48 protein-coding genes, 1 tRNA gene and 1 pseudogene (2 of these 50 running past the window's edge) are annotated in these 57,054 nt (G+C 66.0%); 18 read left to right on the forward strand and 32 right to left on the reverse strand.

Going from position 1 to position 57,054, the window contains the following annotated elements:
- The 3 genes in view from HWY37_RS31080 to HWY37_RS31090 are tightly spaced (at most 30 nt apart) and all read right to left on the reverse strand, a layout consistent with a single transcriptional unit that may run on beyond the window.
- Positions 1-621: the 5' portion of a Bug family tripartite tricarboxylate transporter substrate binding protein gene (locus HWY37_RS31080; protein ID WP_176090584.1), read on the reverse strand. 357 nt of this gene lie to the left of the window's left edge; only the first 621 of its 978 coding nucleotides appear in the window; the start codon lies at positions 619-621; its stop codon lies off the left edge, out of view.
- A 30-nt stretch (positions 622-651) separates the two neighbouring features.
- Entirely contained in the window at positions 652-855 is a 204-nt protein-coding gene (locus HWY37_RS31085; protein ID WP_176090585.1) for a hypothetical protein, read from the reverse strand.
- Positions 848-2,497, reverse strand: a complete 1,650-nt coding sequence (locus HWY37_RS31090) for an FAD-dependent monooxygenase (RefSeq protein WP_176090586.1) — start codon at positions 2,495-2,497, stop codon at positions 848-850. Before HWY37_RS31090 ends, HWY37_RS31085 begins: the two co-directional genes overlap by 8 nt.
- A 106-nt stretch (positions 2,498-2,603) precedes the next feature.
- Here HWY37_RS31090 and HWY37_RS31095 point away from each other — a divergent pair, with 106 nt between their 5' ends.
- Entirely contained in the window at positions 2,604-3,407 is an 804-nt protein-coding gene (locus HWY37_RS31095) for a helix-turn-helix transcriptional regulator (protein ID WP_175209702.1), read from the forward strand.
- A gap of 74 nt (positions 3,408-3,481) precedes the next feature.
- Here the strand turns inward: HWY37_RS31095 and HWY37_RS31100 are convergent, their stop codons facing one another.
- Positions 3,482-4,435, reverse strand: a complete 954-nt coding sequence (locus HWY37_RS31100; protein WP_175209704.1) for a LysR substrate-binding domain-containing protein — start codon at positions 4,433-4,435, stop codon at positions 3,482-3,484.
- Positions 4,436-4,597: 162 nt separating this feature from the next.
- Between HWY37_RS31100 and HWY37_RS31105 the strand changes: the two genes are divergently transcribed.
- From HWY37_RS31105 to HWY37_RS34940, 9 genes and pseudogenes are all read left to right on the forward strand, one after another.
- Positions 4,598-5,944, forward strand: coding sequence for an MFS transporter (locus HWY37_RS31105; protein WP_175209706.1), 1,347 nt, complete (start codon positions 4,598-4,600; stop codon positions 5,942-5,944).
- 41 nt (positions 5,945-5,985) lie between these two features.
- Entirely contained in the window at positions 5,986-6,702 is a 717-nt protein-coding gene (locus HWY37_RS31110; RefSeq protein ID WP_175209708.1) for an antibiotic biosynthesis monooxygenase family protein, read from the forward strand.
- A 30-nt stretch (positions 6,703-6,732) separates the two neighbouring features.
- A complete protein-coding gene (locus tag HWY37_RS31115) occupies positions 6,733-7,701 on the forward strand; it encodes a PDR/VanB family oxidoreductase (protein WP_425485059.1) in 969 nt (322 codons plus the stop codon).
- A gap of 93 nt (positions 7,702-7,794) precedes the next feature.
- Entirely contained in the window at positions 7,795-8,886 is a 1,092-nt protein-coding gene (locus tag HWY37_RS31120) for a M14 family metallopeptidase (protein WP_175209710.1), read from the forward strand.
- Positions 8,886-9,977: a M14 family metallopeptidase gene (locus HWY37_RS31125; RefSeq protein ID WP_176090587.1), complete on the forward strand. Its 1,092-nt coding sequence runs from the start codon at positions 8,886-8,888 to the stop codon at positions 9,975-9,977. Before HWY37_RS31120 ends, HWY37_RS31125 begins: the two co-directional genes overlap by 1 nt.
- Positions 9,978-10,066: 89 nt before the next feature.
- Complete coding sequence (locus tag HWY37_RS31130; RefSeq protein WP_176090588.1) at positions 10,067-10,333, forward strand: transposase; 267 nt, start codon at positions 10,067-10,069, stop codon at positions 10,331-10,333.
- A 72-nt stretch (positions 10,334-10,405) separates the two neighbouring features.
- Positions 10,406-12,148 (forward strand): GGDEF domain-containing protein, encoded by a 1,743-nt coding sequence (locus HWY37_RS31135; protein WP_176090589.1) that lies wholly within the window; start codon positions 10,406-10,408, stop codon positions 12,146-12,148.
- A gap of 199 nt (positions 12,149-12,347) precedes the next feature.
- Positions 12,348-12,878, forward strand: a pseudogene (locus tag HWY37_RS34935) (MCP four helix bundle domain-containing protein); the annotation flags it as partial.
- A gap of 234 nt (positions 12,879-13,112) precedes the next feature.
- Positions 13,113-13,961, forward strand: a complete 849-nt coding sequence (locus HWY37_RS34940; protein WP_425485060.1) for a methyl-accepting chemotaxis protein — start codon at positions 13,113-13,115, stop codon at positions 13,959-13,961.
- A gap of 165 nt (positions 13,962-14,126) precedes the next feature.
- On the opposite strand, the gene HWY37_RS31145 is transcribed toward HWY37_RS34940, so the two are convergent.
- From HWY37_RS31145 to mnmC, 6 genes are all read right to left on the reverse strand, one after another.
- Positions 14,127-14,202: transfer RNA gene (locus HWY37_RS31145), tRNA-Lys, on the reverse strand.
- A 134-nt stretch (positions 14,203-14,336) separates the two neighbouring features.
- On the reverse strand, positions 14,337-15,134 hold the full coding sequence (locus HWY37_RS31150) for a MetQ/NlpA family ABC transporter substrate-binding protein (protein WP_175209721.1): 798 nt from the start codon (positions 15,132-15,134) through the stop codon (positions 14,337-14,339).
- A gap of 56 nt (positions 15,135-15,190) precedes the next feature.
- Entirely contained in the window at positions 15,191-15,844 is a 654-nt protein-coding gene (locus tag HWY37_RS31155) for a methionine ABC transporter permease (RefSeq protein ID WP_042796433.1), read from the reverse strand.
- Entirely contained in the window at positions 15,801-16,889 is a 1,089-nt protein-coding gene (locus tag HWY37_RS31160; protein ID WP_175209722.1) for a methionine ABC transporter ATP-binding protein, read from the reverse strand. Before HWY37_RS31160 ends, HWY37_RS31155 begins: the two co-directional genes overlap by 44 nt.
- A gap of 200 nt (positions 16,890-17,089) precedes the next feature.
- Positions 17,090-19,315, reverse strand: a complete 2,226-nt coding sequence (locus tag HWY37_RS31165; protein ID WP_176090590.1) for a glycoside hydrolase family 31 protein — start codon at positions 19,313-19,315, stop codon at positions 17,090-17,092.
- Between the two features lie 272 nt (positions 19,316-19,587).
- Positions 19,588-21,459, reverse strand: coding sequence for a bifunctional tRNA (5-methylaminomethyl-2-thiouridine)(34)-methyltransferase MnmC2/FAD-dependent 5-carboxymethylaminomethyl-2-thiouridine(34) oxidoreductase MnmC1 (gene mnmC, locus HWY37_RS31170; RefSeq protein WP_176090591.1), 1,872 nt, complete (start codon positions 21,457-21,459; stop codon positions 19,588-19,590).
- 141 nt (positions 21,460-21,600) lie between these two features.
- Between mnmC and HWY37_RS31175 the strand changes: the two genes are divergently transcribed.
- Complete coding sequence (locus HWY37_RS31175) at positions 21,601-22,476, forward strand: inositol monophosphatase family protein (RefSeq protein ID WP_176090592.1); 876 nt, start codon at positions 21,601-21,603, stop codon at positions 22,474-22,476.
- Between the two features lie 6 nt (positions 22,477-22,482).
- Here the strand turns inward: HWY37_RS31175 and HWY37_RS31180 are convergent, their stop codons facing one another.
- A complete protein-coding gene (locus HWY37_RS31180; RefSeq protein ID WP_175209585.1) occupies positions 22,483-24,183 on the reverse strand; it encodes an AMP-binding protein in 1,701 nt (566 codons plus the stop codon).
- A 75-nt stretch (positions 24,184-24,258) separates the two neighbouring features.
- Here HWY37_RS31180 and HWY37_RS31185 point away from each other — a divergent pair, with 75 nt between their 5' ends.
- Positions 24,259-25,455, forward strand: coding sequence for a M20 aminoacylase family protein (locus HWY37_RS31185; protein WP_175209586.1), 1,197 nt, complete (start codon positions 24,259-24,261; stop codon positions 25,453-25,455).
- Between the two features lie 3 nt (positions 25,456-25,458).
- On the opposite strand, the gene HWY37_RS31190 is transcribed toward HWY37_RS31185, so the two are convergent.
- Positions 25,459-26,352, reverse strand: a complete 894-nt coding sequence (locus HWY37_RS31190) for a LysR family transcriptional regulator (protein ID WP_175209587.1) — start codon at positions 26,350-26,352, stop codon at positions 25,459-25,461.
- Between the two features lie 120 nt (positions 26,353-26,472).
- Here HWY37_RS31190 and HWY37_RS31195 point away from each other — a divergent pair, with 120 nt between their 5' ends.
- From HWY37_RS31195 to pagP, 4 genes are all read left to right on the forward strand, one after another.
- Positions 26,473-27,552, forward strand: a complete 1,080-nt coding sequence (locus HWY37_RS31195) for a YeiH family protein (RefSeq protein ID WP_246302458.1) — start codon at positions 26,473-26,475, stop codon at positions 27,550-27,552.
- Between the two features lie 107 nt (positions 27,553-27,659).
- On the forward strand, positions 27,660-28,070 hold the full coding sequence (locus HWY37_RS31200) for an acyl-CoA thioesterase (protein ID WP_042796428.1): 411 nt from the start codon (positions 27,660-27,662) through the stop codon (positions 28,068-28,070).
- A gap of 10 nt (positions 28,071-28,080) precedes the next feature.
- Positions 28,081-29,553 carry a magnesium transporter gene (gene mgtE, locus HWY37_RS31205; protein ID WP_176090593.1) on the forward strand — a complete coding sequence of 491 codons (1,473 nt, stop codon included), beginning with the start codon at positions 28,081-28,083 and terminating at the stop codon, positions 29,551-29,553.
- Positions 29,554-29,692: 139 nt separating this feature from the next.
- The gene (gene pagP / locus HWY37_RS31210) at positions 29,693-30,247 is read left to right on the forward strand and encodes a lipid IV(A) palmitoyltransferase PagP (RefSeq protein WP_176090594.1); all 555 of its coding nucleotides are present in this window, start codon (positions 29,693-29,695) and stop codon (positions 30,245-30,247) included.
- Positions 30,248-30,261: 14 nt separating this feature from the next.
- On the opposite strand, the gene HWY37_RS31215 is transcribed toward pagP, so the two are convergent.
- The 3 genes from HWY37_RS31215 to HWY37_RS31225 all read right to left on the reverse strand — a co-directional run bounded on the left by HWY37_RS31215 (position 30,262) and on the right by HWY37_RS31225 (position 32,382).
- Positions 30,262-30,873, reverse strand: a complete 612-nt coding sequence (locus HWY37_RS31215; protein WP_176090595.1) for a gamma-glutamylcyclotransferase — start codon at positions 30,871-30,873, stop codon at positions 30,262-30,264.
- Positions 30,874-31,033: 160 nt separating this feature from the next.
- The gene (locus tag HWY37_RS31220) at positions 31,034-31,492 is read right to left on the reverse strand and encodes an Lrp/AsnC family transcriptional regulator (protein WP_176090596.1); all 459 of its coding nucleotides are present in this window, start codon (positions 31,490-31,492) and stop codon (positions 31,034-31,036) included.
- Positions 31,493-31,599: 107 nt separating this feature from the next.
- Positions 31,600-32,382 (reverse strand): SDR family NAD(P)-dependent oxidoreductase, encoded by a 783-nt coding sequence (locus HWY37_RS31225; RefSeq protein WP_176090597.1) that lies wholly within the window; start codon positions 32,380-32,382, stop codon positions 31,600-31,602.
- Between the two features lie 183 nt (positions 32,383-32,565).
- Between HWY37_RS31225 and HWY37_RS31230 the strand changes: the two genes are divergently transcribed.
- A complete protein-coding gene (locus HWY37_RS31230; RefSeq protein ID WP_176090598.1) occupies positions 32,566-33,108 on the forward strand; it encodes a cysteine dioxygenase family protein in 543 nt (180 codons plus the stop codon).
- Here HWY37_RS31230 and HWY37_RS31235 read toward each other — a convergent pair.
- The 6 genes from HWY37_RS31235 to HWY37_RS31260 all read right to left on the reverse strand — a co-directional run bounded on the left by HWY37_RS31235 (position 33,089) and on the right by HWY37_RS31260 (position 41,578).
- Positions 33,089-34,783, reverse strand: a complete 1,695-nt coding sequence (locus HWY37_RS31235; RefSeq protein ID WP_176090599.1) for a thiamine pyrophosphate-binding protein — start codon at positions 34,781-34,783, stop codon at positions 33,089-33,091. The genes HWY37_RS31230 and HWY37_RS31235 overlap by 20 nt on opposite strands.
- 58 nt (positions 34,784-34,841) lie before the next feature.
- Positions 34,842-35,792, reverse strand: a complete 951-nt coding sequence (locus HWY37_RS31240) for a tripartite tricarboxylate transporter substrate binding protein (protein ID WP_425485058.1) — start codon at positions 35,790-35,792, stop codon at positions 34,842-34,844.
- 35 nt (positions 35,793-35,827) lie between these two features.
- The gene (locus tag HWY37_RS31245; RefSeq protein WP_175209595.1) at positions 35,828-36,583 is read right to left on the reverse strand and encodes a GntR family transcriptional regulator; all 756 of its coding nucleotides are present in this window, start codon (positions 36,581-36,583) and stop codon (positions 35,828-35,830) included.
- Positions 36,584-36,938: 355 nt separating this feature from the next.
- Positions 36,939-37,658: a VOC family protein gene (locus HWY37_RS31250; RefSeq protein WP_176090600.1), complete on the reverse strand. Its 720-nt coding sequence runs from the start codon at positions 37,656-37,658 to the stop codon at positions 36,939-36,941.
- 16 nt (positions 37,659-37,674) lie between these two features.
- Entirely contained in the window at positions 37,675-40,410 is a 2,736-nt protein-coding gene (gene secA, locus HWY37_RS31255) for a preprotein translocase subunit SecA (protein WP_176090601.1), read from the reverse strand.
- 193 nt (positions 40,411-40,603) lie between these two features.
- Complete coding sequence (locus HWY37_RS31260) at positions 40,604-41,578, reverse strand: M23 family metallopeptidase (protein ID WP_175209614.1); 975 nt, start codon at positions 41,576-41,578, stop codon at positions 40,604-40,606.
- A gap of 128 nt (positions 41,579-41,706) precedes the next feature.
- Here HWY37_RS31260 and HWY37_RS31265 point away from each other — a divergent pair, with 128 nt between their 5' ends.
- Complete coding sequence (locus tag HWY37_RS31265) at positions 41,707-42,114, forward strand: DciA family protein (protein WP_175209598.1); 408 nt, start codon at positions 41,707-41,709, stop codon at positions 42,112-42,114.
- Between the two features lie 296 nt (positions 42,115-42,410).
- Here the strand turns inward: HWY37_RS31265 and lpxC are convergent, their stop codons facing one another.
- The 11 genes from lpxC to murF form a co-directional block, all read right to left on the reverse strand.
- The gene (gene lpxC, locus HWY37_RS31270) at positions 42,411-43,334 is read right to left on the reverse strand and encodes a UDP-3-O-acyl-N-acetylglucosamine deacetylase (protein WP_008160097.1); all 924 of its coding nucleotides are present in this window, start codon (positions 43,332-43,334) and stop codon (positions 42,411-42,413) included.
- 240 nt (positions 43,335-43,574) lie between these two features.
- Positions 43,575-44,759 carry a cell division protein FtsZ gene (gene ftsZ / locus HWY37_RS31275; RefSeq protein ID WP_013391532.1) on the reverse strand — a complete coding sequence of 395 codons (1,185 nt, stop codon included), beginning with the start codon at positions 44,757-44,759 and terminating at the stop codon, positions 43,575-43,577.
- Positions 44,760-44,947: 188 nt separating this feature from the next.
- Positions 44,948-46,174: a cell division protein FtsA gene (ftsA, locus tag HWY37_RS31280; RefSeq protein ID WP_006217473.1), complete on the reverse strand. Its 1,227-nt coding sequence runs from the start codon at positions 46,172-46,174 to the stop codon at positions 44,948-44,950.
- Positions 46,175-46,178: 4 nt separating this feature from the next.
- Complete coding sequence (locus HWY37_RS31285) at positions 46,179-47,003, reverse strand: cell division protein FtsQ/DivIB (protein ID WP_175209599.1); 825 nt, start codon at positions 47,001-47,003, stop codon at positions 46,179-46,181.
- Between the two features lie 12 nt (positions 47,004-47,015).
- Positions 47,016-47,966, reverse strand: coding sequence for a D-alanine--D-alanine ligase (locus HWY37_RS31290; protein WP_175209600.1), 951 nt, complete (start codon positions 47,964-47,966; stop codon positions 47,016-47,018).
- A complete protein-coding gene (gene murC, locus HWY37_RS31295) occupies positions 47,963-49,369 on the reverse strand; it encodes a UDP-N-acetylmuramate--L-alanine ligase (protein ID WP_175209601.1) in 1,407 nt (468 codons plus the stop codon). The genes HWY37_RS31290 and murC overlap by 4 nt, the downstream gene beginning before the upstream one ends.
- Positions 49,366-50,442, reverse strand: coding sequence for an undecaprenyldiphospho-muramoylpentapeptide beta-N-acetylglucosaminyltransferase (gene murG, locus HWY37_RS31300; RefSeq protein WP_175209602.1), 1,077 nt, complete (start codon positions 50,440-50,442; stop codon positions 49,366-49,368). Before murG ends, murC begins: the two co-directional genes overlap by 4 nt.
- Positions 50,439-51,632: a putative lipid II flippase FtsW gene (gene ftsW / locus HWY37_RS31305; RefSeq protein ID WP_175209603.1), complete on the reverse strand. Its 1,194-nt coding sequence runs from the start codon at positions 51,630-51,632 to the stop codon at positions 50,439-50,441. Before ftsW ends, murG begins: the two co-directional genes overlap by 4 nt.
- Positions 51,629-53,161, reverse strand: a complete 1,533-nt coding sequence (murD, locus tag HWY37_RS31310; RefSeq protein WP_175209604.1) for a UDP-N-acetylmuramoyl-L-alanine--D-glutamate ligase — start codon at positions 53,159-53,161, stop codon at positions 51,629-51,631. The genes ftsW and murD overlap by 4 nt, the downstream gene beginning before the upstream one ends.
- Positions 53,158-54,327, reverse strand: coding sequence for a phospho-N-acetylmuramoyl-pentapeptide-transferase (gene mraY, locus HWY37_RS31315; protein WP_013391525.1), 1,170 nt, complete (start codon positions 54,325-54,327; stop codon positions 53,158-53,160). The genes murD and mraY overlap by 4 nt, the downstream gene beginning before the upstream one ends.
- Positions 54,317-57,054, reverse strand: partial view of a bifunctional UDP-N-acetylmuramoyl-L-alanyl-D-glutamate--2,6-diaminopimelate ligase MurE/UDP-N-acetylmuramoyl-tripeptide--D-alanyl-D-alanine ligase MurF gene (murF, locus tag HWY37_RS31320; RefSeq protein ID WP_176090602.1) — the 3' portion only. The gene runs 118 nt beyond the window's last position; only the last 2,738 of its 2,856 coding nucleotides appear in the window; its start codon lies beyond the right edge, outside the window; its stop codon occupies positions 54,317-54,319. The genes mraY and murF overlap by 11 nt, the downstream gene beginning before the upstream one ends.

Genomic DNA, 57,054 nt, shown 5'->3' on the forward strand with positions numbered 1-57,054 from the left:
GTCCAGGAACATCACCGGTACCTGCCCTCCCATCACGTCCTGCATCGCCGGCGCGGCGCCACGGTATGGCACGTGCGTCAGGCGCACGCCCGTACGGCCCTGGAACAGTTCCATGGCCAGATGATGCGGCGAGCCGTTGCCGACCGAGGCGTAGTCCACCTTGCCAGGCTCAGCCCGCACGCGCTCCATGAACGCCTTGAAATCGGCGGCAGGAAACGCCGGATTCACCACCAGCGCCAGCGGAAACTTGCCGATGGCGCCGATGTAGCTGAAGTCCTTTTCCGGACTGAAGGCCAGCTTGCGGAACAGGTGTTCGTTGAAGGCCAAGACACCGTTGTCGGCCGACATGACGGTATAGCCGTCGGGCTTGGCGTTCGCCACGTACTCCGCGCCGATGTTGGTCGCGGCTCCCGGCCGGTTGTCGATGATGATCTGCTGACCCAGCGTGGCGCGCATGGATTCGGCCAGCGTGCGCGCCAGGTTGTCGGTGCCGCCGCCTGCGGGATAGGGCACGACCCACTTGATGAGTTGTGCGGGATAGCTGCCTTGCGCGCTGGCCGGCGGGATGGCCGTGGCCAGCGCGCTGGCCGTCAGGGCTGCGAGAAAGTGTCGTCTGTTCAAGGTTGTCTCCTTTGAAATCGTCGTCGCCGATCAATCGGCTGAAAGCGAGGGGTCGGGCAGATCGCGCAGGGCATGCTCGATCGCGTCCAGGCAACGCTGCTCGTCCTCGACCTGCTCGAACAGGAGCAGAGCCAGGCGCGCCAAGAACAGGGATTCGCGTCCGCGTCCGGCGGTGGCGATGGCATTGCTGCAGCAGGCATAGATGCGGTCCTGGACCGCGGCGTCGTCAATCATCGTTGGCTCCTTGAACGCCACAGGCGCGTTGAATGGCGGCCAGCACGGTGTCCAGCGATGGCGAGCGCCACCGGCCGCAGACATGGCCGTCGGGCCGCAAGAGATAGGCCATGCCGGCCTGAGCGGAACCTGCGACCTCCGGTTCCGTTTGCGCGCAGCGGCAAGGCAGGAAGCGCCATGCGGGCGAAGACGTCGCGGCGTCCAGCGCGCCCTGCTCCGGCCAATCCCCGAACGACAGCAAGGTGAACCCGCCGGGCGTCAACAGGTCCGTCAGATGCCTGCCGTCCGCGGTCGCGCGATCCGCCAGCGCCGCTCCCGGCGCCCAGCCGCTCTGCGCATCGTCGTCCGTCGACAAGGGCGAATGCGCATAGGCGATCGCTTGCGTCTGGCGCGGATTGACCAGGCGCCCGATGCCCGGGTGCCGGCCCGCCAGGGACAGGCTGGCCTCGCGCATCAGGTCGAAGCCCCGATGCGGCGGCGACATGAACTCGGTGCTGCGCATGGCGTTCTCGGCATTGATGTGAAAAGCCTGCCGGCGTTCGCTGCAATAGCTGTCCAGCAAGGCTTCCGCGCCCTTGCCCTGAAGCACGGCGGCGAGCTTCCAGACCAGGTTGTCGGCGTCGTCGAAGCCCGAATTCAATCCGCGCACGCCGAAGATTGGCATGGCGTGCGCGGCATTGCCGGCGAACAGGATGCGGCCATGGCGATAGGCATCCAGCGTCATCGCGCCCGCGCGGTAGACCGACGTCCATACCGGCGTCCAAGGCAGATGCCCTTCTCCAATGGCATCCAGATGCGTCTGCACGAACGCGCTCACCTGTTCGGGCTGCAAGGCTTGGGCTGCGTCCGCGCCTGCGGCAAGCTGGTAGTCCACGCGCCAGATGTTGTCCGGCTGGCGGTGCATCAGGATGGTGGTGCCGCGCGCCCAGGGCGGATCGAACCAGGCGCGGCGCTCGGCCGGATGCTCGCTGGCCAGTTCGATGTCGACGATCGCATAGCGGCCCTGGTAGCCCGTGCCCTTCAGCTCCAGGCCAAGGCTGGAACGGATGTAGCTCTGGCCGCCATCGCAGGCCAGCAGCCAGTCCGCGCGCGTCTCGTAGCTGCCCAGGGGATTCTCGATGCGCACGGTCACGCCGGCCGCGTCGGGCTTGCATGCGATCACCTTGCTGGCCCAGCGGATATCCACCCGTCCCGGATGGCGGCCGTTGAGCTCATCGATGGCATCCAGCAGGAATTGTTCGATGTAGTACTGCTGCAGATTGATCATCGGCGGGTACTTGTCGCCCCGCGCCGACGGCATGTCGAACACCAGCACCTCGTCGGTGCCGTAGTAGCTGCGGCCCCGGGTCCAGGCCAGGCCCTTGGCCATGAAGGCCGGCGCCACGCCCAAGCGGTCCAGGATTTCCAAGCTGCGACGCGAAATACAGGCCGCGCGGCTGCCTTCGCAGACCGAATCGTCGGCCTCGATCACCACACTGTCCACGCCCAGCCTGGCCAGGCCCAGCGCCGCCGCCAGCCCTACCGGACCACCGCCGGCGATCAGCACGCGATGACCGCGGGCCTCCTCGCCTTGCGGATTCAGCGGGGGCAGCGACGGCGCAAAGCGCCGGTATTCGAAGGGGCCGATTCTCTCTAAGGGCATGCGCAAGTCCTGAACGTGTCATGAAACCGCCGTATTGGCTTGCGTCACATTCTCCCGGCCCGGACTCGTTAATATGTCCTAATTAATCAGGACAGGCTAACCCGCTATGAAACTGCTGCCGTTGCCGTCGCGCGCCCCTCCCCCCGGCATGGCGCTGAGCGCCGCACTGATCAACGCCATCGGCGCCGACGACTTCGCGGCCCATGTGCTGGACGCGCTCGGCGCGCTGCTGCCGGCCAGCCACTGCACGGTATTTGCGCTGCGCAGCAGCGGCCGCGTCGAAGCCGTTTCCAGCGCCAGCGCCATCGGCGAGGTGGCGACGCTCACCGCAAACGAATACATGCGCCTCGGCTTCGACAAGCAGGACACCAACATGCTCTGGCTATCCCGGCGCAAGCCCGCCAAATCGCTGCAGCTCTGGATCGGACACCAGTTCGCCGAAGAAGTCCCCGATGCGCATTACCGCCGCGTCTGCTACGACGATCCCGGCATCCGCGAACGCATGTCGCTGCTGGCGGTGTTCCCCGACGGCTACCGGGTGGCGGTGAGCCTGCACCGCAACTTTTCCTACCCGGACTACGGTCCCAAGGATTTCGAACGCATGGCGCAACACGCGTCCCTGATCGCGACGGCGGTCATGCGCCATGTCCAGGTGACCCGGCGCGCGCCGGCGGACCAGCCGCTGCAGGTTCAACTCATGACGAAGCTGTCGGGGCGGGAACGGCAATTGGTCACGCACGTACTGGACGGCATGACCACCAGGGAAGCGGCGCTGGAAATGGGCGTGTCCGAGACCACCGCGCTGACGTATCGCTACCGGGCCTTCCAGCATCTGGGCGTGCGCAACCATCGCGAACTCATGGTGCTGCTGGGGGCCAGCGTTCCAAGGAAAAGCCGACAAGCGCGTTGAGGCGCGCCGGCCCATGTGTACATCCTGGACTGCGGCCCGGCCGCTGCTTCACCCAAATAGCCCCGCCAGAGCGCCTAGGTCCGCTTATGCGGCCTGACACGGACATTTCCTTGCTCGGATCGGCTTGAGACACGGGCCAGCATGGCGTCGCGCGCCTCAATCATGCACTCGATGAAGCACTGCGCGGCAGGCGTGGGGGGAGAATCCGCCCGGGTCACAATCGAAACCCGCGCATCGGGCAACTCGTGATCCAGCGGCACCATGCGCATGTGCGGCGGCAGGAGCCTGTGCTCGAACAGCGGGCGCACGAAAATCCCCAGCGCGTCGCTGTCCGCCATAATGGACAGGGCAACGGCGATCGATTGGCACGCGATGACGTCCAGCGGCGGCGGCAGGCCCTGGGCGGCGAAAGCCCGCCGCACAAGGTTCGCGGGCGCGCCTGAATTTCCCGGAACCAGCCAGAGCGACTCGCGCAATTCGGCCAGGCTGCGAGCGCCCCGCAACGGGTGGCCAAGACGCGCGCCGATCGCCAGCGGCAGCGTGAACAGCGGGCGGCGCTCGAAACTGTCGTTGATCTCTCCGTCGTATTCGGTCTGCACGAGCAGGTCGTAGCGCCCGGACTCCAGCTGCTCATGGCTATGGGGCGGAGCCACCTCATTGAACGAGACCGCCACTCGCGGCATGCGCGCCCTGAAGGCCACCAACGCCGTCGGCACGACGACCAGCGCAGCCGAACTCACCGCCAAGTTCAGCGTGCCGCCTTCGCCATCGCGCATCTGTCCGATTTCTTCTCGGGCCCGGCGAGTCTCCTGCAAGATGACGATGGCCCGCTTGTATAGCGCCTCGCCATAGGTGGTCAGCTCCACGCCCTTTACGCTTCGCCGCACCAAATCGACCCCGACGCTCTGTTCCAGCTCACGCAGGCTGCGGGTTGCCGCAGGCTGTGTCACGGACAGCGCGCGTGCCGCGGCGCGGATGCTGCCGTGCTCGGCAATCAGCGCAAACGCGCGCAATTGGCGTAGGTTCATCGAGTCGGCTCCGGCGATTCAGCTATATAAGGAAATGTTTTCACCGCAACACAAATTCTGTCTTTTTCTTATTCTATGGCATCCGTATAGTGCCCGCGAAGGGGGAGCCCAAGGCCCGGAACCACGGACCGCCCCCCCTTTCAACAGACACAAGGGGAAACCATGTCTATCGCAATCGCAGCGGCAGCGCCCGACGCGCTGCACACACCCTCCATGCGCCGGCGGGTCATCGCCGGCACCACCATCGGCAACGCGCTCGAATTCTTCGACTTCACCGTTTTCACTTTCTTGATGCTGGTGCTCGGGCCCCTGTTTTTCCCCGCCGCCTCCGGCTACGGCCAATTGCTGCTGACCACCGCCACCTTCGGCGTGGGGTTCCTGATGCGCCCCGTGGGCGGCATGCTGATCGGCTCCTATGCCGACCGCCACGGCCGGCGCGCGGCCATGACGCTGACGTTGTGGATGATGGGCCTGGGCTGCGGCCTGATCGCCATCGCCCCCACCTACGCCCAGATGGGCATGGTCGGCCCGGTGATGATGGTGCTGGCTCGCCTGATCCAGGGCTTCGCCGCAGGCGGGGAAGTGGGCGCCTCGACCACGCTGCTGGTCGAGCACGCGCCCCGCGGCAAGCGCGGCTTCTATGCCAGCTGGCAATACGGCAGCCAGGCTCTCGGCGTCATGCTGGGCGCGCTGGTCGTGACGTTGCTGACCGTTGGACTCAGCACTGAACAAATGCAGGCCTGGGGCTGGCGAGTGCCGTTCGTCATCGGCATCCTGACCGTGCCCATTGGCGCATACATTCGCCGGAATCTCGAAGAAACACTGACGGTCACCCCTCCCGCCTCCAGGCAGTCGCACTCCGCCGGACTGCCCCGCTCCGCCGCGCACCAGCCCTTGCGCAGAGTGTTCGCCGAACACAAGGCCACTGTCCTCAAAGGCATCCTGCTGGTGATAGGCGGCATGGTAAGCACACAGATACTCAATTTCTACATCCCTACATACGCCAATCGGGAACTCGGCCTGCCGGCCTCCTCCACACTATCGGCCAGCGTCATATTCGGCGCCATCGGCTTTGTGGGCGCTCCGTTCATCGGAATGCTGGCTGATCGCTATGGGCGCAAACGCGTGATCTTCTGGTCTCGCATCGCAACGCTTGCCATCCTGCTGCCCGGTTTCCAATGGCTGATGGCGGCTCCCAGCTCCGAACGGCTGATGTTGCTCACCATTGCATTCGCGCTGCTGGTCGCCCTCCAGTCGGCGCCGGCGTTCACGATGCTGCCTGAACTCTTTCCCAAGCATGTGCGCACGACGGGAATGTCAGTGGTGTACGGACTGGGCATATCCGTATTCGGGGGCTTCGCGCAATTCTTCGTGACCTGGCTGCTGCATGTCACTGCCAACCCTATGTCCCCCGCGTGGTTCCTGATGGTTGCAACAGCACTATCCACGCTGGTGTTGTTCTGGATAGATGACCGCACCCACGACGACATCGACGCACAGACCGTGTGATTGCAGCACGGATTGAAGCGCTGTCCAACGCAGAGGATCAAATGAAAATTCCGGCAATGCAGTCAACGCGAACCGTGCTTGAAAGCGGCTTCAAGATCACCCCCGGTAAAGAGAACGGCTTCGCCCTTTTCAATGATGCGCTACACCCCGTCGCGATAAGCCAGGATGGCTTTGAATCGGTATACGGCGGCGAAATCCTGGATTCGGCCTGGCGATACGTGGGAGCTCGTTTTGCCAGCGCCGAGCAAATGGACGCCTGGCATAACCACCCGCGCCACAAGGCTGCCCAGAAGGCCGCCTACGACCGTTGGTGGACAGCGGTTTACATGCGCAAATGGCGCGAACCTGCTCCCGGTGAGGTCATGGAGGGCAAGGTCATGACCGAAACCCGCTTGGCCGTTCCCGCCCCATTGTCCGACGCGAATCTTCGAAACCTGAAGGAAATCCTGGCAGGCCTGGCGGATAGCGGCGCATCCCCCTTCGAAACGCTGACCGGCGAGTATGAAGCGCAGCCCTATCAGCTTGTCGGCCCCGGCGAAACCTCGCCGGAAACGGGTGGCGTCTCCTATTTGTTGATTACCCATTGGCCAACCCCCCAGGTCGCCAGCGCCTGGCAAGAAACACAGGCATACAGGGCACTCCAGGACATGGGCACCGTCACCTCCGAGACATTCATGTCCATGCCTGAAACCCGCCCTCGGGATCACCTGCGCGAAGACAAATTGCAACGTCAGTGGACGCTTGAAAGCCAGAGATAAGCCGTGGCATCCACAGATGCGCACCAAACCATGCAGCACGAGGCAAATGCAATGCAGGTCCAGGTCCAATCCATCCGTCACACGGCACGCGACATCGTCGCAGTCGAACTCGTGTCCCCTGAGGGCGCTGATATGCCGGCTTTCGACGCCGGCGCGCACATCGACGTGCAGTTGCCAGGAGGACTCGCGCGGCAATACTCGATCTGCAATTCGCCGCAGGATCGTTCGCGCTACGTAATAGGAGTGCTCAAAGCCCCGGAATCCCGAGGCGGGTCTCTGGCAATCCACGCACTAAGGCAGGGCGACATCATCCAGATTGGCACGCCACGCAATCAGTTCGCACTTGTGCCCCATGCCCGGGATTCCATATTGATTGCAGGAGGGATCGGTATCACGCCGATTCTCTCAATGGCAGAAGCGCTATCCGCCGAGAACGCTTCGTTTACGCTGCACTACTGCGTGCGCGATCGTAGCCAGATTGCTTTCCCGGAGCGTCTCGCATCCTCCTGGCTGGAAACCAAGGTTTTCATCCATGTGGACAATGAGCCCGCCAAGTCCAAGCTTGACCTGAAAAAGCTCTTGAGCCACGCAGCAAACGACGTCCACCTCTACGTATGCGGGCCTGGCGGCTTCATCGAATGGGTGCTCGATAGTGCAAGAAGCCTGGGTTGGCGGGAAGAATGCCTGCACCGCGAGTTCTTCTCCCCCGCCGAACCTCAGCAGGAAAACTCGCCGCCATTCCAACTTGTGCTAGCGCGTTCCGGCCTGCACGTTTCGGTCGGATCCGGCCAGACCACCTTGGCCGCGCTGCGATCCGCAGGGATAGACATTCCTACCGCCTGCGAGCAAGGCATTTGCGGCACCTGCCTGACGCGAGTGGTCGAAGGCGTACCGGATCACCGTGACATTTATCTCAGCGACGAAGAGAAGGCCAGCAATGATCAATTTCTTCCGTGCTGCTCTCGGGCGAAGACGGAACTTCTGGTCATTGATCTTTGACGACCCTGATGCTGTAGCAATCGCACTTTCAACGGTGGTGCTGTTCTGGATAGAAGACCGCACCCATGATGACATCGACGGCCAGGAGGCCAAATGCAGTCCAGCTCCAGCTATTTTTCCCGCAGCTACGAAGAAGCGCGCCATCGTTTCGTGCTGGCAGCCAAGCCGCTTGCCACGCGCTTTCAGTCCTACGTGATCGAACCCACTGGCCGTTCGGGCGAAGCGCTGGCCACCGATGTCGCGCTGATTGGGGCTCCCGATGCGGAACGGCTTCTGATCATGACCTCCGCCACGCATGGCGTGGAAGGCTTCTGTGGATCGGGCTGCCAACTGGCGCTGCTGGACGACGCCGCCATGCTGGAGCGCGCGCGCAAAGCCGGCGTGGCCCTGCTGCTGGTACACGCGGTCAATCCATACGGATTCTCCTGGCTTGCGCGCACCAACGAGGACAACGTCGACCTGAACCGCAATGACCAATCCTTCGACGGGCGGACCTTGCCCCTGAATCCAGGATACGCGGAAATACACGAGCTGCTCCTCCCCGCGGAATGGCCCCCATCCGCCTCGAATGCCGCGCGCATCGAAGCCTACATTGCGGAGCACGGACCTGCGGCCTTCGCGCAAGTCGTGACTCGCGGACAGTACACCCACGCCGACGGCCTGTTCTATGGCGGGAACCATTTGACGGCATCGCTGACGCATCTGCGCCACGCCCTGCAGCAACATGGCAACCGCAGCAAGCATATAGGCTGGATCGACGTGCACACAGGCCTGGGACCGCGCGGACACGGAGAAAAAATCTATGCCGGACGCCGCGATGCGGCCGCAGTCGCCCGCGCGCGACAATGGTGGGGCAGCGACATTGCCATTCCCTATGAAGGCAGTTCGGCATCTGCGGACATTACGGGTCAATTGGCGGGCCTGATCTACCAGACCTGCCCCGATGCCCTGCATACGCCGATGGCGCTGGAGTTTGGCACCCTGCCCTTTGCCTCCATGATTGAAGCGCTGCGCGGCCGCAACTGGCTGCATGCGCATCCCGAGGCGGAAGACGCTGTCCGCGACGCAATACTGGACGCGACATTGAAGGCGTTCTACTGCGACGCGGCCGATTGGCACGGCATGATCCTGGGACAAAGCCGGGTTGCCGTGCTGCAAGCCCTCACCGGCCTGCAGGAGGCCTGATGCGAAACAGCACAAGCTATTTTTCTCGCAGCTACGCCCAGGCGCGCGAGCGTTTCGCCCTGGCGGCCAGGCCCCAGGCGAACGTGTTCCGCTCCTATGGCATCGAACAGATTGGCAGCGAAGGTGAAGCGCTGGCCACCGATGTCGCCTACATCGGCGACCCCGACGCCGACCGTCTTCTGATCATTACCTCTGCCGTGCTGGGAGTGGAAGGGTTTTGCGGCTCGGGTTGCCAACTGGCGCTGCTGGATGACGCCGCCATGCTGGCCCGCGCCCGCGAAGCCGGCGTGGCCCTGCTGCTGGTGCACGCGGTCAATCCTTACGGCTATTCGTGGATTGCGCGCACCGACGAATGCAACATAGACCTGAACCGCAACGGCCTGCCCTTCGACGGACGACCGCTGCCGAAAAATACGGAATACGCGCGGATACATGACTTTCTGCTGCCCCAGGAATGGCCGCCCACGCCAACCAATCTGCAGCTGATCGCCCAATACATCGCCGAACACGGCCAGCCCACCTTCGCGCAGGCCGTCTCGCGCGGACAGTACACGCACGCCGACGGGCTGTTCTATGGCGGCGATCGCCCGGCGGCTTCGCTCCTGAATCTGCGCCGCATCCTGCACGAGCACGCACGCACGCGCACCCATATCGGCTGGATCGACGTCCACACGGGTTGGGGACCCCGCGGGCATGGCGAGAAGCTCTACGCGGGCCGCCACGATGACGCCGAAATTGCCCGCGCTCGCCAGTGGTGGGGCAGCGACGTCACCGTCCCCTATCAGGGAAATTCAGTATCGGTCGACATTTCCGGACAGCTCGCCGACCTGATTTACCAGGCCTGCCCTTTGTCCATACCGACAACGATGGCCATCGTTTTCGGCGCCGTCCCCTTCGATTCCATGGTGCATGCGCTATGCGGCAGAAACTGGCTGAATGCACACCCCGAGGCGTCCGATGAATTACGGCGAAGCATTCTGCAGGCCACGCTGGACGCGTTCTATTGCGACGAGGCAAGCTGGCAGGGCATGGTGCTGGGACAGACTCGGGTAGCGGTGCTGCAGGCGTTGCGAGGATTGCAAGCCGCTTGAACCCGCGAGCAACTTGGCTCGCGTCAGTCTCCCCCGCCCGCGGACAGGAAGGGACAAGAATTGCAACGAGATTCAGAGGGGTATACAACATGGATCGATCAGGCTTCACGGAAGAGCAGATCAGGCAGGCACTGAAGCAGGCGGCCCAAGGCACGCCGATTTCGGAGATCTGCGGAAAAATGGGGATAGGCGCGGCAGTTTTCCACTCCTGGAAAGTGCATTACGAGGGCTTAGCCCATTACGAGTTGAAGTTGTTGAACAGGCTCGAAGACGAATGCAACCGGCTTGAACGCCTGATCGCGATCCTGGCGCTCAACAAGGTAATCCTGCAAGACTCGCTCGGCGCAAAGGAATAAAGATTCCTCTGCGCGAGGCACGCCCCGCAACGCCACACGTGCGTTGAAATCTCCCTGGTTCAAACGTCCCGCTTGAAATCCCTCAACCGCTACACGCTGGCGTATGTCGTCGGCGTACTGATTCCCGTCAGTGCGCTGATCGTCATCCAACTCAATCACAGCTGGCACGCCCACGCCGCCGCCCGCGATGCCACGACGAGCCTGCGTGTCGTCCATGGCACGCTGGACGCAATGGCGGCCGTCCTGATAGAGCGCGGATCCATGAACGCCGCGCTGATAGAAGGACAGCCCGTGCCTTCCGACAGGCAACATGAACTGTTGCTCGCACGCAATGCCAGCGACGGCAAGATCGCTGATCTGCTGGAACTGCACCGCACGCGCAACTGCAACAGCTGCCGGGACGCGCGTCCCGCCATCCGGCATATCGCGCAAAATCTGACCCAGCATCGAGCCCGAGCCGATCAACTCATCGCCACGCCCCGCGCCCTGATCACTGCCAGGGATCTCAACGATGTGGTGGTAATCATGGCGGGACTGATTCCTGCCCTGGAAGAGACCGCTCTCGACAATTCTGCCGTTGTGATCAGCAACGAAGTGGAAAGTCCCGGCCTGATGACCATTGCCATGCTAGCGGCGGGCCTGCGCGAGCAAGCCGGCTTGCTGGGGTCCGGCTTCATGCCGGCCCAGGCCCAGCGCAGGTCTCTCAGCGAAGCGGAAGCGCAGCGCATCGAACAGCAACTTGGCCGCATCGCTCAACTGCGCGCTTTGCTCGAAGTGCAGCTCACCACCCATCCGGACCTTGAAACCCGCGCCTATCCACGGGTTCAGAATGAGTACTTTGGCTCGGGCCTGGAGTACATCGCCCGGTTGCGCCACATGCTGCTTTCAAGCGCCGGCGCGTCGGAGTCCTCGGAGGGACTGCAAGAGCAGTATGTCCCGCTGATGCAGTCCATTGTCGACTTCCGCGACGAAGTATTGCATCAGCTCGATAGGCAGTTGCGGCGCCAGAGCAACTGGGCCCTGACCGAGCTGCTCACGACCACAGCAGTCGCCATCGTGCTGCTGTTTGCCGCCACCTGGGGATTCACCAAATTCCGCTGGCGCCTGATACGTCCTTTTGTCGTGGCCACCGACATCATCAACTCCATCACCGCGGACGGCGTCTTCGCGCCGATCTCCGCAACCGGCTATCGCAAGGAAGTCCGCGGTCTGTTTGACGCCATCCAGAAGCTGAAGGAAAACGCCGTCGCAAAGTCGCGCACTGAGCATGAGCGCGAACGGCTCATCGCGGACCTCGCGGCCATGGCTGAAACAGACTTCCTCACCGGCTTGCTGAACCGGCGCGCATTTCATGCGCGCGCCGAGTCCTTGTGCGCAAGCCTGGACGAAACGGAACAGTTGCTGACCCTGATCGTCTTCGACATAGACCACTTCAAGCGCATCAACGACTCCTACGGCCACGCCGGTGGCGACACCGTGCTGGTAGCCGTGGCGCAGGCGTGCCACCAGAACTGGCGCCGGTCCGATATCGTCGCGCGCATCGGCGGCGAGGAATTCGCCGTGCTGTGCACCGTGCGCAGCGCGGCGCAGGCCAGCGCGATGGCGCATGGCATGCGCCGCCGCATCGAGCATCTGGCCGTGCCGCTGGATGGCAACATCATCGCATCCATTACCGGCAGCTTTGGCGTGGTCTGCGCGCCAGCCTCGGACGCCGGCAATATCGAAACGCTATTGAAGAAAGCAGACGAACTGCTCTATCGCGCCAAGGCCGCGGGCCGCAACTGCGTCGTGGCGCAAGCTGACGACGTGGCGTAGTCCTGCGCTGACGTCGAGCGCGCGGACGCTATCTCAGAGCGCGCACTGCGGTCGCTATCAACATCAAGAAAAGTACTCACTAGAAAAAAATTCCTGTCTTTTTACACGGGCATGGTCTCCGTATAGTCCAAGACAGCCGAGCCGAACTCGGCAGTTCCATCTTGAAAGCGAAAATGAAATGAAACCTTCAAACCTGAAGATGCGTACTCGCCTCGCCATGGGCTTTGCACTGATCATGGCGGCCTTGTTGCTGGCCGGCGCTCTGGGCATGTACGGAATCCAGACGCTTGAACAGGAGGTCTACGAGATCACCGCCATCAACAACGAGGAGAGCCGTCTGGCAACCGAGATGCGCTTCGAAGTTCAAGAACAGGCCATCGCCATTCGGAACATTCTGCTTCTTACGGATCCGAACGTGCTGAAGGCCGAGGTAAGTCGGGCGGCCGAGGCAGAAAGGCTATACAACGAATCGCGTGACCAGCTGGGAAGCATGTTCGCAAGCAGTCCGACCACCACCGGCGATGAAAAACGTCTCTTCAGCGCAGCCAGCGCCGCCCAGCAAGCCGTGCGCTCGATGTTCGAAAAAGTGCTGGCGGAAGGCATGTACGGAAATCGCCAGGATGCGCAACACATGCTGGAAGAAGAATTGCGGCCCAAGCAGCGGATCTTGCAGGAAACCCTGTCGAAGCTCGCTTCGCTCGCGGCCCAACTCAACGAGGAGCGGGCAACCTCCACCCGAGCCCTTGCTGACCGGCTGCAATGGGCAATGGCATCGACCATCGCGGTCGCGCTGCTGCTTGGCGTGTTCGCCGCCTATCTCACGGCGCGCAGCGTCTTGCGCCAATTGGGCGGCGACCCGGGCGAGGCGCAGCTTCTTGCGGTCACCATCGCCGATGGCGACCTGACCAACCGGCTGCAACTCGATCCGCGCTATGACCACAGCTTGATGCACTCGCTGGAAGGCATGCGCTCGCGTCTTTCAAGAATCGTGGACGCGATCAAATCGTCGGCCGAGTCCATCTCGACCGCGGCGAGTCAGATTGCGCAGGGCAATGCGGACCTGTCGCATCGCACCGAGGAGCAGGCGGCATCCCTCGAGGAAACCGCGGCCAGCATTGAACAGCTGACATCCACCGTGCAGCTGAATCAGGAAAATGCGGCGAGCGGCGACGACCTGGCTTCCGAAGGCGCCAAAGCGGCAGAAAAGGCTGGTGGCGTCGTGTCGGAGATGTTGGCAGCCATGACGGAAATTTCCACCAACTCCGAGAAGGTCGGGAACATCGTTTCCCTGATCGAGAGCATTGCATTCCAGACAAACATACTCGCGCTCAATGCGGCGGTGGAAGCCGCGAGAGCCGGAGACCAGGGCCGAGGCTTTGCCGTGGTGGCCGGCGAGGTCCGCGCGCTGGCTCAACGCAGCGCCACGTCTGCCAGAGAGATCAAGGATCTGATCGAGACTTCCACTTCCGTGGTCCAGTCCGGCAGGCAACTCGCCGAGCGCGCGGGGCGCGACATGGATGAAGTGGTGACGGCGGTGATGCGCATGAAGACGATCACCGGGGAAATCGCCACCGCTTCGCGCGAGCAAGCCATCGGCATCGAACAGGTCAATGTTGCCATCGCCCAGCTGGACTCCGTCACGCAGCAAAACGCGGCGTTGGTCGAGGAATCGGCCGCGGCGGCGCATTCAATGGCGGAACAGGCGCGTGATCTGCTGCGGGCGATTGAAGTGTTCAAGACGGCCTCATCCGCTGGCTTGCGGCATGTGCCGATGCCGGAACCGGCGCGTATCCAATTCGCGGCGTCCACTTAGGGCCCGGCCCTTCCTTTGGACCGCCCTCCCCTTGGAACGTGGTGATACCGTTGGAACGTGGCGGGACCAAAGGGACCAACACAAAGCCCGCCGCCAAATAAAAAACGCCGCTAATAAGCGGCGTTTTTTATCCAATACTGCATGAGCAGCACCGAGAAATTGGGGTGGTGGGTTGTGCGAGACTCGAACTCGCGACCAACGGATTAAAAGTCCGCTGCTCTACCGACTGAGCTAACAACCCGACCGAAGCCAGAAATTATGGCTTATTTGACGCCGGTTGTCAAAAATTGATGCGACAACTTTATCCACACCGCCACACTCCATGGAAAACGGCCGCTCGCGGCGGCCGTTCCTGAGGCTGAGGCGGCCCCGGGATTACCAGGCGGCCACCACGGCGCCCTTGTACTTGGTTTCGATGAACTGCTTCACGGCCGGGCTGTGATAGATGCTGATCAGCTTGGCGAATTCGGGGCGGTCCTTGTCCTTTTCACGCACGACCAGCACGTTGGCGTACGGCGAGTCCGGCGACTCCTGGGCGATGGCGTCCTTGGCCGGGTTCAGGCCCGCTTCCAGCGCAAAGTTGGTGTTCACCGCCGATGCGTCGGTGTCGTCGAGCGAGCGCGGCAGCTGGGCAGCGTCCAGTTCGATGAAGCGCAGCTTCTTGGGGTTCTCGACCACGTCGATCGGGGTTGCCTTCAGGCCGACGTCGGGACGCAGTTTGATCAGGCCATTGGCTTGCAACAGCAACAGGGCGCGGCCGCCGTTGGTCGGATCGTTCGGCAGGGCGATGCGGGCGCCTTCCTTCAGTTCGGACAGCGACTTGATCTTCTTGCTGTAGATGCCGATGGGGAAGATCACGGTTTTGGCGATACTGACCAGCTTGTAGCCGCGGTCGGCGTTGGCATTGTCCAGGTAGGGCTGGTGCTGATAGCTGTTGGCGTCGAGGTCGCCCGAGGACAGCGCCACGTTGGGCTGCACGTAGTCGGTGAATTCGATGACCTGGATGTTCAGGCCCTGCTTGGCGGCTTCCTGCTTCACCACATCAAAGATCTGGGCGTGCGGGCCGGCGGTCACGCCGATCTTCAGCGGCTTGTCCTGGGCCAGCGCGGGCTGGGCGAATACGGCGGCGCCGAGTGCGAACGCGGCCAGCGACTTCAAAACCTTGATGCTCATGTTGCGATATCCCGAATGTCGGAAAGTGAGGAAAAAACGTGGCGACGCCGGCAGGATCAGCGGTGCGAAATGCGGCGCACGTAGCGGTCGCCCAGGCTCTGGATCACCTGGACCAGCACGATCAGCACGATGACCACGGCGGCCATCACGTCGGACTGGAAGCGCTGGTAGCCGTAGCGGATGGCCAGGTCGCCCAGGCCGCCGCCGCCGATGGCGCCGGCCATGGCCGAGTAGCCGATCAGGCTGACGACGGTGACAACCGTGGCGGCGATGAGGCCGGGCAAGGACTCGGGCAACAGCACCTTCATGATGATCTGCATCGGCGATGCGCCCATGGCGCGCGCGGCGGTGATCAGGCCCGGGTCGACTTCGCGCATGGCGTTTTCCGCAATGCGGGCCATGAATGGAATCGCAGCGACCGACAGGGGCACGATGGCGGCGGTAGTGCCGATGGAGGTCTGCGCAACCAGCCGCGTGAACGGGATGATGGCGACCATCAGGATGACGAACGGCACCGAACGCGTGGCATTGATCACCGCGCCGAGCACGTGATTGACGGACTGGTTCTCGAGCATGTTGCCGCGCGCCGTCACCGTCAGGATCACACCCAGCGGAATGCCGATGACGACTGCGATGGCGCTGGCCACGCCGACCATCAGCAGGGTGTCAAGCAGCGACGTAATAAGCAGGTCGATCAGTTGCGGACTCATGAGCTATTTCTTCAACGGTAATGTCACGGGCGGCCAAGGCCGCGATCGCGTCCTTGATCGCGGCGGGCGCGCCTTGGGCCAGCACGAACATCGTGCCGACGGCCACGCCCTGGATGTCTTCCACGCGCGCCTGGATCAGGCCTACGTCCAGCGAATATTGCTTGTACAGGTCGGACAGGAACGAACCCGACGCGTCGGTGCCAGTCAGCTGCAGGCGCAACAGGCGCACGGCCTGGCCTGGCTTGGCGGCCGCCAGCGCCTGGATGCGCTCCTTGACTGCCGCCAGCGTGGCGTCGGTCAGGTCGGACGCGGTCGCGGCCGACACCATGGCGCGGGTCACTTCGTGGCGCGGCTGCGCGAACACTTCGCGCGTGCTGCCAATTTCAACGACTTCGCCTTGCGACAGCACGGCGACGCGGTCGCAGACCTCGCGCACGACTTCCATCTGGTGCGTGATCATGACTACGGTCACGCCGGTCTTGCGGTTGATGTCGCGCAGCAAGGCCAGGATGTTGTGCGTGGTTTCCGGGTCCAGCGCGGATGTGGCTTCGTCGCTGAGCAGCACGTCCGGATTGTTGGCCAGGGCGCGAGCGATGCCGACGCGCTGCTTCTGCCCGCCGCTGATCTGGCTGGGATAGCGGTCGCGCAGATGCTCCAGGCCCACCAGCGCCAGCAGGCGTTCGACGCGGGCCGGAATCTCGGCCTTGGCCACGCCGGCGATTTCCAGCGGCAGCGCGACGTTGCCGTACACCGTGCGGCGCGACAGCAGGTTGAATCCCTGGAACACCATGCCGATGCGGCGGCGCTGCTCCCGCAGTTGCGCTTCGTTCAGGCCGGTCAGGGACTGGCCGCCTATGGCGATCGAGCCTTCGTTGGGCCGCTCCAGCAGGTTGATGCACTGGACCAGCGTGCTTTTACCGGCCCCGCTGGGACCGATGATGCCGAAGACCTCGCCCTGCTCGATATGCAGGTTGATGCCCCGCAGCGCCTGGAATTGTCCGTGCGGCGTGGCATAGGTCTTGGATAGGTTCTCGATGTGAATCATGGCAAGCGATTTTGTATCTTTTCTCTTCTATAGAGAACGACAGTTTCTTTCATTTTTAATAACTACAAGTAATATAAAAGCCCGAATCCGCGCCCGATGGGCTTCCACGCGGGATGCCTGTCAAAACGCGGAAAGGGCAGTCAGGAAGCGGAGCCTCCCTGACTGCCCATTTTTACAGGCGGACCGGCCGCAGCCGGTTTTCAGCGCGCGCGCGAGATACGGACTTCCGCGCCGCGGCGCTTGACCTCCAGACCCTCGGACGGCGAAATGCGCAGGCCTTCCAGTCCCTTGATGTAGCTGGAGCCCTGCATCTGCATCACGCGGATCTTGTTGCGCATGACGACCGGGTTGTGCACCGGCATGCCGAACATCCAGACTTCGTCCAGGATGCGGGCGGAGTTGAACTCGCCCGTGTGCTGCGCCGCCGGTCCGAGACAGAGCATATGTCCTTCGCGGCCAAACACCGGGAACTGGCCCAGTTCGCAATCGATGGTCCAGGTGGTGCCGCCTTCGTAGCGGTGCCCCGTATTCAGGTCCCACCAGGCTTCGCCCTTGGGCAGGTACACGCGCACCTGCTTGCCGGGTTCCGTCACCGGCGCCACCAGCAGGGCCGGGCCCAACAGGTATTGCAGGTCCCAGTCATGCGCATGGGGGTCGTTCGGGAACGACATGGCCATGGAACGCTGCACCGGCAGGCCGGTGCGCGCCGAGTCTTCGATGGCGCCCAGCACATAGGGCACCAGGCGGTAGCGCCATTGCATCCAGGTCTTGGCGTGCGCCAGGGTTTCTTCGCCGAAGTCCCAGGGCATCAGGCCGTCCACGCCCTGGAAGGCGAAGTTCGACGAGAACACGCCGGCGGTCAGCCAGCGCAGATACAGCTCGGGCGTCATGCCGGCGCGGTCATGCGTGGCCGACCCGATGCCGTGCACCTGCACGGGCAAGCCACTGGCGCCGATCGACAAGGCGGTGCGCAGGGTATGGCGCAGGCCTTCCCAGGTGTTGTCGACCTGCGGGCCCACCTGCCACGGCAAGCGCTGCGCGGCGGGGAACAGGTCGGAACTGGGCACCACGCCTTCCGGCGGGACCTTCAGGCCGGCGACCGCGTCGAACAGCGCGCGGCGCACCAGCAGCGGATACATGCTGCGCAGCGCGGGGCCGGTTTCGCCGTTGCGCGCCGTCACGCCGTCGGGGATCGCGATCTGGGCGTCGCACGCGGGCGCGTCCAGGCCGTCTTCGACCAGTTGGCGGTGGCGTTCCACCCACAGGTTGTAAATGTCGCGGTAGGTCAGGTCCAGCAGGCCATAGGGCTGCCCCGAGGTGGCAGCGTTGCCGTCGAACACCTGGGCCGAACCGTCGTCCTTGGTCAGCAGCCAGCCGCGGTCTTCCAGTTCCTCGAACAGCGGGCTGGTCTTCAGCACGCCCGGGAAGCCGGAGGCGGCCACGTGCACGTGATGCTTATGGAAGAGCGCCAGCATCTGCTTGGCGTCCGGGAAGCGCTGGGCGTCCCATTCGAAAACCGTCTTGTCCGACTGGAAGCCCCAGGCTACCGGCTGCGCCAGCGTCACGGCGTCCACCGGGATCTGGTTTTCGCGCATGCGGGCCACCAGGGCCACGGTCTGCGTGGGCATCTCGCCCGGCGCCTGCTGCAGCCACGCGCCCATCGCCCACAAGGACGGCTGGCCGGCACGGCCGGTCAGCGCGGTGTACTGGTTGAGGATTTCCGCGGGTTCGCCGGCGAACAGGAACAGGTCCAGCACGGCGTCGTCCACCGTCAGCACGTAGGCGGCATCCGCGGGGGCCACGCCCACCGAATGCTCGACGCGGCGCATCGTGTTGACGTAGACGCCCCAGCCGCGCGGGCTCCATGCCAACGGCAGGGCGCGGTGCTCGGGATCGTCGGAAACCACGGATTCCTCGCGGCGGTTCAGGTCGCCCGGGGTTTCACCCAGGCCGAACACGCGTTCGTCCGCCTGCAAGGTGAAGCCGGCCGTCCAGACGGCGTCGTCGGCCTGGTCCAGCGCGTTGTGCCCGAATGCAGGCGTATGCGCGGATACCTCGGACTCGAACACCCGCTCGTCGTTGCGGTAAATCGCGACGCGCACGGGGTTGGACTGGATTTCCAGGACAACGTCGCCCTGGGAGATCCGCCAGCCGTCGCCGCCCTCGCTGGGAGCGATGGTGGCTTCGCCCACGGCCTCTTGGCGCGCGAGCAGCATTTCCGCCACGGCGCGGGCACGCGCGCCGGGCTTGTCATCGTTAAGCTGATTAGCCTCGCCGCAGCGCAGGCGAAAGACGCCAGGCGCATGCGCCTCGACTACCAGGTGCAGCCCATCGCCCGCGTCGAAATCGATGCGACTGGGGCGGGACGTCAGCAGCTCGACGTTTTCGAGCTGGGTAGTATGGGCAAAGTCGAACTTGGGCGGCACAGAGCATCCCCCGGCTTAAGCCAAAAACCATCAAAAGACGCTATTTTGACGGATTTGGGCTTTGAAATAAACTCGGTCCCTCTTTTGGACATCAATCTCATCCATAAAAGGGGTCTAAAGCCTTCGGCCAGCGCCCCGCGGGCGTAGTGGCCCAAGAGCCGCCAAAATGCCAAGTCTGGGGCCAACTCAGGCCAATTTGGCGCCAAATCCTGGCAATTCCTGCCATTCTACGCCACCTGAAACAAGCCTCCGGGGATCCTTCCCGCTTTTTTTCATCGTGGCGAAATAAGTTGCGCCAGGTCCGTTTCCAGAGGCGACGGTTCGCCGGCAAGACGCGCGGCGATCAGGTCGCCCATCAGCGCCGACCACGACAGTCCCCGCGACGCGTAGCCGATGGCCAGCCACAGGCCGGACGCATGCGGCAGTTCGCCCACCGCCGGCAGACGCCCCGGCAGCACGGCCCGCCACCCCGCCCAGCCCTGCAGACTGCCCGGCTCCAGGGCCTCGAAGTCTGGAAAACCGCCGCCCAGCAGGCCCGCCGCCTTGTCCAGGGTGACGCGTTGGCCTTCGGCGCCGATCCGCGCTTCGGTCGCGCCATGCACATAGGTGCTGCCCGCCACGCAGCCCACGCCCACGTCGGGCAACAGATAGCCCTCCCCGCCGACGATGCAGCGGGGGCCTCCGCCCAGCGCCGCCGCGGGCACCAGCGTCACCTCGCCAGCCAGCGCGTGCATCTGGGCCACGCGTGGCAGAGGATCCAGCAGGCCGCTCTCGGCCAGCACGGCTCGCGCGCAGGCGGCGTTGGCCAGGATGACCGTATCGGCCCGCGCCAGCTCTGCCCCGGCCGCGTCCCGGACGCTCCAGCCCGCCCCGGCCCTGTCGACCCGCGCCACCTTGCCAGGCAAGACCGTCACCCCATCCGCGGCCAGCAGGGCCTCGATCAGCAGGTCCGGACGCACCAACATGCCCTGGCCGAAAAACACGCCGCCCCGGGCCAGCGCCAAGCCGGCCAAGGCGCTGGCTTCGTCACGGTTGACCTGGCGCACCCACTGCTCGGGAAACGCCAGCGCCTCCAGGGTGCCCTCCAGGGCCGCGGACCGGCCCGCGTCCCGCTCCAGCTGGACCGTGCCGCAGACCGTGGGAGCCGCGCCGGCCGGCAGGCCTTGCCAGCGCGCCAGCGCCCGCTGGCTGCCAGCGCGCGACAGGCGAGCCCGCCCGTTGTCATCGCGCGCCACCACGGGCGTCAGCGCCGCGGCGACGTGCCCCGCATGCGCCGGGGCCCCTTGCGCCCGGCCCCCGTCCACCACCGTCACGCGCCAGCCGCGCAGCGCCAGCGCCTGGGCCAGGCCCGCTCCGGCCAGCCCCGCGCCCACCACCACGGCATGGCGTGAGCCGGCGTCCGGGCTGGCCGCAGCCTCGCCGCCCGCCACAACCGCCATGGCCACCGTCATATGCCATTTGCCGCCATAGCCTGGCGCGCGCCGGGCGTCGAAACCGGCCTCGCGCAAGGCCGCGCGCAGCTCGCCAGTGCAAGCCCAGGTGGCCAGCGTGGCGCCCGGCGCCGCCAGCTTCGCCAGATCGCGCAACAGGGGCAGCTCCCACATGCGCGGATTACGCTCGGGTGCGAAGCCGTCCAGGAAAAACGCGTCCGCCCGCACGTCCAGGCGCGGCGCCAGGATCTGCGCGTCGCCAAAACCCAGGGTCAGCGTGACGGCGCCGCCGTCGAATTCCAGCCGATGCAGGCCAGGCAACAGCACCGGCCATTGCGCCGCCAGTTGTCGCCCGAGGCCGGCCAGCGGCGCGGGCGCGTAGCGTTCCAGCAGCAACGCCAGGTCCTCGCGCGCGAAGGGATGCCCTTCCATCGACACCATGTGCAGCGCGGCGCTGCGCTGCGGATCGTCCCGCCACGCCTTCCACAGCGCCAGGAAATTCAAGCCCAGGCCGAAACCCGTTTCGCAGACAGTGAATGCGCTGCGTCCGCGCCAGCGCTCCGGCAGGCCGTTGCCGCGCAGGAAGACGTGCTCCGCCTGTCCCAGGGCGCCCGATGGCGAGTGATAGACATCGCCATAAGCGGGACTGTAAAGCCTGCCCTCGACATCGAATTCAGCCTGGGCGGGAGTCAGCGGAACATAGGTAACAGACATGGAAACGGCTGCAACAAACAGAATGGAAACCAGCGCGGATTATCGGCTGGCGACGGCGGTACGTTGGCTGTACACCACGCAAACCGGCGGTTTCGCGCCTGGGCCACGGGTTTGACGCATACATGGGCTTACACTGATTTCATGGATACTTACGATCAGCCCCGCTCGCAAGCCTCGCCCATCGACCTGTGCGCCGCGATCGACGCAGCCGTCACAGCGGCCCATGCTGGCGCAGCCATCCTGCAATCCTACGCGCATCACCGCGTGGATCTCGTGATCGACCGCAAGGCGCGCAACGATCTCGTGTCCCAGGCCGACCGCGAGGCGGAGGCCGCCATTATCCAGGAGCTGCAAGCGCGCACGCCCAAGTTCGGCATCGTCGCCGAAGAGACCGGCGGCAAGCCTCAGGGCAGCGCCACCTGGTACATCGATCCGCTGGACGGCACCACCAATTTCCTGCACGACATTCCGCACTACGCGGTATCGATCGCGCTGATCGCCCATGCCGGCACCGCCATATCCGCCACCGAAACGCTGGCGGAAGACACCCCGGTGGTGGGCGTGGTCTACGACCCCAGCCGCGAGGAGCTCTTCACCGCGGTCTACGGGCTCGGCGCCTGGCTCAACGGCCGGCGCATCAAGTGCTCGCGCACGCCGACCATCGAGGACGCGGTCCTGGCCACCGGCTTCCCGTTCCGCGATTTTTCGTTCGCGGCGCAGTACATGCCCATGCTGCACGACGCCATCAATCGCGCCCGCGGCGTGCGCCGCATGGGCGCGGCCGCGCTGGACCTGGCGTGGACCGCCTGTGGCCGCTACGACGGCTATTGGGAAATGGGCCTGGCGCCGTGGGACGTGGCCGCCGGCACGCTGATCCTGCGCGAAGCGGGCGGCGCCTGCTCAGACATGCACCAGACGGACCCCTGGCCCATCGGCGGGCGCGTCGTGGCGGGCAACAAAGCCATCGAACGCGCCTTGCACGAAATGATCGCGCCGCACCTGGACAAGCAGGGCTGACGGCCGCTAGGCCGCCGTGCCCGTGGGCGCGGCGGCGACCGCGTCGGGACGCAGTTCGCGGCGCAAGATCTTGCCCACGTTGCTCTTGGGCAGTTCATCACGGAATTCCACGTAGCGCGGACGCTTGTAGCCCGTGAGCTTTTCCCGGCACCAGTCCTGGATCTGCGCTTCGGTCAGCGTGGGATCGCGCCGCACCACGAACACCTTCACCGCCTCGCCCGAGTGCTCGTCCGGCACGCCGATGGCCGCGCATTCCAGCACGCCCGGATGCTGCGCCACCGCCGCCTCGACCTCGTTCGGATAAACCTTGAAGCCGGACACGGCGATCATGTCCTTCTTGCGGTCGACGATGCGGGTGTAGCCCTGCTCGTCCATGATGCCAATGTCGCCGGTGCGGAAATAGCCGTCGGCCGTCATGGAATTCCGCGTTTCCTCAGGCTTCTGCCAGTATCCCAGCATGACCTGCGGCCCGCGGATGCCCACCTCGCCGCGCTCGCCCAGCGGCACTTCGCGGCCTTCGTCGTCCAGGATGGCCACGTCGGTCGACGGCAGCGGCAGGCCAATGGACCCGGAGTAGGCCGTGGCATTGGTGGGATTCACGGTCGCCACTGGCGAGGTTTCCGACAGGCCATAGCCTTCGATAAGGGGCCGGCCCGTGATCTTCAGCCAGCGTTCGGCGACCTGCTGCTGCACCGCCATGCCGCCGCCCAGGGTCAGCCGCAGGCCGGAAAAATCCAGGCGCGCGAAATCGTCGTTGTGCGCCAGCGCGTTAAACAGCGTATTGACGCCGGGAAACACATTGATGGGCACCTTGCGCCACGCGTTGATCAGCGAGGGCTGGTCGCGCGGATTGATGATGAGCACATTGCGCATGCCCGCATGCAGGCCATACAGCCCACACACCGTCATGGCGAACACATGATACAGCGGCAACGCGCTGATGATGGTGAGCTGCTGCCCCGCCAGGTCGTGCACCACGGGCTGCGCCACCGCTTCCGTCTGCAGCACGTTGGCGGTCAGGTTGCGGTGCGACAGCATCGCGCCCTTGGGCACGCCGGTGGTGCCTCCGGTGTATTGCAGCACCGCCACATCGTCCATCGACAAGGCCGGTGGCGTGAAGGACTGGCGCGCGCCGTCGCGCAGCACGTCGGGCAGCATGCGCGCGCCGTCGATCCGCCACGCGGGCACGATCTTCTTCACATAGCGGGCAGCCAGGTTGACCAGCGGCGCCTTCAAGCCGCCCAGCAGGTCGCCGGGGCCGGTCACGACGATGTGCTTGAGCTGTCCGCGGTCCGCCACGCCTTGCAGCGTATGCGCGAAGTTCTCCAGGATGACGATGACCGACGCGCCGCTGTCCAGCAGCTGCCGCTGCAGCTCTTCGGCGGTATAGAGAGGATTCACGTTGACCACGACGAGGCCCGCGCGCAGCGTGCCCAGCATGCTGACCAGGTAGGCGGGCACGTTCGGCATCATCAATGCCACCCGCTCGCCCTTGGGCAGGCCCAGGCTTTGCAGCCAGCCCGCGAATGCGCGCGCATGGGCGTCCAGCTGCGCGTAGGTGATGTTGCTGCCCATCGCGGTAATGGCGATGCGCGAGGCGTACTGCTTGCAGGCCCGGTCCAGCAAGTCAGTCAGGGAGGCATAACCCTCGGTCGAGATCTCCGCCGGTACCCCCTGCGGATAATGGGCAAGCCACGGACGCGTCATGGTAGTTGTCTCCATTAAATTGATTTTTGATTGATGATACCCTTGTTGCGTTCCCTTATTTCGCCCGAGAGCTCCATGAAACTGCTCGAACCCATCGTCGCGTGGCAACACGACATTTCCAAGATCCGACGCGATATCCACGCGCATCCTGAACTGGCTTTCGAAGAGTTCCGCACCGCCGACGTGGTCGCGGCGAAACTCGAGGAATGGGGCATCGAAATCCACCGCGGCCTGGGCGGCACGGGCGTGGTCGGCATCATCCGCGGCAAGCTGCCGGGCGACCGCGCCGTGGGCCTGCGCGCCGACATGGACGCGCTGCCCATGCAGGAGGTCAACACCTTCGCGCACGCCAGCACGAATGCCGGCAAGATGCACGCCTGCGGCCACGACGGCCACACCGCCATGCTGCTGGCCGCCGCGCAATACCTGTCCCAGCACCGCGATTACGCCGGCACGGTCTATGTGATCTTCCAGCCCGCCGAAGAAGGCGGCGGCGGTGCCAAGCGCATGATCGAAGACGGCCTGTTCACGCGCTTCCCCATGGAAGCGGTGTTCGGCATGCACAACTGGCCCGGCATGAAGCCCGGCCAGTTCGGCCTGACCGCCGGCCCCATCATGGCGTCCAGCAACGAGTTCTCCATCATCGTGAAGGGCAAGGGCACGCACGCCGGCATGCCCAACCTGGGCATCGATCCCGTCATGGCGGCCGTGCAGCTGGCGCAGTCGCTGCAGACCATCATCACGCGCAACCGCAATCCGCTGGATGCGGCGGTGCTCAGCATCACGCAGATCCATGCCGGCAGCGCCGACAACGTCGTGCCCAACCACGCCGAATTGCGCGGCACCGTGCGCACCTTCACGCTCGACGTGCTGGACCTGATCGAACGCCGTATGGAAGAGATCGCGCGCCACACCTGCGCGGCCATGGATTGCGAAGTGGAGTTCAACTTCCAGCGCAACTATCCGCCCACCATCAACCACGCCGAGGAAGCCGCGTTCTGCGCCGACGTGCTGCGCGACATGGTCGGCGAGGCCAATGTCAACGACCACGTGCAGCCCACCATGGGCGCGGAAGACTTCGCCTTCATGCTGCAGGAACTGCCCGGCTGTTATGTCTGGATCGGCAACGGCACCGGCGAACACCGCGACAGCGGCCACGGCCTGGGCCCCTGCATGCTGCACAACGGCAGCTACGACTTCAACGACGAACTGCTGCCGCTGGGCGGCACTTACTGGGTCCAGCTGGCGCTCAAGCGCCTGGCCAAGGCCTGATCCCTAGACGCCTTCCGCCGCCCCGACCGCCAGGCACATCGCCAGGAAGCGTCCGGCGGCGCGCGCGGCGGCGTCCGCATGCGGCACCAGGATGCTCAGGGTCCGCGTCAGCGGCCTGGGCAACAGGCGCAACGCCGCCAGCGCCCCATCCTCGTGCCGCATCGACATGACCGACACGAAGCCCACGCCCAGGCCGGCCCGCACCGCCTGCTTCACGCCTTCCACGCCCGCCAGCTCCAGGCCCACCGACGGCGCCAGCCCCGCGTCCGCGAAGGCGCGCTCCACCAGGCGCCGCACGCCCGAGCCGGGTTCGCGCATGATCAGCGGCGACGCCGCCAGGTCGCGCAAGGTCACTGCGCCCTTGCCCGCCAGCGCGTGATCGGCGCGCACCACCGCCACCACCTCATCCTGCCGCCACGCGTGCACGGCGGTATCCGCGGGCAGGCCGGCGGGCACGTCACCCTCGATGAAAGCGAGGTCCAGGGCCGGCAGGCGTTCGACGATTTCGCGCGTGTTGCCATCGGACAAGTGCAGGCTGACCGCGGGAAACGCCTGGCGGAAATCGGCCACCAGGCCGGGCAGCAGATAACTGGCGGGGGTGGTGCTGGCCCCCAGGCGCAGGTCGCCCGTTTCCAGCCCGCGCCACGATTCGCGCACCGCCTGCGCCTGCCGGTACACCTGGCGCAATTGGCGCGCCTGCTCGGCCAGGCGCTCGCCGGCTTCGGTCAGCGCGATGCCATGGCCGCTGCGGCGGTATAGGGGTTCGCCGAACCACTCCTGCAGCATCCGCAGTTGGCCGGACACGGCGGGCTGCGACAGGTGCAGCAGCTGCGCGGCGCGGCTGATGTTGCCGGCGTCGGCCACGGTGGCGAAGGTGAGCAGCTGATCTGGAGTCATGAGGATAAATTATCAGAATTTCTGATATTACATATCCGAAATAAAGATTTTTCAAATAGTAGGCGGGAATTTAATATTTCGTGAAGTTATTTGGATATGCCTCTCCCAAAAGGCCAGCCCATGAGTACCTCCACCAGCACCGCCGTTCCCCTCTCCTCCGCTCCCGCCGCCCCTGCCCCTGCCGCCACGCCCTGGCGCGACAAGCTCAACGGCGTGCTGTTCGTCGGCCTGATGGCCGCCGCCGTGATGCAGTTGGCTGACCTGCCCGCCATCCGCCAGCTGGGTTTCTCGCCCCTGGTGGTGGGCATCGTCTGCGGCATGCTCTACGGCAACTTCCTGCGCGGCACCATGCCGGCCGACTGGGGCGTGGGCGTGAACTTCACGGCGCGGCGCCTGCTGCGCATCGCCGTGGCCTTCTACGGGCTGAACATCAGCATCCAGCAGATCGCCGCCGTCGGCCTGCCCGGCCTGGCCGTGTCCGTGGCGGTGGTGGTCGGCACCCTGCTGATCGGCACCGTGGTGGGCCAGCGCCTGCTGGGCCTGGACCGCGACACCGCCATGCTCACCGCCGCCGGCAGCGCTATTTGCGGCGCCGCCGCCGTGCTGGCCTTCGAACCGACGCTGCGGGCCGCTCCTCACAAGAGCGCCGTGGCCGTGGCGACCGTGGTGCTGTTCGGCACCCTGTCCATGTTCCTCTACCCGGTGATCTACCACGCCGGCTGGCTGAATTTCGACACCCAGGCGCTGGGCATCTATATCGGCGGCACCATCCATGAAGTGGCCCAGGTCGTCGGCGCGGCCAGCAATATCGACCCCGCCACCACCGAGGTCGCCACCATCGTGAAGATGACCCGTGTAGCGCTGCTGGTGCCGGTCCTGCTGATCCTGGGCATGTATCTGCGCAGCGCCGCCTCCCACGCCGGCGGCCAAGGCAAGGGCGCCAAGCTGCCGATCCCCTGGTTCGCGGTGGGCTTCCTGGTGCTGGCCATCATCAACTCGCTGAACATCATCCCGGCCGATGCCGTGGCCGCCATCCGCCGCCTGGACGTGTTCGCCCTGACCATGGCCATGACGGCGCTGGGCATCGAAACCCGCTTCGCCCAGATCCGCAAGGCCGGCCCCCGGGTGATGGCGCTGGGCCTGATCCTGTACGCCTGGCTGCTGGTCGGCGGCTACGGCATCGTCAAGCTGGCGACCTGATCCCCCGCCCGCCGCGGCTCCAGCGCCGCGGCGGGCTTTGAGCGCGTACGCCGCTGTCGCGTTTTTCCTGCATAATCGGCTGGTTCCCTAGCAGTGGAGTCGGCCGCATGACCTCCAGCACCAAAACCCCTTTCACGACCTTGCCCGCCGATCGCGACGCGGTGTTGCGCGTCATGCCGATGCCGGCGGACGCGAATATCCACGGGGACGTGTTTGGCGGCTGGATCATGTCCCAGGTCGACATCGCCGGATCGATCCCCGCCGCGCGCCGCGCGGCCGGACGGGTAGCCACGGTGGCGGTCAACGCCTTCCAGTTCAAGGAACCGGTGTTCGTGGGCGACCTGCTCAGTTTCTACGCATCCATCATCAAGACGGGCACGACGTCGGTCACGGTTTCCGTCGAGGTCTACGCGGAGCGCCAGCGCCTGGACGCCGAGATCGTCAAGGTTACCGAGGCCACGCTGACCTACGTCGCCACCGACGAAGCGCGCCGCCGTCGTCCCCTACCCACTCTTTGAGCCGTAACGCATGACGCAGTCCGCCGCCGCGCAGAAACCGCCCGCGACGCCCCGCCGCCTCGACCCGGAAGACGCCCAACACGCCCTGGCGGAAGTGCAGGAACGCCTGCGCCGCCAGCAACTGGTCGCCGACCTGGTGCATCGCCAGGAAGAAGGCGACTCCAAGGCCTCGCTGGTCGAAGACCTGGTGCACCGCCAGCACGAGGCCGAACTCAAGACCCTGCTGGACGGCCTGCATCCGGCCGACATCGCTTTCATCCTGGAGTCGCTGCCCAAGGACGAACGGCAAGCTATCTGGAAGCTGGTCAGCCCCGAGCACGACGCCGACGTGCTGCTGGAAGTCGAAGACTGGGTGCGGGAATCGCTGATCGAGGCGATGGACCGCCAGGACCTGGTCGCCGCCACCGAAAGCATGGACGCGGACGAGCTGGCCGACCTGGCGCCCGACCTGCCGCCCGACGTGGTGGCCGAAGTCCAGAAGGGCCTGACCGAAGAAGAGCGCGCGCAGTTGCTGGAGGCCATGGGCTATCCGGAAGACAGCGTGGGCGCCATCATGGACTTCGAAATGGTCCGGGTGCGCGAGGACGTGACGCTGGAAGTGGTGCTGCGCTACCTGCGCCGCCTGCATGAACTGCCCGACCACACCGACCAGATCTTCGTGGTGGACCGCCAGGACAAGCTGCAAGGCATCCTGCCGCTGGCCAAGCTGCTGGTCAGCGAGCCCGAGACCGAGGTGAGCGCCGTCATGAATTCGGACTTCCTGGCGCTCAACCCGCTGGATTCCGACGCCGACGCCGCCGGCGCGTTTGAACGCTACGACCTGGTGTCCGCGCCGGTCATGGACGACCAGGGCCGCCTGATCGGCCGCGTCACCATCGCCGACGTGGTCGACGTGATGCGCGAGGACTCCCAGGAACAGGCGCTGTCCCGCGCGGGTCTGCAGGAAGAAGACATCTTCGCCCCCGTCGCCACGGCGCTGCGCAACCGCGCTCCCTGGCTGCTGTTCAACCTCTGTACCGCCGCCACGGCATCCTTCGTGGCCTCCCAGTTCGAAGGCACGGTCAGCCAGATCGTCATCCTGGCGTTCCTGATGTCCATCGTGGCCGGCATCGGCGGCAACTCCGGCAACCAGACCATGACCCTGATCATCCGGGCCCTGGCCATGGGCCGGATCACCGGCCGCAACCTGTGGCAGCTGGTCAAGCGCGAGCTCTTCGTCACCCTGATGGTCGGGCTTTGCGGCAGCCTGGTCGCCGCCCTGTTCGCCTGGGCGATCTCGCATTCGCTGTCGATCGCGCTGGTGATGATGGCCGCCATGATCTGCAACATGCTGGTCGGCGCGTCGGTGGGCGTGCTGGTGCCGATGGTGCGCGCCCGTTTCGGCAAGGATCCGGCGATGGGCTCCTCGGTGCTGCTGACCTTCGCCACCGACTCGCTGGGCTTTTTCATCTTTCTGGGCCTGGCGACGATTTTCCTGCTGTAGCCCGGGCGCAACAGCGAAAAGCGGGCTTTCCCCCTTGCGCGCCTGTGCCAGGGGGATATGACAGCTGTTTGACAGGGAGGTTTACGACCATTCCATTACAGTAATGGGATTGTCATCCTCACCACATCCAGCGCCCACAATGACCGCAAGATTCCGGGCAGCGATTCTTTGCCTGCTGCTCGCCACCTTCGCCGCCACCGCCCAAGCCTGTGACAGCATGCCCTCCTGGGCGAAGTCGGCCTGTAACCGCCTGGACCAGATCTGGACCGAGGGCGGCAACGACCTCTACATCACGGGCTACTCGTGGCACAACCGCGCCACCTACAGCAAAGAGAAGATCGACAGCTTCAACGAGCTGGCCTGGGGCGGCGGCTACGGCCGCAGCATCTATGACGAGGACGGCGACTGGCAGGGCCTGTACGCCATGGCCTTCCTGGATTCCCACAGCAAGGTCGAACCCATCGCCGGCTATGGCTTCCTGAAGATCGGGCGGGTCAGCGAGAACTTCCGGCTGGGCGCGGGCTATACCGTCTTCCTGACGGCGCGCCACGACATCATGAGCTACGTGCCCTTCCCGGGCATCCTGCCGCTGGTGAGCGCCAGCTACAAGGACACGATGCTCTACGCGACCTACATCCCGGGGTCCGCGGGCGCGGGCAACGTGCTGTTCATGTTCGGCCGCTGGCGCTTCTGACGCGCCCCCAGGCCTCAGAAGGCCTGGCCCAGCCTGCGCACCAGATCGCCCAGGCGCCAATCGTCGATGCCGTGAGCGCGCAAGGCGCGCTCGGTCTCGACGACGTAATCCAGGCAAGGTCCCGAATGCCCGACGGCATTGCGCACCGACGCCAGCAGGCGGTCGTCGCTGAGACCGGCCGCGTACTCCTGGCAGGCCCGGTTCAAGAGGAACACCAGTCCGCGCACCGGCGCGGCTTCGGTATGGCAGGTAAGCCAGCGGGGCGAATAGGCGCCGGTGACCATTTCGCGGCGCCACAGGGCCTGGAACACCGCGGGCACGTCGCAGGCGGCAATCTGGAAAACCACGCCGCGGCAGCAGCCGCCGCGGTCCAGGCCGAACACCAGGCCGGGATTGTCGGGCGACCCGCGATGGTCATGCGACCACAGGCATAAAGAGCGGTGGTAGCCGCGCACCGTCGCCAGCCGGCGCTCGCGCCAGGTGAAGCCGGGATGCCAGATCAGGGATCCGTAGGCGAATACCCATAAATCGTCGACGCCATTCCAGCCGGCCAACAGGTCATCCACTGAAAGCGCGCGCGACGCTTGTTCCGTACCGGCGCAGCCGGCGGGCACTGCCAACGACATAGGGTCCTCTGATTTCCCGATTCATCCCATGACGGGAATGGTGCTTATCCTACGCCGCAGCCTGAGCAAAAGAATTGCGTGATGGGGGGTCGGCGGCAAGCCGAATGGAATTTGCATCCCCTGCACCCCCCTGCCATGGAAAAAAATTGCGCGCGCCCGCCTACACCGCGTCCAGCGGCAATTCGGTGGTGCTTTTGATGACTTCCATCGAGAAGCTGGCGCTGACGTCCAGCAGGTCCACGGCCGCGATCAGGCGGCGGTAGAAGCGGTCATAGGCTGCCATGTCCTCGACCACGACCTTGAGCAGGTAATCGATGTCGCCCGCCATGCGGTGGAACTCCACCACGTTGGGCAGGGCCATCACCGCGTTGATCAGGCTCTGCGTCCATTTCTCGTTGTGCTGGCTGGTCTTGATGGAAACGAAGACGGTCAGGTTCAGGCCCAGCGCGCAGGGGTCCAGCAGGATGGCGTTGCGCGCGATGACCCCGTCATCCTTCAGCTTCTGGATGCGGCGCCAGCAGGGCGTGACGGACAGGTGCACCTGCTCGGCGATCTCGGCGACCGAACAGGTGGCGTCCTTCTGCAGCAAGCCCAGTATCTTGATGTCCGTCTGGTCCATGGGTTTCCTCGGCTGGAACGGCCCCAATCTTGCCCGTTCCGCCTGCCCACGTCCAGCCTGCGCCTCGCCGTCCGGAAGCCCTCTGCCCTGCGCCAGAAACCCGCGCGTCAGAACGTGCCGGGGTAGCCGCCGCCGTCGATCAGGATGTTCTGCGCCGTCATATAACCGGCCTGCGCGGAACAGACGTAGGCGCAAAGCGCGCCCAGTTCTTCGGGCTGGCCGTAGCGGCCCGCAGGATTCGCGCGGCCGCGCTCGTCCCAGAGCTGGTCAAAACTCTTGCCGCCGGACTGATCCAGCATGCCCTGTATGTGCCTGACCTGCGCGTCCGTGGCGAAGGCGCCGGGCAGCAGATTGTTGATGGTGACGTTATGGCGCACGGTCTGCCGGGCCAGTCCGCCGACGAAGCCGACCAGGCCCGAGCGCGCGCCGTTGGACAGGCCAAGTTCCGCGTGCGGCGCCTTCACGCTGCGCGACACGATGTTGACGATGCGCCCGAAGCGCCGGTCGATCATGCCGTCCACGACGCGCCGGATCATGTCGATGGGTCCCAGCATCATGGCGTCCAGCGCCGCGATCCACTCATCGTGGCTCCAGTTGCGGAAGTCGCCTGGCAAGGGACCGTCGGCGTTGTTGATCAGGATGTCGGGATGCGGACAGGCGGCCATGGCCGCGTCCCGGCCTGCCACCTGGGTCAGGTCGGCCGACACCCAGCCCACGCCCACGCCGGTTTCGCGCGATATCTCGGCCGCGGCCTGCTCCAGCGTCACAGGGTTGCGGGCGGCAATCGTGACCGCCACGCCTTCCCGCGCCAGCTGCAGAGCGCAGGCCCGGCCCATGCCGCGGCTGCCGCCGAATACCAGTGCCGTCTTGCCGCTGATCCCCAGATCCATGCCTGACTCCCGTGTCGTTGCGTCGCCCGGAGGGGCGCTCCGCCGAAGCGGACCAGTATAGGAGCGCCCGGCGCCCCGGCGGAATGGAAAATTTTTCTAATCCGCGGCCCGGCTCCGCCGAAATTGGCAAAGGCATTCCAGCGCAAGCTCCTACCATGGGGGTTCAGCCTGGAGGGCTATCCCATGTCTTCCATCCAACTTGCTTGCGGCGGCCTGCAATCGCTGGGCGCATCGGTGCAGGCGGCCCAGATGCACGCGGCCCGCGTCCTGCTGCGGAACCTCGCCGCCAGCGTCGCCAACGCGGGCGACATGCTGCAGAACCTGCCCGCCGAGCTGCGCGCGGGCCGCGCCGAGTCCTACACCCGCCATATCGCCTATGCCGATCCGCATGGCGCGTTCACGATGGCCTACCTGATCTGGCGCCCGGGCCAATTCAGCCCGGTGCATGGCCATAAGACCTGGTGCACCTACCAGGTCCTGCAAGGCGAACTCTCGGAAACCCATTACCGCTGGAACCAGGAATCCGGCTCGGCGGTGGAAGGCGGCACGGTGGTCCGCCGTCCAGGCGACATTGTCACGGCCACGCAGGGCCTGCGCCAGATCCATCGCCTGGGCAATGCCGGCCCGGAGATCGCCGTGTCGCTGCACATTTACGGCGTCGCCCAGGCCGACCTCTGCACCGGCGTCAACCATCTGGTCGACCGTATCAGCCCATCCACTGGCTGACCGGCGCCGCCGCGTCCTGCAGGGGCTGCGCCACCACGTCGATCAGCGCCGGGCCATCGTGTTCCATGGCAGCCTTGAACGCGGCGTCCAGCTTGGCAGGATCCTCCACGCGCCAGGCCTTCACGCCATAGGCTTCGGCAATGCGGGCATGGTCGGTGCGGTTGAAATCCACGCTGTAGTAGCGCTTGTCGTAGCCCGCCTTCTGGCTGGCCTTGATCCAGCCGTAGACCGAGTTCGAGAACACCACCATCAGCAGCGGCGCCTTGTGCCGCACGATGGTTTCCAGCTCGCCCACCGTGAAGCCGAAGCTGCCGTCGCCCATCACCGACACGCACTTGGACTGCGGCCGGCCGACCCAGGCGCCCAGGGCCGCCGACATGGAAAAGCCCAGCGCGCCGTGTGCGCGGTTGGTGATGAAGTGGCGGCCAGGGCGCGACACGTCGTAATAGGCCGAAAAGTACGGGCAAGGCGTGCCGGGATCGGCGCACACCACCGCGTCATCGGGCAGCAGGCGGTTCAAGGACTGCACCACGCGCTCGGGGCGGATGGGCGCGTCCAGGCTGTGAGCCAGCGGCTCCAGCTGCGCGCGGCGCGCTTCCTTGGCGCGGCCCGCCAGCACCGCGCCGTCGGCCGCGTCCGAGGGACGATGGGCCAGGCGCGCCGACACTTCGGCGCCCAGGGCCTCCAGCGCCAGCTTGGCATCGCCCACCATGCCGACATCGGTCAGGTAGTTGGCGCCGATCACCATCGGGTCGATGTCGATGTGCAGGATCGGCACGTTGCGGTTGGGAAAGCGCCAGTGCTCGGTCGAGGTCGATCCGGCGCGGCAGCCGACGAACAGCACCACGTCCGCCGCGGCCACCACGTCGCGGGTCGCCATCACGCCGCCGTTGGAGCCGACCACGCCCGCATTCAGCGGATGGGTGTCGGCCAGGCTGCCCTGCCCGCTCACGGTCACGCAGACCGCGGCCTTGAGCGATTCCGCCAGCGCCTGCAAGGCGCCGCTGGCGCCGGCGATGACCACGCCGCCGCCGCAGATGATCACGGGCGCGCGGGCCCCGACCAGCCGCTCGGCGGCGCGCGCCACGTCGGTGGGATCCGGCGCAAAGCGCATCGACGGGAAACGGCCATGCTCGGGCTGGGCCCAAACGTCGGACGCGTCCACCTGCTGCTTCATCACGTCATAGGGAAAGCACAGATGCGCCGCGCCGGGCTTGCCGGTGGTCATGGCGCGGAACGCGGCGCGCACCATGCCGGGAATCTGGTCCGCGCGGTCGATAGTGCGGTTCCACTTGGTCAGCGGACGGTACAGGGCTTCCTGGTCCAGTTCGGTCAGCGGGTACTTGCCGCGCGACCCCACCGCCACGTCCGAAGTGATGCCCAGCACCGGGATCGACGATTCATTGGCCTCCACCAGGCCGGGCAGCAGATAGGTCGCGCCGCCGCCGCTGGGGCCTTCGCACACGCCGACCTTGCCGGTCACGCGGGCATAGGCGTCCGCCATGTAGCCGGCGCTGCGCTCGTCGCGCGTCAGGATGTGCTGCATGCCGTGGTCCAGCCGGTACAGCGCGTCATAGAACGGCAGGCTGGTATCGCCGCACAGGCCAAAAATATGCTTGACCCCGTTGTGCTGCAGCATGCGCACCATGGCTTCGGCGCCGGTCATGTTTTCCATGTCATCTCCACGTGTTTGGCGGTCGCGGCCAGTCGTTTCCGCCCTGGCCGCGCACCGTTCAGTTATCCAGATTGATGTTGCTGCTCTTGATGAAGGCGCTCCAGCGCTCGTATTCCGACTTGACGTAGGCGTCCAGCGCCGGGCCGTCGGAGGCCACGATCTCGAAGCCCGCGTCCGTCACCTTCTTGCGGATTTCCGGATCGGCCAGCACGGCCTGGAAATCCGCGGTCAGCTTTTTCACCGTCGCAGCCGGCGTGCCCTTGGGCGCGAACATGCCGCTCCAGGAATAAGCCACGAAGCCCGGGAAGCCGGACTCCGCCACCGTCGGCACATTGGGCAGGTCGGGCAGGCGCTTGTCGCCCGCCACCGCCAGCGGCTTGATCTTGCCGCCCTGGATCTGGCCGCGCAGCGCGGCAAAGCTCAGCCAGGTCATGCTGGCCTGTCCGCCCACCACCGCCTGGATGGCCGGGCCGCCGCCGCCATACGGCACGTGCAGCAGTTCGACCTTCGACAGGCGCTTGAGCTCTTCCGGCGCCAGGTGGTTCAACGAGCCCACGCCGGTCGAGGCGTAGTTGAACTTGTTGGGCGGCTGCTTGGCGGCCGCGGCCAGGAACTCCTTCAGGTTGTCGCCGGGCACACTGGGGTTGGCGCCCAGCACCAGCGGAAAGCGCACGGTCTGCGAAATGGCGACGAAGTCCTTGAAGGTGTCGTAGGGCAGCTTGGGCTTCACCGCGGGGTTGATGCCGTGGTTGTCGAAGCTGACCAGCAGCGTGTTGCCGTCCGGCTCGGCCCGGGCCACGAAGGCGGTGGCGATCTGGCTGGCCGCGCCCGGGCGGTTTTCGACCACGACCGCGCGGCCGCCCAGTTGCTGCGACAAACGCGGCTGCAGGATGCGCGCCAGGATGTCGGTGCTGCCTCCCGGCGGATACGGCACCACCAGCACCAGCGGCCGCTCTTCCGCCATCGCGCTCGGCGCGGCGAAGAAGGCGCCGCCTGCGGCGGACAACATGCATAGCGCAGCCAATCCGCGCTTGACCCTGTAATTCATAGCTTTTCCCCTGCTTGTATGGTGTTGGCCGGCGCTGCCGTGGCGGGTTCGGCCTGGTCCCGCATGTAGATCGTGGAAAAACCTGTCCGTATGACGTCGGTGATCTGGTCCAGCCGGCGGCCGATGTGGGCGCTCATCAGGCCGGGCAAGGCGTCGGCGTCTCGCCGTTCCAGCGCCTCGACGATGCGCAGGTGCTCGCCTTGCGTGTGGCCGCGGCGGCCCTGCTGCATGTCGATCCAGCGCACGAAATGGATGCGGGCGTTGACGCTTTCCAGCGCCCGCACGAACTCCTCGTTGCGCGTATAGCGGGCCAGCGTCAGATGGAACGCCTCATCCAGTTCCAGCAGGCGGGTCGCGTCGCTGTCCTCGGGCACGTCCCGTGAACGTTCGACGAATTGCCGCAGGCTGGACAGCTCTTCATCGCTGGCGCGCTCGCAGGCCGCGCGCACGATGCCGGCTTCCAGCACGGCGCGGTACTCGTAGAGGCTATGGATCTGTTTGGCGTCGAGCAGGCGGGCGATGAAACCGCGATTGACCGAGCGGGTCAGGAAGCCCTCGACCATCAGCTGGTTCAGCACTTCGCGCAGCGGAGTGCGGCTGACGTTCAGCCTGCGGGCCAATTCCACCTCGTTGATGCGTTCGCCGGGCTTGAATTCGAAGCGCACGGCCATGGCCTTGACCGCGCCATACAGCTCGGCCTGCGCCTCCTTGGTGCGGGCGGCGGGTCGGATTGCGCTTGCGGATAGTGTCATGCCGGATCGCCTGCGGTCGGGTTGAACGTCGGGATTGAAGTGCATACTAAAGTGCATACACTTTGAGCGGCAACCCGGGTTTGCCCGGACGCGGGCCGGCTACGGCCCCTTGCCGGGTCGGCTACAGGACGGCTGCGTGGGCGAAAAAAAGCCGCCATGCGGGCGCTGTGGGCGGGTTTGTGCGGTGGCTTGTACGGCGCCACTGCGCGACGGCTGTGTATCGGCTGTGTATCGGCTGTGCGTCGGCTGTGCGTCGGCTGTGCGTCTATGCCGTCGGCCATGCGACGATTGCGCGCCGCTGAGCGACGGTTGGCTGCGGCTCCCGGGCAGCGGCCTCGCCAGCCGCCGGTAGCGGCTACAGCCCGGTATCCAGCGTGTAGTGAGCGCCGTCCCGGTTTTCCAGGCTCAGCGTCAAAAGCTCGGCAGCCACGGCCGTCGGATCCTGGCGCACATGGATGCGCAGGTTCGCCAAGGGCACATCCCAGCCGTCGGCGGAAGCTTCGGCGGTCACGCCGGCCACCAGCGCCAGGCGCTCGGCTACCGCGCGGGCGTCAGGCGCCCGGGCGTCGATGCGCTGCAGGCTGCGCGCGCCGTTGGGATGCGCCATGAGTTCGGGCGACCATACGCACTCGGGCGTCAGATGGCGGCAGAAATACATGCGGATGCCGGGCAAGGGCTGCTCGGCGAAACGCACGGTATGGAAACGGGCCTGGACTTCCTGGCCGTCCAGCATGGCCGGGCGGCTCAGTTCCTGCATCGGGTTGACGGCGAACCCCGCCGCCAGCAGGCGCTCGCGGGTGGCCTCGGCGTCATAGGTGCGGAACACCAGCGCTTCCAGGCCGAATGGCGAATCGGCGATTTCCTTGCGCGCGGGCGGCGCGCCCGGCGGCCAGCCCAGCAGTTCGACGTAGGTGCCTTCCAGCACGATCAGGCGGTTGCACGAACCCAGGTTGTGCACCGCCTTGTCGCTCAGGTGAAAGCCCTGGCGCTCGAAGTGCGGGGCCAGCGCATCCAGCCGGTCGCGCACCATGACCACGGCATGGTCGAATTCAGTGCGGCCGACGGAATGCAGCATGGTGGCTCCTAGGGGATCAGACGAGCTTGCCGTGGCACTGCTTGTACTTCTTGCCGCTGCCGCAGGGGCACGGATCGTTGCGGCCGACCTTGGGCAGCGCATTGCGCACCGGCTGCGCGCCGCTTTCCGGTTCGGACTGGGCCAGCGCCTCGTCGTAGTCGGAATGGTGGTACTGGACGTTCTGCACGTGCGACTGCGCCGCTTCGGCCTCGGCCTGGTCCACCTGTTCCTGCGACTGCACGCGCACCGTCATCAGCACGCGCACCACGTCGTCGCGGATGCGGTCCAGCATGCCCGAGAACAGTTCGAAGGCTTCGCGCTTGTATTCCTGCTTGGGGTTCTTCTGCGCGTAACCGCGCAGATGGATGCCCTGGCGCAGGTAGTCCAGCGCCGACAGGTGTTCGCGCCAGTGCGTGTCGATCGCCTGCAGCATGATCGAACGCTCGAACTGCGACCACGATTCCGTGCCCACCTGGTCGACCTTGGCCTGGTAGGCGTCGCGCGCGGCGCTCACCACGCGCTCGCGCAGGTCGTCGTCGGTCAGGCTGGTTTCCTTTTCCAGCAATTCCGTCAGCGGCAGCTGCACGTGCCAGTCGGCTTCCAGCGCCTTTTGCAGCGCCGGCACGTCCCACTGTTCTTCCACCGATTCCGGCGGCACGTAGGTGTTGAACATCTCGGTCACGGCGGCGTCGCGCAGGTTCTCCACGGTGACGCCCACGCTGGCGGCTTCCAGCACGTCGTTGCGCTGCGAATACAGCACCTTGCGCTGGTCGTTGGCGACGTCGTCGTATTCCAGCAACTGCTTGCGGATGTCGAAGTTGCGGCCTTCCACCTTGCGCTGCGCGGTCTCGATCGAGCGCGTCACCATGCCGGCCTCGATGGGCTCGCCCTCGGGCAGCTTCAGGCGTTCCATGATGGCGCGCACGCGGTCGCCCGCGAAGATGCGCATCAGCGAGTCTTCCAGCGACAGGTAGAAGCGCGACGAGCCCGGATCGCCCTGGCGGCCGGCGCGGCCGCGCAACTGGTTGTCGATACGGCGCGATTCGTGGCGTTCGGTGCCGATGATGCGCAGGCCGCCGGCGGCCTTGACCTGCTCGTTGAGCGGCTTCCAGTCGGCGCGCACCTTCGCGATGCGGGCTTCCTTTTCGGCCTCGGACAGCGATTCGTCGGCGCGGATCAGGTCGACCTGCTTGTCGACGCTGCCGCCCAGCACGATGTCGGTGCCGCGGCCCGCCATGTTGGTGGCGATGGTGATGTGGCCCGGCTTGCCGGCTTCGGCGACGATCTCGGCTTCGCGGGCGTGCTGCTTGGCGTTCAGCACTTCGTGCGGCAGCTTGGCCTTCTTCAGCAGGCCCGACAGCAGCTCGGAGTTTTCGATGCTGGTGGTGCCCACCAGCACCGGCTGGCCGCGCTCGTGGCAGTCGCGGATGTCTTCGAGGATGGCGTTGTACTTTTCGCCGTCGGTCTTGAAGACCTGGTCGTTCTGGTCCTTGCGGACCATGGGCTTGTTGGTCGGGATGATGACCGTTTCGAGCCCGTAGATTTCCTGGAACTCGTAGGCTTCCGTGTCGGCCGTGCCGGTCATGCCGGACAGCTTCTCGTACATGCGGAAGTAGTTCTGGAACGTGATCGACGCCAGCGTCTGGTTCTCGTGCTGGATCTTCACGCCTTCCTTGGCCTCGACCGCCTGGTGCAGGCCGTCGGACCAGCGGCGGCCCACCATCAGGCGGCCGGTGAATTCGTCGACGATGACCACTTCGCCGTCCTGCACCACGTACTGCTGGTCGCGGAAGAACAGCGTGTTGGCGCGCAGCGCCACCATCAGGTGGTGCATCAGCGCAATATGGCGCGGGTCGTACAGCGATTCGCCCTCGGGCAGAATGCCCAGGCGCGACAGGATGCCTTCGGCGTTTACGTGCCCGGCTTCGGACAGGTAGACCTGCTGGCTCTTTTCGTCGACCCAGTAGTCGCCTTCGGGTTCCGGCTCCTGCGGCTTGGGCTCGTGCGCCATGCGCTTGAGCAGCGGCGGCACCGCGTTCATGCGGACGTAGAGTTCGGTATGGTCTTCGGCCTGGCCGGAAATGATCAGCGGCGTGCGGGCCTCGTCGATCAGGATCGAGTCCACTTCGTCGACGATGGCGTAGAACAGCCCGCGCTGACGACGGTCTTCAACACGGTATTCCATGTTGTCGCGCAGGTAGTCGAAGCCGAACTCGTTGTTGGTGCCGTAGGTGATGTCGGCCTGGTAGGCCGCCTTCTTTTCCTCGTTGGGCTGCTGCGGCACGACCACGCCGGTGCTCAGACCCAGGAAGTGGTACAGGCGTCCCATCCATTCGGCGTCGCGGCGAGCCAGGTAGTCGTTCACCGTGACCACGTGCACGCCCTTGCCGGCGATCGCGTTCAGGTAGACCGGCAGCGTCGCCATGAGCGTCTTGCCTTCGCCCGTGCGCATTTCGGCGATCTTGCCGCTGTGCAGGGCGATCCCGCCCAGCATCTGCACATCGAAGTGGCGCATGCCAAACACCCGCTTGCCTGCTTCGCGCACAACCGCGAAGGCCTCGGGCAGCAGATCGTCCAGGGAAGTGCCCTGGCCGTGGCGGGAACGGAATTCCTCGGTTTTGGCCGCCAGCTCCGCGTCGGAGAGCGCGGAGATCTTGGATTCGAGTCCATTGATCTGGGTTACCAGCTTGCGATACTGCTTAAGCAGCCGGTCGTTGCGGCTGCCTATGAGTTTTTTGAGCAGAGAAACCATGCGTATGTCGGCCGCACGAGCCACGCCGCGCCCACGAAAGGCCGGAGCAGCGTCACCCGTGACTTGATGTTATTGGTTGAGCGGGGGTCCGCTGGGAAACGAACCAGTTTAACGCACCTGGAGCGCAATAGCCTGGAACTATGACCAGGGTAGCACTACCCGGGCCGGTTGGACCGGCGCGGGCCGTCCAGGTTCACTGCGCGGCGTGAGCCACCGTGGAAGGCGGCGCGTTCTGCTGCGGGCCCAGGAACAAGCGCGGGTCCAGCGGCTGCCCCGCCAGACGGACCTCGAAATGCAGGTGCGGGCCGGTGGAACGGCCCGAACTGCCCACGCGGGCCACTTGCTGGCCGCGTTCGACGAGCTGGCCCTGCTTGACCAGCAGGGACGAAGCATGGGCGTAGCGGGTGATCAGGCCGTCGCCATGGTCGATCTCGACCATATTGCCGTAGCCCGGCTGGAACTTGGATTCCAGCACCACGCCCCCGGAAGCCGCCAGGATCGGCGTGCCCGGAGGCGCGGCGAAGTCCAGCCCTTCGTGCATGGCGCTGCGGCCAGTCACCGGATTGCGGCGCCAGCCGTAGGACGAGCTCAGATAAGGGTAATCGGTGATGGGCATGGCCGTCGGCATGCGCGCCTGGTCCGCCGACCGCTTGGTCAGGGCCGCATCCAGCAGCTTCAGGTTGTCGGTCTGCTGGGCCAGCCTGGCCTGGATCTCGTCGAGCTGGCGGCCCAGGGCCTCGGCCGAAGCCGCGCTGGGCGGCGGGTGGTCGGTGAACAGATCGTCCATGACCTGGGTGGCTTCGGGCTGGGTCAGCGCCTCGGGCTGCGCCATGGCCAGCTGCTTGGCCAGTTCAGGGTCGGTATAGGCCACGCCGGCCACCTTGGCCACCCGCTGGCCCAGGCCGTCGATGCTGACCAGCTTGGCCTGCAGCGCCCCCACCTTGGCCGCCAGCAGATTCATGTTGCCGCGCAGGAAATCGGCGTCGCGCCCAGGCTGCTGGCCGGCCAGCGGCCAGCCCACCGTATGTACGGCCGGCAGGATCGGAGTAAGGTATCGCTGTAGCGCAGCGCCGAAGATGGCCGCCGTGACCAAGGCCCCCCCCAGAAACAGCGCGAGACGCGCGCCGCCCAGGGTGAAATGCCCGTCCTGCCCGTCGCGGGCGTGCATAATCACGATTTTCAAGGTTTGCTTCCTAATTCTTTAAAGCCGGGATGAATAGACCTACTTCATACCGTCAACGTTCCAGTTCCAGCCGGAAGCGGGAAAATACCGCCCTGGGATGGCTGGGTCATGACATGCGGGGCGCCGGCGTTCTGGCGACCGCCCGCAAGCACTTGCAAATCCAGTACGCGGTGGCGGCGGTTCTGCCCGCCCCGCTGGGCGCCGTGTGCCAGGTGGGCAAGCTGGAAAACCAGTGCCTCCACCTGGTGGTGCCGAGTGCCGCGCATGCGGCCAAGATGCGTCAATTGGCACCGCGCATCGCGCGGTCCCTGGCAGACCAAGGCTGGAACCTTAACGAAATCGCCGTCAAGGTACAAGCGGGTTTGCCCAAGCCCGGTTCCCGCCAGCCGCGCCCTCCCAAAGAGGCGCAGCCGCTGGGCGATACCGCCCTGGGCGCGTTTGAATCTCTGCACGGCAGCCTGCGGCCGGGCCCTCTGGCCGACGCGGTCGCCAAGCTCCTGAAGCACCACAAGAGTAGCTGAAGCCCGCCCGGCTGTCCTCGATCCGGCGCCCCCGGAAACGAAGGGAAACCAAGTTCTAGGACGGATCGCTACCATGGTTTGCCGCCGGTTTGCGCCTAAAGCGCTAGAGGATGGCGACCGCAGCCATCCACGGGGAGCCGCCCAGGGACATTACCGCGAACGATCAGGAATCAAGCGGGAACCGGGCCGCGCACGATGACAGCGCGGACGTCGCGGAGCCGGCTTTGCCGGTCCGCAGACGTCGCCCCCTAGAGGGGGCCCGCGTCAGCGGGTAGGGGGTGGGCCTAGCTTTGGCTCTAGGCCAGCTTCCACTCGTGGCGGAACGCCTGCGGCGCTTCCGCCTGGGATTCGTAGGTGATCAGTTCCCAGGCATCGCGTTGCTCCAGCAACGCGCGGGCCAGCTGGTTGTTCAGGCCGTGGCCCGACTTGCACGCAACGTAGCGCGCCACCAGGGGCTTGCCCAGCAGATACAGGTCGCCGATGGCGTCCAGGATCTTGTGTTTTACAAATTCGTCGTCGTAACGCAGTCCGTCGCTGTTCAGCACGCGGTACTCGTCCATGACGATGGCGTTGTCCAGGCTGCCGCCGCGGGCCAGGCCCATGGAGCGCAAGGCTTCGACTTCGTTGACGAAACCGAAGGTGCGCGCGCGGGCGATTTCACGCACATACGAGTGCGTGGCGAAATCGATCTCGGCGAAATTGGCCGTGGAATCGATGGCGGGGTGGCGGAAATCGATGGAGAACGCCAGCGCGTAGCCCTCATGGGGTTCCAGGCGGGCCCACTTCTCGTTGCGGCCTTCGCCTTCGCGCACTTCCACCGGCTTCAGGACGCGGATGAATTGCTTGGGCGCGTTCTGTTCGACGATGCCTGCAGAGCGCAGCAGGTAGACGAACGTGGCCGCGCTGCCGTCCATGATGGGGACTTCTTCGGCAGTAAGATCAATGTGCAGGTTGTCGATGCCCAGGCCGGCCAGCGCCGACATGAGGTGTTCCACGGTGGAAACGCGGACATTGCCCTGCTGCAGCACCGATGCCATGCGCGTGTCGCCCACGCCGGTGGCCTGCGCGGGCAGATCCACGACCTGCGGCAGATCGACGCGGTGGAAAACGATGCCCGTATTCGGTTGTGCCGGGCGCAAGGTGAGCTCGACCCGCCGTCCGGAGTGGACGCCGACGCCTGTCGTGCGGACGAGATTCTGAATGCTGCGCTGTCGGAACATGAGACTTGGGTGTTTTGAGCCAGGAAGCCGGCAAGATGACAAACAGATTGCCGGCGTAACTGACGTATTGTAACTCTGTCCGATCCCTGGCGCCATTTGGCGTCCGGATCGACCGATACCTCCGTCCCTTATTGAAGCCGTGCAAGGGAAACACGGACCGCTCCGCCTCCGGCTCGCCTGTGGGGACAGGCAAGCCGGAGATGAGGGAGTGCGTTTAGAGCCTGAAACAGGCTCTTAGGTTCAATCCGCCTGCTTGCGCAGGAATGCCGGGATGTCGAAATGATCCATGCCCGAGCTTTCCAGAGCACGCACCTGGGCCGACGCCTGGCTGCGCGGGTTGCGCATGACAGACGGCATGTCCAGATTGCGGTAATCGCCTTGACCGCCAGCCGGCATCGTGCCCATGGGCATGTTGTCGGTGCCGGTACGCAGCACTTCAGCGGTGTTCTGCACCAGTTGCGGACGCGCTTGCGCACGGCCCAGGCCGGTCGCAACCACGGTCACGCGCAGGTTTTCACCCATGGACTCGTCGTAGGCGGTGCCGAAGATCACGGTCGCGTCGTCCGAAGCGTAGCTGCGGATCGTTTCCATGATTTCGCGCGTTTCGCGCATCTTCAGCGAGCGGCTGGCGGTGATGTTGACCAGCACGCCGCGAGCGCCGTTCAGGTCCACGCCTTCCAGCAGCGGGCAGGCGATGGCGTGCTCGGCGGCGACGCGGGCGCGGTCCGCGCCCGAAGCCGATGCCGTGCCCATCATGGCCTGGCCCTGCTCGCCCATGATCGTCTTGACGTCTTCGAAGTCGACGTTGACGTTGCCTTCGACGTTGATGATTTCGGCGATGCCCGCGCAAGCGTTGTGCAGGATGTCGTCGGCCGAACGGAAGCAGTCTTCCTGCGTCGCGTCCTCGTCCATCAGTTCATAGAGGTTCTCGTTGAGCACCACGATGAGCGAATGCACGTGCTTGGCCAGTTCCGAGATACCGTCCTCGGCCATCTTCAGGCGCTTGTTGCCTTCGAAGGTGAAAGGCTTGGTGACCACGCCCACGGTCAGAATGCCCAGCTCCTTGGCGACTTCGGCCACGACCGGACCTGCGCCGGTGCCGGTGCCGCCGCCCATGCCAGCGGTGATGAAGACCATGTGCGCGCCATTCAGCGCGGCACGGATCTCCTCGCGCGCGGTTTCAGCCGACGCGCGTCCCTGCTCGGGCTTGGCGCCCGCGCCCAGGCCGGTGCGGCCCAGACGGATCTGCACCGGGGCGTTGGTCGCCGCCAGTGCCTGCGCATCGGTGTTGGCGCAGATGAAATCCACGCCGTGCACACCGCTGCGAATCATGTGCGCCACGGCATTGCCGCCCGCACCGCCCACACCAACGACCTTGATAACGGTCCCTTTGGTGTTGTTCTCAAGCATCTCAAAGTTCATCATGATGACTCCCTCACAAGTCCGATTTCGCAAATCACAAAAATTCCCCAACCAACCTATGTTTTGTGAATCGCCTCAAACTCGTCGCCGGACGGGCCCGCAACGGGTTTGAAGCGCCTCCCCTCTTCTGGCCCGGTCCGCGTTACCGCTGCGAACCGCACCAAGGACAGGCCCCAACCTGCCCTTACAACTCAGTTCATGAACCATTCCTTCATGCGCGCCAGCAGGCTCTTGAAATTGCCGGTCTGGGCGGCGACCTTGCGGCCGCGCACGCGCTGCATGCGCGCTTCCTGCAGCAGACCCATCACCGTCGAGAAGCGCGGATTGCGCATCACATCGGCCAGGCTGCCTTCGTATTCGGGTACCGCCACGCGCACCGGCTTGAGGAACACGTCCTCGGCCAGTTCGATCATGCCGGGCAATTGCGCCGAGCCGCCGGTCAGGACCACGCCCGAGGCCAGCAGGTCCTCGTAGCCGGAGTCGCGCACGACCTGCTGCACCAGCGTGAACAGCTCTTCCACGCGCGGTTCGATCACCGCGCCCAGCGCCTGGCGCTTGACCTGGCGCGGGCCGCGGTCGCCCAGGCCCGGCACTTCCACGGACTCGTCCGGGCTGGCCAGGACCTGCTTGGCCACGCCATAGCGCAGCTTGATTTCCTCGGCATCGGGCGTCGGCGTGCGCAACATGGCCGCGATGTCGTTGGTGATCTGGTCGCCGGCGATGGGCAGCACGGCGGTATGGCGGATTGCGCCGCCGGTGAAGATGGCCACGTCGGTGGTGCCGCCGCCGATGTCGACCAGCACCACGCCGAGTTCCTTCTCGTCGGCGGTCAGCACGGCCAGGCTGGAGGCCAGGGGCTGCAGGATCAGGTCCTGCACTTCCAGGCCGCAGCGGCGCACGCACTTCACGATGTTCTGGGCGGCGCTGACCGCGCCCGTCACGATGTGCACGCGCACTTCCAGGCGCAAGCCGCTCATGCCGATGGGCTCGCGGATGTCTTCCTGGCCGTCGACGATGAACTCCTGCGTCAGCACATGCAGCACCTGCTGGTCAGTCGGGATGTTCACCGCCTTGGCGGTCTCGATGACGCGGGCAACGTCGGTGGCGGTGACTTCCTTGTCCTTCACGGCGACCATGCCGCTGGAATTGAAGCTGCGGATATGGCTGCCGGCAATGCCGGTGTAGACGTCGCGAATCTTGCAATCTGCCATCAGCTCGGCTTCTTCAAGCGCGCGCTGAATGGAATTCACAGTGGTCTCGATGTTGACGACCACGCCCTTGCGCATGCCGCGCGATTCGTGCTGGCCCAGGCCGAGCACTTCGAATCGCCCTTCAGGCAAAATTTCAGCCACCACAGCCACCACCTTGCTGGTGCCGATATCGAGGGCGACGATAAGGTCCTTGATGTCACGGGTCATGGCGTTAGCGTTTCTTGGGAGGTTTCGGTATGGATTTGGATTTGGTTTCCGACGGCGGCAACGGGGCCAGCGCCAGGGCGAAACCATTGGGATAGCGCAAATCGGCCTGCGTCACGGTGCGCCCTTCCAGGCGTCCGGCAACGGCGGGCCACGCCTGCACAAAACGTTGAATGCGGGCCGCGAACGGCAAGGCGCCCGGCAGGCCATGCGGATCCGGCGCATCGGCGCCCGGATCGCGGCCCAGGTCCAGCGACATGCCGTTGGACAGCACCACGCGCCAGGCATAGCGCGGACTCAGTTCCAGCTGCTTGACGTGCATGTCCAGCGGGGCGAACCAGCGCGCCAGCTCGGCGTAGCGCTGCACGACCAGCGATTCCGTGCCCTCCGGACCGGAGAACTGCGGCAGCACCGTCTCGTCGTCCACCTCGCCTGTGTTGGCCGTGAACGCCTCGCCCCAGGTGTTGATCATCTGGTTCTCGTTCCAGAGCGCCAGGGGCTGCTGTTCCTCGATCCGCACGCGCAGCACATTGGGCCAGATCCGCCGCACGGTGGCATGCCGGACCCAGGGCACGGATTCGAAGATCTCGCGCGCGTCGTCCAGGTCCACCGTGAAGAAATTGCCCTTGAAGCGCCCCGCGATGGCGGAGCGCACCGCGCCCGGCGACACATAGTGCAGCTCGGTGTCCGGCATCGATTCCAGCTCGATGGCCGACAGCGTGAAGAACGGGCGCTGCGCCACCCACACCACGCCCGCGACGAGCATGGCGCAAACCGCCAGCACGGCCAGCGTGTTGGCGATCAGGTTGGTGGTGCGAGCGTCGTTCCACACAGAATATCCGGGTCAAGCGTTGCGGGCCGGGCTGCGCACTTTGCACGCGGCCTCGGACAGGATCGCCACGCACAGATCGGCGTAGCTGATTCCCACCGCCTTGGCGGCCATGGGAACGAGTGAATGGCTGGTCATGCCAGGCGAAGTGTTCATTTCAAGCAGCCACGGCCGGTTGTCGCGGTCGAGGATGAAATCGGCGCGGCCCCAGCCTTCGCAGCCCAGCGCCTGGTAGGCCTTGACCGCGATCTCGGCGACTTCCGCGGCCACTTCGGGCGGCAGCGTGGCCGGGCAGAAGTACTGCGTATCGTCGGAGAAGTACTTGTGCTCGTAGTCGTAGTTGCCGCCAGGCGCGGCGATCTCGATGACGGGCAGCGCGCGCGCGGTCTTGCCCGCGCCCAGCAGCGCCACGGTCAGCTCGCGGCCGGTGATGAATTGTTCGGCCAGCACTTCGGCGTCGAAACGAGCCGCCGCCGCGTAGGCTTCCTTCATGTCGGAATACCCGACCACCTTGGTGATGCCCACCGTCGAACCTTCGTGCGGCGGCTTGATGATCAGCGGCAGGCTCAGGCGGTCCGGCACCAGGCGCAGCTCGGTATCGGCGTCCAGCAGTTCAAATTCAGGCGTGGGCAGGCCGTGCTGCAGCCAGACGCGCTTGGTCATGGTCTTGTCCATGGCCAGCGCCGAGGCCAGCGGGCCGCTGCCGGTGTAAGGGATGCCCAGCAGTTCCAGGGCGCCCTGGATGGAGCCGTCTTCGCCATAGCGTCCGTGCAGGGCGATGAACACGCGGTCGAAGCCTTGGGCGGCCAGCTCGGACAGGCTGCGCTCGCCCGTGTCGAACAAGTGCGCGTCCACGCCGGCGCTGAGCAGCGCCTGGTGCACGCCCGCGCCCGACATCAGGGACACTTCGCGCTCGGCGGAGCGACCGCCGTACAACACACCCACCTTGCCGAATTGCGTGCTCATGCCAGTTCTCCAACTTGGGCGGGGACCTTGCTGATCGAACCCGCTCCCATACAAATCACCACGTCGCCGTCGCGCACGAAATCCACAATGGCCTGCGGCAGTTCCGCCACGTCCTCGACGAACACGGGTTCCACCTTGCCGGCCACGCGCAGGGCGCGCGACAGGGCGCGGCCATCCGCTGCAACCAGCGGCGGCTCGCCCGCCGCGTAAACCTCGGTCAGCAGCACGGCGTCGGCCGTGCCCAGAACGCGCACGAAATCCTCGAAGCAATCGCGGGTGCGCGTATAGCGGTGCGGCTGGAACGCCAGCACGATGCGGCGGTCGGGCCAGGCGCCGCGTGCGGCGGCCAGCGTGGCGGCCATTTCCACCGGGTGATGGCCGTAATCGTCGATCACCGTGAAGGTGCCGCCGCCGTGACTGGCCGGCACGGGGAATTCGCCCGTCTGCGTGAACCGGCGGCCCACGCCGCGGAACGAGGACAGCGCCTCGCAGATGGCCCCGTCGGCCACGCCCAGCTCGGTCGCCACGGCAATCGCGGCCAGCGCGTTGCGCACGTTGTGCAGGCCGGGCAGGTTCAATTCGACCTGCAGCGGCGGCAGCAAGGTGTCGCGGTGCGTGCGCTGCACGTTGAAGCGCATGCGCGTGCCTTCCGGCTGCACTTCATAGGCGCGCACTTGCGCCTCTTCGTTCAAGCCGTAGGTCGTGATGGGCCGCGACACGAAGGGCATGATTTCGCGCACGTTGGCGTCGTCCGAGCACAGCACGGCGCTGCCATAGAACGGCAGGCGCTGCGTGAACTCGATGAAGGCGCTCTTCAGGCGCGCCACGTCGTGCCCATAGGTGTCCATGTGATCGGCATCGATGTTCGTGACGATGGCCATCACCGGCAGCAGGTTCAGGAACGAAGCGTCGGATTCGTCGGCCTCGACCACGATGTAGTCGCCCTGCCCCAGGCGCGCATTGGCGCCGGCGGAATTCAGGCGGCCGCCGATCACGAAGGTGGGATCCAGGTCGCCCGCGGCCAGCACGCTGGCCACCAGGCTGGTGGTGGTGGTCTTGCCGTGCGTGCCGGCGACGGCGATGCCGCGCTTCAGGCGCATCAGTTCGGCCAGCATGATGGCGCGCGGCACCACCGGAATGCGGGCGGCGCGCGCGGCGATCACCTCGGGGTTGTCGCCCGCGACCGCCGTGGACGTGACGATGGCGGCGGCGCCGGTGACGTTGCTGGCCACATGGCCGATCGCGATCTTCATGCCCAGGCCGGCCAGGCGGCGCGTCACGGCAGACTCGTTCAGGTCGGAGCCGCTGATGGTGTAGCCCAGGTTGAGCAGCACTTCGGCAATGCCGCTCATGCCCGAGCCGCCGATGCCTACGAAATGGATATGTTGAATTCTGTGTTTCATGATGAACGCCCCGCTGCTTGTTCACAGACGTCGGCGATATGGGCCGCCGCTTCGGGGTGCGCATGCGCGCGGGCCCGTTCGGCCACGGCTTGAAGTTCTTGTCGGGAGCGCTGGCCCAGCCACTGCGCCAGCCATTCGGGCGTGAGGCCGGTTTGCGGCTGCAGCCAGGCAGCCTGCGCGTCGCTCAGGAAGCGCGCGTTGGCGGTCTGGTGGTCATCGATGGCGTGCGGGAACGGCACGAACAGGGCTGCAACGCCCGCCGCGGCCACTTCGGACACCGTCATGGCGCCTGCGCGGCAGATCAGCAGGTCCGCATTGCCCATGGCGCCCGCCATGTCATCGATGAATGCGCGGCAGTCGGCTTCCACGCCCGCCTGGGCGTAGGCCTGCTGCAGCGCGGGCAAATGTTGTTCGCCGGCCTGGTGCACGACCTCCGGCCGGCTTTCCTGCGGCAGGCGCGCCAGCGCCTGCGGCAAGGTGGTGTTCAGCGCCTGGGCGCCCAGGCTGCCGCCCACGACCAGCAGGCGCAGCGGACCGCTGCGGCCGGCATAGCGCTGCGCCGGATCCGGCAGCGCGCACAGGTCCGCCCGCACCGGGTTGCCCATGGCCTCGCCCTTGGGCAGCACGCCGGGGAAGCCGCTGAGCACGCGGCGGGCCATCCTGGCCAACCACTTGTTGGCGGTTCCGGCCACGGCATTCTGTTCGTGCACGACCAGCGGCGTGCCGCGCAGCGCCGCGATGACGCCGCCCGGGAACGCCACGTAGCCGCCCATGCCCAGCACCACGTCCGGCCGCACGTCCGACAGGCGCGACCAGGCTTGGCCGAACGCGCGCAGCAGCAGGAACGGCAGCTTCAAGAGCGCCGAAACGCCCTTGCCGCGCACGCCCTGGAAGCGCAGCGGCACCAGCTCGATGCCGCGCGGCGGCACCAGCCGGCCTTCCATCTTTTCGGGATTGCCCAGCCACAGCACGCGCCAACCGCGCTCGCGCAGCACGTCGGCCACGGCCAGGCCCGGCATGATGTGCCCGCCGGTGCCGCCGGCCATGATCAGGATGGTACGGGAAGCCGTCATACCCGCCCCCCGCGCATCATGACGCGGTTTTCCACGTCGACCCGGATCAGCATCGCCAGCGCGCACAGGTTCATCACCACGCCGGAACCGCCGTAGCTCATCAGGGGCAGGGTCAGGCCTTTAGTGGGCAGCAGCCCCAGGCAGACGCCCATGTTGATGAACGCTTGCACGCCGAACCACATCGCCACGCCATGCGCCACCAGGCCCGCAAAGGTGCGTTCCATGGCGATGGCCTGGCGGCCGATGTCGAAACCGCGGTAGACGATGATGGCGAACAGGGTGATGACCAGCATCACGCCGGCAAAGCCCAGTTCCTCTCCCACCACCGCCATCAGGAAGTCGGTGTGCGCTTCGGGCAGGTAATGCAGTTTCTCGACGCTGGCGCCCAGGCCCACGCCCAGCCATTCGCCGCGGCCCAGCGCGATCAGCGAATGCGACAGCTGGTAGGCGCTGCCGTAGGCGTTGTCTTCGTTCCAGGGATCCAGATAGGCGAACAGGCGCGCGCGGCGCCACGGCGACAGCCAGATCAGCATCAGGAAGGTGCTGACGAGCACCGCCAGCAGGCTGCTGAAGTACTTGCCGTTGATGCCGCCCAGGAACAGGATGCCAATCGCGATCGCCACGATCACCATGAAGGCGCCGAGGTCGGGCTCCAGCAGCAGCAGCATGCCGACGCCGGCCAGCGCGAACGCCATCGGCAGGAAGCCGCGGGCGAAAGCCTGCATGTGTTCCTGCTTGCGCACGGTGTAGTCGGCGGCGTAGAGCAGCGCGGCCAGCTTCATCAATTCGGAAGGCTGGAAGTTGAGCGGGCCCAGCGGAATCCAGCGGTGTGCACCGTTGACTTCGCGGCCGATGCCGGGAATCAGCACGGCGACCAGCAGCACCATCGCCACCACGAACAGCGGCACGGCCAGGCGCTGCCACACGCGGATCGGCACCGCCAGCACCACGGCGGCGCCCAGCAGGCCGGCGCTGATGAACAGGCCGTGGCGGATCACAAAGTAATAGCGGCCATACGACGCGTAGCGCGGGCCATCGGCCAGCGCGATCGACGCCGAATACACCATCAGCAGGCCGAGCAGCAGCAACGTCGAAGCCGCGATGACCAGCGGCAGATCGAAGTTGCGCATGCGGGTACGGCCGGGCCGTACGGCGTTGACGCTGGCGGTGAGATCGGCGATCAGGCTCATGCGATCTCTCCACGGTCGCGGGCCAGGTCTTCGACCTCTTCCACGAACACCTGTCCGCGATGCGGATAGTTGCGGAACATGTCCATGCTGGCGCAGGCGGGCGACAGCAGCACGGCGTCGCCGGGCTGGGCCAGCTCAGCGGCGCCGCGCACCGCGTCGCGCAGCGTTTCAGCCATGATGCATTTCACGCCGGTAGGCTCCAGCACGCGGCCGATCTCGGGACCGTCCTGGCCGATCAGCATCACGGCGCGCGCATGCTGCGCCACGCCGGGAATCAGCGGCGAGAAATCTTGGCCCTTGCCCAAGCCACCGGCGATCAGCACAACCGGCTGGCCCAGGCCTTCCAGCGCGGCCACGGTTGCACCCACGTTGGTGCCCTTGCTGTCATTGATATAGTCGACGCCGCCGATCGTGCGCACGAAGGCCGCGCGATGCGGTTCGCCGGTGTATTCGCGCAGCGCACGCAGCATGGCGCCCCAGCCCAGGTCCAGGCAACGGGCCAGCTGCAGCGCGGCCAGTGCGTTCAAGGCATTGTGGATGCCGCGGATGCGCAGGGCGTCCACCGGCATCAGACGGCTCATGCGGCCCTTGGCGCGCGTCGGTTCCGGCGCGTCCTTCTTGCGGCGCACCGGCGGCGCGGGCTCATCGAAATCGTTGGGTTCGCAGGCCACGAGCCAAGCCACGCCCTGCCCCAGCTCCAGGCCCATGTCGCCGACCAGTTCCGGCACGTCGCGGCCGAAGCTGCGCACGTTCAGCGCACTCAGGGTCGCGACCATGTCGACAGTGTAAGGATCGTCGCGGTTCACAATGGCCACGCGGGCCATCTTCAGCAGGCGCGCCTTGGCCTGCGCATAGGCTTCCATGCTGCCATGCCAGTCCAGGTGATCCTGGGTAACGTTCAGCACCACGGCCGCGTCGGCCATCAGTGTGCGCGTGGTTTCCAGCTGGAAGCTGGACAGCTCCAGCACCCAGACCTGCGGCAGCGCTTCGGCGTCCAGCGCGTCCATCAGCGCGGCCAGCGCCGCGGGGCTGATGTTGCCCGCCGCCACCACCGACAGGCCGCTGGCTTCGACCAGCTGGCGGGTCAGCGCGGTGACGGTGGTCTTGCCGTTGGTACCGGTCACGGTCAGCAAGCGCGGCCGGTACTCGCGTGTCTCGGCCAGGTCGGCCAGGGCGCGCGCAAACAATTCGATTTCGCCGACGATCTCGATGCCGCGGGCCTCGGCCTCGCGCAGCAGATCCGCGGCGGGGGGCTGCGCCGGCGCCAGGCCGGGGCTCAACACCAGTTGGCTCACGCCGTCGAGCAGCGCGGTATCAAAGGACTCGTCGCAGCCCAGGTGGTATTCCACTTCGCTCTGCGCCAGCGACTCGCGCAGCGCAGCCAGTCCGCCCGGTTCGGCGCGCGTGTCGGCCACGCGCAAGCGGGCACCCTGGCGGGCGCACCAGCGAGCGGCAGCGACACCCGTCTCGCCCAATCCGAGGATCAGGACGAGCGGCGCGTCTGCGCGGGAGGTTTCCATCGTATTCATCGCAACTTCAAGGTAGAGAGGCCGATCAGCACCAGCATCATGCTGATGATCCAGAAACGCACGACCACCTGGGTTTCTTTCCAGCCACCCACTTCAAAGTGATGATGCAACGGGGCCATGCGGAAAATGCGTCGACCTGTTCCATAACGTCGCTTCGTGTACTTGAACCAAGTCACTTGCATCATCACGGAAAGGGTCTCGACCACGAACACGCCGCCCATGATGAACAGCACGATTTCCTGGCGCACGATGACCGCGATGGTGCCCAGCGCGCCGCCCAGGGCCAACGCGCCGACGTCGCCCATGAAGACCTGCGCCGGATACGCGTTGAACCACAAAAATGCCAGGCCGGCGCCGCCGATGGCGGCGCACAGCACCATCAATTCCGACGCGCCGGGTATGTAGGGGAACAGCAGGTACTTGGAATAGTCCACGCGGCCGACCACGTAGGCGAAGATGCCCAGCGCGCTGCCCACCATGACGGTGGGCATGATGGCCAGGCCATCCAGGCCGTCGGTCAGGTTCACGGCATTGCTGGTGCCGACGATGACCGCCCAGGTCAGCGCCACGAAACCGAGCACGCCCAGCGGATAGCTCACGCTCTTGAAGAACGGAACGATCAGGTCGGCGCGCGTCGGCAGCGGCATCGTGAAACCGCTGCCCACCCAGGCCTTGAAAAGGGGCCACAGTTCGGTGTTGGCGGGCGCGGACACCGCGAACGCCAGATACACCGCGGCCACGATGCCGATGGTGGCCTGCCAGAAAAACTTCTGCCGCGCGGGCATGCCTTCGGGATCGCGGTAGACGACCTTGCGGTAGTCGTCCATCCAGCCGATCCAGCCAAAGCCGAAGGTCACCAGCAGCACCACCCACACGAAACGGTTGGTCCAGTCCGCCCACAGCAGGGTGCTGATGGCGATGGAAATCAGGATCAGCACGCCGCCCATGGTCGGGGTGCCGGTCTTGACCAGATGGGTTTCCGGGCCGTAGGAACGCACGGCCTGGCCGATCTTCATCTCGGTCAGTTTGCGGATCACGCGCGGGCCGGCCACCAGGCCGATCAGCAGCGCCGTCGCGCACGCCAGCACGGCGCGCAAGGTGATGTATTCGAACACGCCCAGCGCGCGCACATCGTCAGACAGCATCCGGGCGATTTCAAGCAGCATGCTGCTCTCCCTGCCCCTTGGCTGCCGATTCTTCATTCACAGAAAAAGCCGTCACTACCCGCTCCATGCGCATAAAGCGCGATCCCTTTATCAATACGCAGGACGGGCGCAAGCCGCGCAACGCGGCAACGACTTCGTCTACCGATGCGCAGGCGTGCGCCCCCATGCCGAATGCGGCCGCGGCCGCCCGGCTGGCTTCGCCTAGCGTGATGAGCGCGTCGAGCCCATGCTCGCGCGCGTAATTGCCCACCTCGACATGCATGGCGGGGCCGTTGTCCCCGACCTCGCCCATGTCGCCCAGCACCAGGACGCGCTTGCCGGCCATGCGGGCCAGCACGTCCACAGCCACGCGAACCGAGTCGGGGTTGGCATTGTAGGTGTCATCGATGAGCAACGTTCCGCCACTCATTCTCTTATGCTGCATGCGGCCCGCGACCGGGCTGAAACCGGCCAAGGCGCGCACCGCGGCGTCCAGCGGCGCCCCCGCGGCAATCGCGCTGGCGATGGCCGCCAGGGCGTTGCGCAGGTTATGCAGGCCAGGCACCGGCAACGCCAGGTCGGCGACGCCGACGGGCGTCACCACGCGGCAACGCGTGGCGTCCACATCCGCAATGATCTGTTCGGCATACACGTCCAGGCCCGGCTGCAGGCCAAAGCGCAGCACGCGGCGCGGCTCGGCCAGAGCATCCCAGATGGCCGCATACGGTTCGTCGCCGGGATAGACCGCGATGCCATCGTCGGGCAGCGCGGCGATCGCCGCGCCGTTTTCATGCGCCACCGCTTCCACGCTGTGCATGAATTCCTGGTGTTCGCGCTGGGCGTTGGTCACCAGCGCCACCGTCGGCGCCGCAATGGCGGCCAGCTGCGCGATCTCGCCGGGATGGTTCATGCCCAGTTCGAAAACAGCCGCGCGATGTTCCGGCCGCAGGCGCAGCAAGGTCAGCGGCACGCCGATGTCGTTGTTCAGGTTGCCGGCGGTCGCCAGACGGCTCGCCTCGCCCTGCCACTCGGCCAGCATGGCCGAGATCATTTCCTTGGTCGTGGTCTTGCCGTTGCTGCCGGTCACCGCCACCACGGGCAGCGTGAACCGCGCGCGCCAGGCGGCGCCGATGCGCATCAGCGCGACGCGGGTGTCGCCCAGCACCAGCTGCGGCAGCTTGGCGCCGGGCACGGCGTGCGCCACGACGGCCGCGCACGCGCCACGCGCCTCGGCCTGGTCCAGATAGTTGTGCGCATCGAAGTTATCGCCCACCAACGCCACGAACAATTCGCCCTGGCCGATGCGGCGGGTGTCGGTGGACACGCCCTTGACCAGCGGCAGCAGCAGCGCCAGCCGCGCCCATTCACGGTCATCGAAGGGCAGCTTCTCGCCCCCGATGTCCTGATAGGTTTCGTGCCCCTTGCCGGCCAGCAGCACCACGTCGTCGGGCGAAGCCGCCCAGATGGTCTGCATGATGGCGCGCGCGCGGTCCACCATGACGTCGGGGTGCACGGTTTCGGGAATGCCCGTCAGGATCTGTTCGACAATGGCTTCGGGGGACTCGGTGCGCGGGTTGTCGCTGGACACGACCACGTGGTCGGCCAGGTCCGCGGCGATGCGGCCCATCACCGGACGCTTGCCCGGATCGCGCTCGCCGCCGCAGCCAAACAGGCAGACCAGGCGGCCCGACCGCGCGGTCGCAACGGCGCGCAGGGCGGACAGCGCCCGCGACAGCGCGTCGGGAGTATGCGCATAGTCGACCACCACCAGCGGACCGCGGCCGGTTCCGGCCTGGGTGCTGTGCGCCACCGGCTCGACCGTCTGCAGGCGGCCGTCCACGGGATCCGTGGCGGCCAGCTCGCGCGCGATCTGCGCAAACGGCAGGCCCAGCTGATACAGCACGCCTGCCACCAGCAGCAGGTTCGACACGTTGTGCGCGCCCAGCAGGCGGGTCACGATCTGGGCCTCGCCATGCGGCGACACCAGCGTGAAGATCTGGCCCTGGGCCGTCGCCTGGAGATCGCGCGCGCGCATGCCGGCGGGAATCTCCGGCGCTTCGTCCAGGCTGTAGCCCATCGCCATGCCGGCGGGCAGATCGGCGATCAGGCGGCGCCCGGCTTCGTCGTCCGCATTGATCACGGCGGCGGTCAGGCCCGGCCAGCGGAACAGGCGCGCCTTGGCGGCTTCGTACCGCTCCATCGTGCCGTGGTAGTCGAGGTGGTCGCGCGTCAGATTGGTGAAGGCGGCCAGCGCGACGCGCACGCCGTCCATCCGGCCCTGTTCGATGCCGATGGAAGAGGCTTCCATGGCCACGGCCTTGGCGCCGGCGTCGCGCATCGCGGCCAGCGTGCGGTGCACGGTCAGCACGTCGGGCGTGGTCAGGTCACCGCCCAGCGTGCGGCCGTCGGGCAGTACGGCGCCCAGCGTGCCGATGGTGCCGCAGGGCTTGTCATTGCGGCTCAGCGCATGGGCGATCCATTGCACCGACGAAGTCTTGCCGTTGGTGCCCGTCACCGCCACGACCGCCAGCGCGGCCGACGGCCGGCCGTACCAGGTGTCGGCCAGCTCGCCCAACAGGGCGCGCAGGCCGGTCACCGGCAGCATCGGGGCCTGGTCCGCCGCAGCCTGCACGGCATCGCTTGCGGGCGCTTCGAACAGCACCGCGCTGGCGCCCAGCGCCAGCGCCTTCTCTATATAGAGGCGTCCGTCGCTGGACAGCCCCGGGCAGGCGACGAACACGTCGCCCG

The sequence above is a fragment of the Achromobacter anxifer genome (assembly GCF_903652925.1).
Classification (GTDB): Bacteria; Pseudomonadota; Gammaproteobacteria; order Burkholderiales; family Burkholderiaceae_B; genus Achromobacter; species Achromobacter anxifer.

Excerpts from the sequence above, each read along its gene's own strand:
- mraY (WP_013391525.1), bottom strand. The coding sequence starts at position 54,327 with ATGCTGCTTGAAATCGCCCGGATGCTGTCTGACGATGTGCGCGCGCTG.
- HWY37_RS31195 (WP_246302458.1), top strand. The coding sequence starts at position 26,473 with ATGAGTACCTCCACCAGCACCGCCGTTCCCCTCTCCTCCGCTCCCGCC.
- mnmC (WP_176090591.1), bottom strand. The coding sequence starts at position 21,459 with ATGTCTGTTACCTATGTTCCGCTGACTCCCGCCCAGGCTGAATTCGAT.
- HWY37_RS31095 (WP_175209702.1), top strand. The coding sequence starts at position 2,604 with ATGAAACTGCTGCCGTTGCCGTCGCGCGCCCCTCCCCCCGGCATGGCG.
- HWY37_RS31150 (WP_175209721.1), bottom strand. The coding sequence starts at position 15,134 with ATGAGCATCAAGGTTTTGAAGTCGCTGGCCGCGTTCGCACTCGGCGCC.
- HWY37_RS31215 (WP_176090595.1), bottom strand. The coding sequence starts at position 30,873 with ATGTCGTTGGCAGTGCCCGCCGGCTGCGCCGGTACGGAACAAGCGTCG.
- HWY37_RS31230 (WP_176090598.1), top strand. The coding sequence starts at position 32,566 with ATGTCTTCCATCCAACTTGCTTGCGGCGGCCTGCAATCGCTGGGCGCA.
- HWY37_RS31180 (WP_175209585.1), bottom strand. The coding sequence starts at position 24,183 with ATGACGCGTCCGTGGCTTGCCCATTATCCGCAGGGGGTACCGGCGGAG.
- HWY37_RS31085 (WP_176090585.1), bottom strand. The coding sequence starts at position 855 with ATGATTGACGACGCCGCGGTCCAGGACCGCATCTATGCCTGCTGCAGC.
- HWY37_RS31090 (WP_176090586.1), bottom strand. The coding sequence starts at position 2,497 with ATGCCCTTAGAGAGAATCGGCCCCTTCGAATACCGGCGCTTTGCGCCG.
- HWY37_RS31290 (WP_175209600.1), bottom strand. The coding sequence starts at position 47,966 with ATGAGCACGCAATTCGGCAAGGTGGGTGTGTTGTACGGCGGTCGCTCC.
- ftsW (WP_175209603.1), bottom strand. The coding sequence starts at position 51,632 with ATGAGCCTGATCGCCGATCTCACCGCCAGCGTCAACGCCGTACGGCCC.
- mgtE (WP_176090593.1), top strand. The coding sequence starts at position 28,081 with ATGACGCAGTCCGCCGCCGCGCAGAAACCGCCCGCGACGCCCCGCCGC.
- HWY37_RS31190 (WP_175209587.1), bottom strand. The coding sequence starts at position 26,352 with ATGACTCCAGATCAGCTGCTCACCTTCGCCACCGTGGCCGACGCCGGC.
- HWY37_RS31220 (WP_176090596.1), bottom strand. The coding sequence starts at position 31,492 with ATGGACCAGACGGACATCAAGATACTGGGCTTGCTGCAGAAGGACGCC.
- ftsA (WP_006217473.1), bottom strand. The coding sequence starts at position 46,174 with ATGACCCGTGACATCAAGGACCTTATCGTCGCCCTCGATATCGGCACC.
- murD (WP_175209604.1), bottom strand. The coding sequence starts at position 53,161 with ATGAATACGATGGAAACCTCCCGCGCAGACGCGCCGCTCGTCCTGATC.
- HWY37_RS31125 (WP_176090587.1), top strand. The coding sequence starts at position 8,886 with ATGCGAAACAGCACAAGCTATTTTTCTCGCAGCTACGCCCAGGCGCGC.
- HWY37_RS34940 (WP_425485060.1), top strand. The coding sequence starts at position 13,113 with ATGCGCTCGCGTCTTTCAAGAATCGTGGACGCGATCAAATCGTCGGCC.
- HWY37_RS31115 (WP_425485059.1), top strand. The coding sequence starts at position 6,733 with ATGCAGCACGAGGCAAATGCAATGCAGGTCCAGGTCCAATCCATCCGT.
- HWY37_RS31245 (WP_175209595.1), bottom strand. The coding sequence starts at position 36,583 with ATGACACTATCCGCAAGCGCAATCCGACCCGCCGCCCGCACCAAGGAG.
- HWY37_RS31260 (WP_175209614.1), bottom strand. The coding sequence starts at position 41,578 with ATGCACGCCCGCGACGGGCAGGACGGGCATTTCACCCTGGGCGGCGCG.
- HWY37_RS31100 (WP_175209704.1), bottom strand. The coding sequence starts at position 4,435 with ATGAACCTACGCCAATTGCGCGCGTTTGCGCTGATTGCCGAGCACGGC.
- secA (WP_176090601.1), bottom strand. The coding sequence starts at position 40,410 with ATGGTTTCTCTGCTCAAAAAACTCATAGGCAGCCGCAACGACCGGCTG.
- HWY37_RS31185 (WP_175209586.1), top strand. The coding sequence starts at position 24,259 with ATGAAACTGCTCGAACCCATCGTCGCGTGGCAACACGACATTTCCAAG.
- HWY37_RS31160 (WP_175209722.1), bottom strand. The coding sequence starts at position 16,889 with ATGATTCACATCGAGAACCTATCCAAGACCTATGCCACGCCGCACGGA.
- HWY37_RS31110 (WP_175209708.1), top strand. The coding sequence starts at position 5,986 with ATGAAAATTCCGGCAATGCAGTCAACGCGAACCGTGCTTGAAAGCGGC.
- murG (WP_175209602.1), bottom strand. The coding sequence starts at position 50,442 with ATGACGGCTTCCCGTACCATCCTGATCATGGCCGGCGGCACCGGCGGG.
- lpxC (WP_008160097.1), bottom strand. The coding sequence starts at position 43,334 with ATGTTCCGACAGCGCAGCATTCAGAATCTCGTCCGCACGACAGGCGTC.
- HWY37_RS31175 (WP_176090592.1), top strand. The coding sequence starts at position 21,601 with ATGGATACTTACGATCAGCCCCGCTCGCAAGCCTCGCCCATCGACCTG.
- HWY37_RS31235 (WP_176090599.1), bottom strand. The coding sequence starts at position 34,783 with ATGGAAAACATGACCGGCGCCGAAGCCATGGTGCGCATGCTGCAGCAC.
- HWY37_RS31120 (WP_175209710.1), top strand. The coding sequence starts at position 7,795 with ATGCAGTCCAGCTCCAGCTATTTTTCCCGCAGCTACGAAGAAGCGCGC.
- HWY37_RS31130 (WP_176090588.1), top strand. The coding sequence starts at position 10,067 with ATGGATCGATCAGGCTTCACGGAAGAGCAGATCAGGCAGGCACTGAAG.
- HWY37_RS31250 (WP_176090600.1), bottom strand. The coding sequence starts at position 37,658 with ATGCTGCATTCCGTCGGCCGCACTGAATTCGACCATGCCGTGGTCATG.
- HWY37_RS31240 (WP_425485058.1), bottom strand. The coding sequence starts at position 35,792 with ATGTTGTCCGCCGCAGGCGGCGCCTTCTTCGCCGCGCCGAGCGCGATG.
- HWY37_RS31225 (WP_176090597.1), bottom strand. The coding sequence starts at position 32,382 with ATGGATCTGGGGATCAGCGGCAAGACGGCACTGGTATTCGGCGGCAGC.
- HWY37_RS31200 (WP_042796428.1), top strand. The coding sequence starts at position 27,660 with ATGACCTCCAGCACCAAAACCCCTTTCACGACCTTGCCCGCCGATCGC.
- pagP (WP_176090594.1), top strand. The coding sequence starts at position 29,693 with ATGACCGCAAGATTCCGGGCAGCGATTCTTTGCCTGCTGCTCGCCACC.
- murC (WP_175209601.1), bottom strand. The coding sequence starts at position 49,369 with ATGAAACACAGAATTCAACATATCCATTTCGTAGGCATCGGCGGCTCG.
- HWY37_RS31105 (WP_175209706.1), top strand. The coding sequence starts at position 4,598 with ATGTCTATCGCAATCGCAGCGGCAGCGCCCGACGCGCTGCACACACCC.
- HWY37_RS31155 (WP_042796433.1), bottom strand. The coding sequence starts at position 15,844 with ATGAGTCCGCAACTGATCGACCTGCTTATTACGTCGCTGCTTGACACC.
- HWY37_RS31265 (WP_175209598.1), top strand. The coding sequence starts at position 41,707 with ATGCGGGGCGCCGGCGTTCTGGCGACCGCCCGCAAGCACTTGCAAATC.
- ftsZ (WP_013391532.1), bottom strand. The coding sequence starts at position 44,759 with ATGATGAACTTTGAGATGCTTGAGAACAACACCAAAGGGACCGTTATC.